Genomic DNA, 46,340 nt, shown 5'->3' with positions numbered 1-46,340 from the left:
CCGACGGACGTCGAGCTCGCCGCATAACCCCAGCAACCCCGAACCACACCAAACCCGTCAGGGGCGCCTTGACGGAAGACATAGAGGCACCCCCCGGATTCACGGACACGATCATCGCCTCTCGCGGCCTGTCGGCAGCCCAGTACGCGAGGTACAGCCCGAATTACGTCGGCGGGGACATCGCCTCTGGTGCTCTGACTCTGTGCCAGACCCTGGCACGCCCGACCTTGCGCCAGGATCCGTACACCATGCCCCTGCCGGGCGTGTACCTGTGCTCGGCCTCAACTCCGCCGGGCCCATCTGTCCACGGCATGTGCGGCCCGCCGCGCTCTCTGCGCTCCGGCGCCACCACGGCGTACGGACATCGCCTGAGCTGTCCCTGAAGTAGAAGAAGGAGTTCTTCTTATGCGCACACACGTCTTGGTAGCCCGCGCAGTCACCGTCGCCGGCCTGGCGTTAGCCGCCGCCGCTGTGAGGTTCGAGCACCCGCCAATCAGCAGTGAATTGTGGCAACATCCAATGAACGAGGTGCACTCTTGCTGACGTCCCTGTGGAAACGCCACGGCCTGTTCATCGCTGTCGGGGCACTCTGCATCGTGGTGAACAGTCAGGGCCTGGGGCCGCTGTGGTACACGGGGGTCGTTCTTCTGGTGCTCGGCGGGTTGATGCGCTGGGGCCTGTGGCGCAATCAACGTCCTCCGCAAGGACAGACACCGATCCCGATCGGTGTACCCGTCACCGGACGCTGGCGGGCCGTCAACGGCCCTGGCACGAACGTCCCCAGTCACACGCACAGCCATGCACAGACCTACGCCATCGACTTGACGTACCACCCGGCTGCAGAGCTCACGCCGGCATTCCGCCGGCTATGGCCGCTCGGCAGCCGCCCGCACCGTTACCCCGCCTTCGGCAGCCCTGTTCTGGCACCCGGCGCCGGCGTGGTCGTAGCGAGCGCCCACCGTCAGCGCGATCACTTGTCCCGTACTTCGCTGCTTGGCTACCTCTACCTCTACCTGGAGGGCTTCGTACGAAGCCTGGGCTGGCCCCGCCATCTATGGGGCAACCACATCATTCTCGATCTCGGCGAAGGCGTGTACGCGGGTTTCGCGCATCTCAAGCGCGGTTCCCTTCGTGTCGTGGTCGGCGATCGGGTCACCGCAGGTCAGCAGCTCGCCGAGTGCGGCAATTCCGGCAACTCCTCCGAGCCCCACCTGCATTTCCAACTCATGAGCGGTCCGGACTCCGAGACGGCCTACGGCCTGCCCTTCGAGTGGCGCTACCGCGATGACGACGGCGCCGAACACAACGGAGTGCCCAAGGACGCTGTCCACTTCACCTCGCTCGAGTCCCAGTCCCATTAGCGTGAGCGGATGGTGCGGCAGCGCCTCACAGGATGGATCTCCTATCAAGCCCAACATCGCTGACCAGGCGAAATCAGACCGCTGAGCACCACCCAGCACCATGCGAGGGTGACGGCGTCGCTGTTGAGAAGTTCAGGGCGATGCCGCGGTGCGCGGCGGTGACGGTCAGTGCCGTGGTGAGTTCGAGGTCGTCGAGGTCGTCGAGGGCGAGCCCATGCCACACGGCCAGCAGATCTGCGTACGTCGTCTCCGGGGCGTCTGCCCGCTGATGCACCCCATGGGACAGTTCGTCTATCTCCCCTTCGGTGGCCAAGTACGCCGGGTCGCGAGGAGAGAGAGTGGGGCCTGGCGGGCCTGCGCCGTCGTGAACGTGGGGGCGAGGGCGAGGAGCTGCTGCTCCAAGCGCGAGTTCTCCGCAGCCGCTCATGTATCGAATGGGTACCTCTCCAGGAGGTCCAGGGGACCGATTTGATGCATCCCTTGGCTGACGACCGGTGCAGACCGGACCAGCGACCGAGAGCGCCATGAACCCCAAGGCCAGACGCTCATCCCGTGGGATTTCCCGGGGATTTTCACGTCTGTCCCAGGGACATTTCGGGGACTTTCCGCCGTGTAAGCAGGGAAGGCCCCGACAGCGCTGAAAGAAGCGAACGCGCTGGTCAGGGCCTATCCCCCTAGCACTCGATGATGTTCACCGCGAGCCCGCCCCGGGCCGTCTCCTTGTACTTGACGCTCATGTCCGCGCCCGTGTCCTTCATGGTCTTGATGACCTTGTCCAGGGACACCTTGTGGGAGCCGTCGCCGCGCATGGCCATGCGGGCTGCCGTGACCGCCTTCACCGCGGCCATGCCGTTGCGCTCGATGCACGGGATCTGGACGAGGCCGCCGACCGGGTCGCAGGTCAGGCCGAGGTTGTGCTCCATGCCGATCTCGGCCGCGTTCTCGACCTGTTCGGGGGAGCCGCCCAGCACCTCGGCCAGGGCGCCCGCCGCCATGGAGCAGGCCGAGCCGACCTCGCCCTGGCAGCCGACCTCGGCGCCGGAGATGGAGGCGTTCTCCTTGAAGAGCATGCCGATCGCGCCGGCGGCGAGCAGAAAGCGGACGACGCCGTCCTCGTCGGCGCCCGGCACGAAGTTGACGTAGTAGTGCAGGACGGCCGGGATGATGCCGGCCGCTCCGTTCGTGGGAGCCGTGACCACCCGTCCGCCGGCCGCGTTCTCCTCGTTCACCGCCATCGCGTACAGCGTGATCCACTCCATGGAGTGGGCCAACGGATCGCCCTCCGCGCGGAGTTGACGGGCCGTCATCGCGGCGCGGCGGCGCACGCGCAGGCCGCCCGGCAGGATGCCCTCGCGGGACATGCCGCGGGAGACACAGCCCTGCATCACACGCCAGATCTCCAGCAGCCCGGCCCGGATCTCGTCCTCGGTACGCCAGGCCCGCTCGTTCTCCAGCATGAGCGACGAGATCGACAGGCCGGTCTCCTTCGTCAGGCGCAGCAGGTCGTCGCCCGTGCGGAAGGGGTACTTCAGGACCGTGTCGTCGAGTTTGATGCGGTCCGCGCCCACCGCTTCCTCGTCCACGACGAACCCGCCGCCGACCGAGTAGTACGTCTTGGCGAGCAGTTCCGCGCCCGAGGCGTCGTACGCCCACAGCGTCATGCCGTTCGCGTGGTACGGCAGGGTCTTGCGGCGGTGCAGGACCAGGTCGTCGTCGAAGGAGAACGGGATCTCGTGCGAGCCCAGCAGCCGCAGCAGGCCGGACTCCTTGATCTGCTCCGCCCTGTCGTCCGCCCCCTCCACGTCCACCGTGCGTGGCGAGGAGCCCTCCAGGCCGAGCAGGACCGCCTTCGGGGTGCCGTGCCCGTGGCCGGTCGCGCCGAGCGAGCCGTACAGCTCGCCGCGGACCGACGCGACGGCGTCCAGCAGGCCCTCGTTGCGCAGCCGCCGCGCGAACATGCGGGCCGCGCGCATCGGGCCGACCGTGTGGGAGCTGGACGGGCCGATGCCGATCGAGAACAGGTCGAAGACCGAGATGGCCACGGGGACTCCTCAATACAAGGGGTGGTGCAGAAGGTTGTCGCCGGGTGCCCCGCCCACCCGTCTACGAGTGTGCGGGGCGCCCTGCACAAAAGGAACTACTTGTTCAGACCGGGGTACAGCGGGTGCTTTTCGGCCAGGGCGACGACCCGGGCCTTGAGCGCCTGCGCGTCGTAGGCCGGCTTGAGCGCCTGCGCGATGACGTCCGCGACCTCCGCGAAGTCCTCGGCGCTGAAGCCGCGGGTGGCGAGGGCCGGGGTGCCGATCCGCAGCCCCGACGTCACCATCGGCGGTCGCGGGTCGTTGGGGACGGCGTTGCGGTTCACGGTGATGCCGACCTCGTGGAGACGGTCCTCGGCCTGCTGCCCGTCCAGCTCGGACTCGCGCAGGTCGACCAGGATCAGGTGCACGTCGGTGCCGCCGGACAGCACGTTCACGCCGGCCTCGCGGGCGTCCGGCGCCGTCAGCCGCTCGGCGAGGATCCGCGCGCCCTCGACCGTACGGCGCTGGCGCTCCTTGAACTCCTCCGAGGCCGCCACCTTGAAGGAGACCGCCTTCGCCGCGATCACATGCTCCAGGGGACCGCCCTGGAAGCCCGGGAACACGGACGAGTTCAGCTTCTTCGCGAACGCCTGCCTGGCCAGGATGATCCCGCCGCGCGGGCCGCCCAGCGTCTTGTGGGTGGTGGACGTGACGACGTCCGCGAACTCCACCGGGTTGGGGTGCAGCCCGGCCGCGACCAGGCCCGCGAAGTGCGCCATGTCGACCCACAGGTACGCCTCGACCTCGTCGGCGATCCGGCGGAACTCCGCGAAGTCCAGCTGCCGCGGGTACGCCGACCACCCGGCGATGATCACCTTCGGCCGGTGCTCCTTGGCGAGGCGCTCGACCTCGGCCATGTCGACCAGACCGGCGTCGTCCACGTGGTACGCGACCACGTCGAACTGCTTGCCGGAGAAGTTCAGCCGCATCCCGTGGGTGAGGTGGCCGCCGTGGGCGAGGTCCAGGCCGAGGATGGTGTCGCCGGGCTGGGCGAGCGCGAACAGGGCGGCCTGGTTGGCGGAGGCGCCCGAGTGCGGCTGGACGTTGGCGTACTCGGCGCCGAACAGGTCCTTGATCCGGTCGATGGCGATCTGCTCGGCGACGTCGACGTGCTCGCAGCCGCCGTAGTAGCGCCGGCCCGGATAGCCCTCGGCGTACTTGTTGGTCAGGACCGAGCCCTGCGCCTCCATGACCGCGAGCGGAGCGAAGTTCTCCGAGGCGATCATCTCGAGGGTGGACTGCTGGCGGCCCAGCTCGGCGTCGACGGCGGCGGCGATCTCCGGGTCGAGCTCGTGCAGGGGCGTGTTCAGGACGGACATGCGTCTACGACTCCTCAGCCGGTGGTGAAGGCGGTGTACTCGTCGGCGGACAGCAGCTCCTGCTGCTCGCCCGCGACGCGTACCTTGAACAGCCACCCGCCCTCGAAGGGGGCGGAGTTCACCAGCGACGGGTCGTCGGCGACATCCTGGTTGACCTCGACGACCTCGCCGTCGACCGGCGAGTACAGCTCGCTGACCGACTTGGTCGACTCCAGCTCGCCGCAGGACTCGCCCGCGGTCACCGTGGCGCCGACCTCCGGGAGCTGCACGAACACCACGTCGCCGAGCGCGTTGGCCGCGTGCTCCGTGATGCCGACCGTCGAGACGCCGTCCTCGGCGCCCGACAGCCACTCGTGCTCCTTGCTGTAGCGCAGCTGCTGGGGGTTGCTCATGGCCTGAATTCTCCTGTACGCGGGGGAGTGCTGATGTATGGGGGACTGCTGGAACCGTGCGTGACCAGCGCGAATGTGTGCAGGGTCACGCGCCCGGACTGCTCTCAGTCTCTACTTCCGGCGCTTGTAGAAGGGCAGCGCCACGACCTCGTACGGCTCGTGGGCGCCCCGGATGTCCACGCCGACGCCCGGGGTCCCCGGCGCCGCGTGGACCGCGTCGACGTACGCCATCGCGATCGGCTTGCCGAGGGTGGGGGAGGGGGCGCCGGAGGTGACCTCGCCGATCACGGCGCCGGCCGCGACGACCGCGTACCCGGCGCGCGGGACGCGACGGCCCTCGGCGACCAGGCCGACGAGGACGCGCGGGGGCTGCTCCTGCGCCCGCAAGGCCGCCGCGGCGAGCGCCTCGCGCCCCACGAAGTCGCCCTCCTTGCCGAACTTGACCACCCGGCCGAGCCCGGCGTCGAACGGGGTGAGCGCGGTGCTCAGCTCGTGCCCGTACAGCGGCATGCCCGCCTCCAGACGCAGCGTGTCCCGGCAGGACAGGCCGCACGGGACCAGTCCGACGCCCTCGCCGGCCTTGGTCAGCGCCTGCCACAGCTCGACGGCGTGCTCCGGCTTCACGAACAGCTCGAAGCCGTCCTCGCCGGTGTAGCCGGTGCGTGCGATGAGCGCGGGGACGCCCGCGACGGTGCCGGGCAGACCGGCGTAGTACTTCAGGCCGTCGAGGTCGGCGATGGGGGCACCTCCCGGATCGAGCGAAGTCGAGACTCTGGGGGACAGCGAGGCCAGGATGCCGGGGGACTCCGGTCCCTGAACGGCGATCAGGGCGTAGGCGTCCCGGTCGTCACGGACCTCGGCGTCGAAGCCGGCGGAACGCTCCACGAGGGCGTCCAGCACGACCTGCGCGTTGGAGGCGTTGGCGACGACCATGAACTCCGTGTCGGCGAGCCGGTACACGATCAGGTCGTCGAGGATGCCGCCGTCCGCGCCGCAGATCATGGTGTAGCGGGCGCGGCCCACGCCCACGGCCGCGAGGTCGCCGACGAGCGCGAAGTTCAGCAGGGCGCCCGCCTGCGGACCGGTGACGGTGATCTCGCCCATGTGGGAGAGGTCGAACAGCCCGGCCTTCGTGCGGACGGCGTTGTGCTCGTCGCGCTCGGAGCCGTAGCGCAGGGGCATGTCCCAGCCGGCGAAGTCGGTCATGGTCGCACCGAGGACGCGATGCAGGGCGTCGAGCGCGGTGTGACGGAGTTCTTCGGTACTGCTCATCGGGCGTTCTTCTCCCAGGGCATGACAGGCGAGGTCGTTCCTCCCCATCTGTCATCGGAACCTGAGAGGTTCGCCATGACGGCCCGCTACGACGGGTCGGACATGGCTTGCACCTTGGGTGGAGCCGACCCCGTCGAGACAAGGGGCGGCCCGCTTTTCAGATGTGCCTCGCCCGCGCGGTAACGGGGACCTGAGAGATTCAAGGGAGGGACTTGCTCCTTCGGCGCCCCAGCGAAACTGCTGCTGAGGACTCTCCCGCGCGGATTCGAACGGCCGGTATGCAGTTGGCGCGGCCATCATTGCACGGCCCGCCCCGATCGCGGCAGGCCGCATCTGTAACCGGCCTGTGTCGGTACGCGCACGAAATCGCGAGGCGCCGCGCATTACCTTCTCTTTACGCTTGGCGGGGATGAGGACTACCTGACCCCAGGGGAGGACGATCACGGTGAACGAGGCGACCACGGCGAGGACCACGGCATTCGCGACCACGTCGGGGATCGCGCTGCCCGCGCAGCCCCGCGCCCGGGCCCTGGCCCGGGCCAGGGAGGTGTGCGGCCCGCAGCCCGCGCCCGTCGTCCGCGACCTGCGCGAGCGGGCCGGCCGCAGCCCGCACGGCCTGCTCTTCGGCCCGCGTGACCTGGTGGTGGTCACCGGGCTGCCCGGCAGCGGCAAGTCCACGCTGATGAAGCGGGCCGTCAACGGCGTCCGCATCGACTCCCAGGACACCCGCGACCGCTGGGACGCCCGCGCGCCCCGCTTCCTGCCCTACGCCCTCTACCGCCCCCTCGTCCGCCTCGCCCACTACGCCGGACTGCGCCGGGCTCTGCGCGGCGGCCAGGGCGTCGTCGTGCACGACTGCGGCACGCAGGCCTGGGTGCGTGACTGGCTGGCCCGCGAGGCCCGCCGCCGCGGCGGCGCCCTCCACCTGCTCCTGCTCGACGTCGGCGCGGACACGGCCCTGGAGGGCCAGCGCGAGCGCGGCCGAGGCGTCTCGCGGTACGCGTTCCTGCGCCACCGGCACGCCGCCGCCCGGCTCCTGCGCTCGGCGGAGAAGGGCCGGCTGCCCGATGGCTGCGGCTCGGCGGTCCTGCTCGACCGCGACGCGGCCGACACGCTGCGCCGGATCGGATTCACCGGCTGAGGGCTCGGGCTGAACGCCCGGTACCCGCTAGCCTTTCAGCCACGACAGAGTGAGCGGTTCTCAGCAGGCGGTAGGCAGATGGACTTCCCCCCGGCGGACTTCCCGACGGACTTCCCGGCGCAGGCGCACCCCCATTCGCACGGCGGATGGCCCGGCAACGAGCTGGAGGAGGTGCTCTCCGTCTCCCTCGGCGTGCCCGGAGCCGGCGGCCGCATCGTGGAGGTGCTCGGCCGCAGCTTCGTATGGGTGCCGCTCCCCAGCGGCGGCGGCCCGCACAGCGGCCCCCTCGACCTGCCCACCCTGGAGCTCGACGGCCAGGTGTACGTGCCGGTCTTCAGCTCCGAGGAGCAGTTCCGCCAGGTCGTCGGCTCGCACATGTCGTTCACGATCGCGCCGGCCGTGGAGTTCGCCCGCGGGCTGCCCCCGCAGGTCGGCATCATGGTGAACCCCGAGGGCGTGGTCGGCGTTCCGCTGCCGCCGCCGGCCGTCGCCGAGCTGTGCCGGGCGGGCCGCACCCCGCTGGACGGCCCCGCGAGCGGCGGCCGCGTCCGCCTCTACGAGCCCGACTGGCAGGACGACCCGGTGGACTTCCTGGCCGCGGCCTCGGCGGAGTTCGAGTCCATAGGCGTGGTCCGCACGGCCCGCCGCTGCCTGGCCGCGATCGAGACGGCGGACCCGGTGATGTTCGTCGGCGTCGAACTCTCCCAGTGGGAGGGCGACCTGCGCGCACTCCCCCTGGAGGCCCTCGGCCGGGCCCTGGGCCGCACCTCGTCCCCCTGGCCGGTCAACCTGGTCCTCCTGGACGTCGCCCAGGACCCGGTGGGGCAGTGGATGAGGGACCGGGTAAGGCCCTTCTACACGAGGGTCCACTGACAACTCCTCAGGTGCAGTCGACTTGGGGGTGCGGGGAACCGCGCGCCCGGCCACGCACGATCTGCATCCCGAGGAGCACAGCACGCCCCGAGCTCTCAACGGCTCGACCAGCAGAGCGCCTAAGCTGGACTCCAACGCGGGGCAACAAAAAAGAAGGGGCGGTACAGGTGAGCGCCAGCGGCATCGCGACCGGTCAGGTCGAGCACATGCTGCGCCAGGTCACGCCCGGGCGCTACGACGCCTACGAGGCGCTCCTGCGCGCGCTCGCGACCCCCTCCTCCGGCCAGCTCTGGATGCTGCTGTGGCACGGCCAGGCCGGCTCCGCGGACGCCCAGTACGGAAACATGGAGGTCGACGGCCACGGCTACGCGCCGTGCGTGACCTCCGCCCAGGAGCTCAGCGCGAGCGGCTGGAACAGGTCGTACGAGGTGGTCGACGGGCTGGACGTGGCCCGCACCCTCTACCCCGACCACTACGGCCTCTGGCTGAATCCGCACGCCCCGGGCGGCGGCGTCGGCATCCCCTGGCTGGACCTGCGCCGCATCGCCACCGGCCTGGAGCGCCAGCCCGCGGGCCCGCTGCGGCTGTCCGAGCCCGGCATCGAGATCCCGCAGTTCTACGCCCTGCTCGCGCAGAACGCCCACCGCACCCCGGTGGTCCGCGCACTCCGCCGGGCCTGGGTGCAGCCGGCGCTGGGCGCGCCCTACCTGGCCATCGGGCTCGACGTGTACGAGACCTCGCCGCCGGCCGTGGACGCCGTACGGGCGATGATGCAGCAGTCCATCGGGGCGGTGCCGGACGGGCTGCCGGTGTCGACGGTCGCCATGACCGACGAGTACGACCCCGTCGTGATGTGGATGCGGGCCAACGCCCGGCCGTTCTACGACCGTGAGGCCCATGCGCCCGCCCCGGCCCAGGCTCCCGCGGGCGGTTACGGCTATCCGCCCACCGGACGCTACTGACCGCCGCAGCCACTCGTCCGCCGTCACTCGTGTCGCCTTCACCCTTCCTTCCACTCCCGTCACGGAGTGGGCACCCGGCGTCTTCGCGCGTAGATAGCGGCGATTAGTACCAGTTATGTCCGATCTGCCCCGACTAGTCCCCGTCCGGGGGGCGTTACCCGCCGTCCGGATAACGGAACCCCTCTACCCGCATCACGTTTACGCATCCATTCACTGCCAAGTCTGGCAACAGATCGCCAAAGCGTTGAAGACTCCCGCTCCAGGGGACTTATCCCCTGCGTATTACGGACTGATCACGCCGCCACCGCGGCAAAGTGCGGGCCGGCTACCGCCGGTTGAGAGGGGTCCCTGCCAGATGACGGCACCATTGCACGAGCCGACCGCGGAAGCGGCCCCGAGCGCGGCCGAGGAAGCGGCGGTCGCCACCAGCGGCGCCAAGGCCGTTCAGGGCCGTTCCCTGGGCCGGATCGCCTGGGAGCGCCTCAAGCGGGACAAGCTGGCCCTCACGGGCGGCATCGTGGTGCTCTTCCTCGTCGTGATCGCGCTGCTCGCGCCGGTCATCACCGGGCTCCTGGACCAGGACCCGAACGAGTACCACGAGAACCTCATCGACCCGCTCTTCGGCACGCCCACGGGCTCCCTGGGCGGTGTCAGCGGCGACCACCTGCTCGGCGTCGAGCCGGTCAACGGCCGCGACATCTTCGCCCGCATCCTCTACGGCGCCCGGATCTCGCTGCTGGTCGGCTTCCTGTCCGCCGTGGTCGCCGTGATCCTCGGAACGGTGCTGGGCATCCTCGCCGGTTTCTTCGGCGGCTGGATCGACTCCCTGATCAGCCGGGTGATGGACGGTCTGCTGGCCTTCCCGCAGCTGCTGTTCATCATCGCGCTGGTCTCCGTCATGCCGAACCACATGCTGGGCCTGACCGGCTCCAGCGTGCGCGTCTTCGTGATGATCCTGGTCATCGGCTTCTTCGGCTGGCCCTACATCGGACGCGTGGTGCGCGGCCAGACGCTCTCGCTGCGTGAGCGGGAGTACGTCGAGGCCGCCCGGTCGCTGGGCGCGGGGCGGGTGTACATCCTGTTCAAGGAGCTGCTGCCCAACCTGGTCGCCCCGATCGTCGTGTACACGACGATGATGATCCCCACCAACATCCTCACCGAGGCGGCGCTCAGCTTCCTGGGCGTCGGCGTCAAGCCGCCCACCGCCTCGTGGGGACAGATGCTCTCGAGCGCGATCGACTACTACGAGTCGGACCCCATGTACATGGTGGTCCCCGGTGTGGCGATCTTCATCACCGTGCTGGCCTTCAACCTCTTCGGCGACGGCGTCCGGGACGCGCTGGACCCGAAGGCATCCCGCTGAACCGCTGACGCGCCGACGCACAGCACCTCAACCGTCCCGTGGCCTTCACACGGGGTCTCTCATCTATCCGGAGGATCCGAGATCGTGACTACCCAACGCACCTCAGGGCGGCGGAAGCAGGCATTTGCCGCTGCCGCCGCGGTCGCCGCGCTGCTGACCACGGCGGCGTGCGGCGGTGGCGGAGACGACGACAAGGGCTCGAGCACCGGCGCCGCCGGCTTCGACGCCGCGAACAACAAGGTCGCTCAGGCTTCGCTGGCCAAGAAGGGCGGCACGCTGAAGTTCGGCAGTGCCCAGGACGCCGACTCGTGGGACACCACGCGCGGTTACTACGGCATGATGTGGAACTTCGCCCGCTACTACAGCCGCCAGCTCGTCACGAACAAGGCGGAGCCGGGCAAGGCCGGCGCGGAGCTCACCCCGGACCTCGCCACGGGTCTCGCCAAGGTCTCCGCCGACGGCAAGACCTACACGTACACGCTGCGCGACGGCATCACGTGGGAGGACGGCAAGCCGATCACGTCCAAGGACGTGAAGTACGGCATCGAGCGTGTGTGGGCGACGGATGTGCTGTCCGGCGGTCCGCCGTACCTCATGGAGGTGCTCGACCCCAAGCACGAGTACAAGGGTCCCTACAAGGACACGTCCGCCGACAAGCTGGGTCTGAAGGCCATCGAGACGCCGGACGACAAGACCATCGTCTTCAAGCTGCCGCAGGCCAACGCGGACTTCCAGGAGATGCTGGGTCTGATCTCGGCCTCGCCCGTCCGTCAGGACATGGACACCAAGGCCAAGTACGCTCTGCACCCGTTCTCCTCGGGCCCGTACAAGTTCCAGTCCTACAGCCCGGGCAAGGACCTCACGCTGGTCCGCAACACCTCCTGGAAGCAGGCTTCGGACCCGGTCCGCAAGGCCTACCCGGACAAGATCACCGTCCAGTTCTTCTCGGACGCCAACCAGCTCGACCAGCGTCTGCTCAGCGGTGACCTGGACCTCGACCTGACCCAGACCGGCATGTCCCCGCAGGGCCGCACCACCGCCCTGAAGGAGCACAAGGCCAACCTGGACAACCCGGTCTCCGGCTACATCCGCTACGCGGTCTTCCCGCAGAGCGTGAAGCCGTTCGACAACATCGAGTGCCGCAAGGCCGTCATCTACGGCGCCGACCACGTGTCGCTGCAGACCGCCCGTGGCGGCCCGGTCGCCGGCGGCGACATCGGCACCAACATGCTGCCGCCGTCCGTCCCGGGCTCCGAGGGCCAGAAGTACGACCCGTACGAGATCGCCGGCGCCAACAAGAGCGGCAACGAGGCCAAGGCCAAGGAGGCCCTGAAGGCCTGCGGTCAGCCGAACGGCTTCAAGACCACCATCGCGGTCCGCAACAACAAGCCGGTCGAGGTGGCCACCGCCCAGTCCCTGCAGGCGTCGCTGAAGAAGATCGGCATCAACGCCGAGATCGACCAGTTCGACGGTTCGCAGACCACCGGCATCATCGGCAGCCCCTCGAACGTGCAGAAGAAGGGCTACGGCATCATCATCATGGGCTGGGGTCCGGACTTCCCGTCCGTCCAGGGCTTCGGTCTGCCGCTGTGGAACAGCAAGTACATCCAGCAGAGCGGTAACAACAACTACGCGCTCATCAAGGACAAGACCATCGACGGTCTGTTCGACACCTACGTCACCACCCTGGACAACGCGGGCAAGGCCAAGGTCGCCACGGAGATCAACCACAAGGTGATGGAGGGCGCGTACTACCTGCCCTTCGTCTTTGAGAGGTTCGTCAACTGGCGCGGGGACAACCTGGCGAACGTCTACACGACCGACGGCTACAGCGGTCAGTACGACTTCGTGAACCTCGGTCTGAAGAACCCCCAGAAGTAAACCCGGCACACCCGCCGAACGGCACGAAAGGCAGGTGAAGGCCGGCGCGGCGGACCCGCGGGCCATCGGACGACCTCCGGTGGCCCGCGGTCCGCGGCGGGCCGAGAGCTGTGCTCGCTTACCTCATCAGGCGGTTGTTCGCCGCCGCAGTGATGCTCGTGGCCATCATCATGGTGGTCTTCGGCATCTTCTTCCTCGTCCCCAAGTGGGCGGGCGTGGACATCGCATTGAGCTTCGTGGGCAAGCAGGCCGACCCTGCCGCCGTCGAGGGCGTGCGCCAGAAGCTGGGCCTGGGCGACCCGATCTACGCCCAGGTCTGGGAGTTCTTCAAGGGCATCTTCGCCGGCCGCACCTACACGGGCGGCGGAGACACCATCCACTGCGCCGCGCCCTGCTTCGGCTACTCCTTCCGCAGCGAGCAGGCCGTCTGGCCGGTGCTCACCGACCGCTTCCCGGTGACCCTGGGGCTCGCGCTCGGCGCCGCCGTGCTGTGGCTGATCTTCGGCGTCGCCGCGGGCGTGCTCTCCGCGCTCAAGCGGGGCACCCTGTGGGACCGCGGCGCGATGGTCGTCGCCCTGGCGGGTGTGTCGCTGCCCATCTACTTCACTGGCATGCTGAGCCTGGCGATCTTCGCCTTCGGGCTCAACTGGATCGACGCGCAGTACGTGCCGTTGGCCGACAGCTTCTCCGGCTGGCTCGGCGGCATGATCCTGCCGTGGATCACCCTCGCCTTCCTGTACGCGGCGATGTACGCCCGGATCACCCGCGCCACCATGCTGGAGATCCTCGGCGAGGACTACATCCGCACCGCCCGGGCGAAGGGCCTCAAGGAGCAGACCGTCATCGGCAAGCACGCCATGCGCTCGACGATGACGCCCATCCTCACCATGCTCGGCATGGACCTCGGCGCCCTCATCGGCGGCGCGATCCTGACCGAGTCCACGTTCAACCTGCCCGGTCTCGGCCGGGCCGTGCTGGACGCCATCCGCAACCAGGACCTGCCCATCATCGTGGGCGTGACCCTGATCACTTCCCTCGCGGTGCTCGTCGCCAACCTCGTGGTGGACATCCTGTACGCCGTGATCGACCCCCGAGTGAGGCTCACGTGACCGAACTCAGCAAGAGCGGAGCGGCCGTGGGCGAGCCCACCCCCGCTACGCCCGCGCCGACGTCCTTCCTCGAAGTGCGCGACCTCAAGGTGCACTTCCCGACCGACGACGGCCTGGTCAAGTCCGTCGACGGGCTCAGCTTCCAGCTGGAGAAGGGCAAGACCCTCGGCATCGTGGGCGAGTCCGGCTCCGGCAAGTCGGTGACGTCGCTCGGCATCATGGGCCTGCACACCGCCGGCCAGTACGGCAAGCGCAAGGCCCAGATCTCCGGCGAGATCTGGCTGGACGGCACCGAGCTGCTGTCCGCCGACCCGGACCACGTGCGCAAGCTGCGCGGCCGTCAGATGGCGATGATCTTCCAGGACCCGCTGTCGGCGCTGCACCCGTACTACACGATCGGTCAGCAGATCGTGGAGGCGTACCGGATCCACCACAACGTCGACAAGAAGACCGCCAAGCGCCGTGCGGTCGAGATGCTCGACCGGGTGGGCATCCCGCAGCCGGACAAGCGGGTGGACAGCTACCCGCACGAGTTCTCCGGCGGTATGCGCCAGCGCGCGATGATCGCGATGTCGCTGGTCAACAACCCCGAACTGCTGATCGCGGACGAGCCGACGACCGCTCTGGACGTGACCGTCCAGGCGCAGATCCTCGACCTCATCCGCGACCTCCAGAAGGAGTTCGGCTCCGCGGTCATCGTCATCACCCACGACCTGGGCGTCGTCGCCGAACTCGCCGACGACATCCTGGTGATGTACGGCGGCCGCTGCGTCGAGCGGGGCCCGGCCGAGAAGGTGTTCTACGAGCCCCGGCACCCCTACACCTGGGGTCTGCTCGGCTCGATGCCGCGCCTGGACCGTGATCAGCAGGAGCGCCTGATCCCGGTCAAGGGCTCCCCGCCCTCGCTGATCAACATCCCGTCCGGCTGCGCCTTCAACCCGCGCTGCCCGTACGCGGACCTCCCGAAGGACAACGTGACCCGCACCGTCCGGCCCGAGCTGGCCGAGGTCGGCAGCCGGCACTGGGCCGCCTGCCACCTGGGCAAGGAGCAGCGGGAGCGTATCTGGACCGAAGAGATTGCGCCGAAGCTGTGAGTGACGACGAGAAAGCGGTGACCATTCCCGCACAGGCCGACGGCTCCGCGGAGCAGGGCGCGACCCTCACCAAGGACGCGGCCCCCGGCGAGGTGCTGCTGAAGGTCAGCGGACTGCAGAAGCACTTCCCGATCAAGAAGGGCCTGCTCCAGCGGCAGGTCGGGGCGGTGCACGCGGTCGACGGCATCGACTTCGAGGTCCGCTCCGGCGAGACGCTCGGCGTCGTGGGCGAGTCCGGCTGCGGCAAGTCGACGATGGGCCGGCTGATCACCCGGCTGCTCGAACCGACCGGCGGCAAGGTCGAGTTCCAGGGCAAGGACATCACCCACCTCGGCGTGAACGGCATGCGTCCGCTGCGCCGCGACGTGCAGATGATCTTCCAGGACCCGTACTCGTCGCTGAACCCGCGCCACACCATCGGCACGATCGTCGGCGCTCCCTTCAAGCTGCAGGGCGTGACGCCCGAGGGCGGCGTCAAGAAGGAAGTCCAGCGGCTGCTGTCGGTCGTGGGTCTCAACCCCGAGCACTACAACCGCTACCCGCACGAGTTCTCCGGCGGTCAGCGCCAGCGCATCGGCATCGCCCGCGCGCTCGCGCTGAACCCGAGGCTGGTCGTGGCGGACGAGCCGGTCTCGGCCCTGGACGTGTCGATCCAGGCCCAGGTCGTGAACCTGCTGGACGACCTCCAGGAGGAGCTCGGCCTCACGTACGTGATCATCGCGCACGACCTGTCGGTGGTCCGGCACGTCTCGGACCGCATCGCGGTGATGTACCTCGGCAAGATCGTGGAGCTGGCCGACCGCGACCTGCTCTACAAGTCGCCGATGCACCCGTACACCAAGGCGCTGATGTCGGCGGTGCCGATCCCGGACCCTCGGCGCAAGAACGCCAAGAGCGAGCGGATCCTGCTCAAGGGCGACGTGCCCTCGCCGATCTCGCCGCCGAGCGGCTGCCGCTTCCACACCCGGTGCTGGAAGGCGACGGAGGTCTGCAAGACCAAGGAGCCGGCGCTCGTCGAGCTGCGGCCCGGCCAGCAGGTGGCCTGCCACCACCCGGAGAACTTCACGGACCAGGCGCCGCAGGACACCGTCCTGCTGACGGTCGCGAAGGAGGCGGCGGAGCTGGTGGCCGACGAGGTCCTCGCGGAGTCCGCGGAGACGTCGGCGGCGGTGGCGGCGGAGGTCGCGGAGATCGCGGAGACGGAGGCGGCTGCCGAGGAGGCGTCCGCTCCCGAGGCGACGTCTGCCACCGAGGAGGTCGCCGAAGAGCCGACTGCTGCCGAGGAGGCTTCCGAGCCGGCCGAGACCGCGAAGGCCGAAGGTCAGGAGTCAACCGACAAGTAATGCATGACGAGTTGGCAAAGTCATGTACATGATTGAACGGGAGAGTCCAGAGTCATCCGTGTCCGACTTATCGGTACACGTTCGAAAGGGATGACCCATGAGACTCTCCCGTTCGTCACGCTTAGTCGCCGTCGCCACCGCGGCGGCTTCTTTCTTCGCCATCGCCGCGTCCTCCGCTCCCACCCCCGGAGCGGCCGGCATCGGCGACTCGTACTTCCCCCAGCTCGGCAACGGCGGCTTCGACGCCCGCCACTACGACCTCGCCCTCGCCTACAACCCCGACACCGACCGCCTCGACGGCCGTACGACGATCACGGCGCGGGCCGGCCAGAACCTCTCGTCCTTCGATCTGGACCTGCAGAAACTGGAGGTCACCCGGGTCGAAGTGGACGGCAGACGGGCGCAGTTCACCCGCGACGGCGACGAGATCAGGATCACCCCGCGCGCAGCGATCCGCAAGGGACGCACCTTCGAGGTGGCCGTCACCTACGGCGGCGTCCCCGAACCCCTCGGCGGCCCCATCGTCTTCGGCTCCGACTACGGCTGGATGAAGACCGCCGACGGCGTCTTCGTCGCCTGCGAGCCCAACGCCGCCTCCACCTGGTTCCCGTCCAGCGACCACCCCGCCGACAAGGCTGCCTACGACATCCGCATCAAGGCGCCGAAGGGCCTGACCGCCGTCTCCAACGGCCGGCTGGTCTCCACGTACGACAAGGGCGGCTCGACGTACACGCACTGGCGCGAGACGAAGCCGATGGCGAGCTATCTCGCGACCGCCACGATCGGGAAGTTCGACGTGAAGACCGGGACGACGCCCGGCGGCACCCCGATCTACGTCGCGATCGACCCGGTGCTCGCGAACAGCAACAACGTCGACGTGTACGGCGTCACCGCGGCCGCCACCGACTACTGGTCGCAGGTCTTCGGCCCGTATCCCTTCGAGGAGACCGGCGCGATCGTCGACGACATGCCGCAGGCCGGGTTCTCGCTGGAGGTGCAGTCCAAGCCGGTGTACTCGGCCGTCCGCAACGAGTCGACGATCGTGCACGAGCTGGCCCACCAGTGGTTCGGCGACTCGGTCTCGGTGGCGCACTGGAAGGACATCTGGCTCAACGAGGGCTTCGCCACCTACGCCCAGTGGCTGTGGGCCGAGCACCAGGGCACCCGCTCGGCGCACGACTCCTTCCTGGCCGGCTACAACGCCCGCCCCGCCGACAACGCCTTCTGGCAGATCACCGTCGGCGACCCGCAGCGCGACACCATGTTCGCCTCCGCCGTCTACCAGCGCGGCGCGATGACCCTTCAGGTGCTGCGCGAGCGCATCGGCGACGCCGCCTTCTTCAAACTGCTCCCCGCCTGGACCAAGCTGCACCGCTACGGCAACGCGGCCACGGCCGACTTCGTCCGCCTCGCCGAGCGGATCTCCGGGCAGCAGCTCGACGACCTCTTCCAGACCTGGCTCTTCACCACAGGGAAACCTTCCCTGTGACGCCGTACTGCCTGGCTTTGTAAGGTCCACCGTCGCCGCTGGGTGACAATATAAGGGTGATCCAGCAGATCTTCAGTCCCTCCGTCCAGCACACGCTCGACCTCGTCGGCATCTTCGTGTTCGCCATCTCCGGCGCGCTGCTGGCCGTCCGCAAGAACTTCGACGTGTTCGGCATCGCCATGCTCGCCGAGGTCACCGCGCTGGGCGGGGGGCTGTTCCGGGACCTGGTCATCGGGGCCGTGCCCCCGGCGGCCTTCACCGACCTGGGGTACTTCCTCACGCCGCTGTTCGCCGCCCTGCTGGTCGTCTTCCTCCACCCGCAGGTGGAGCGCATCCAGACCGGCGTGAACGTTTTCGACGCGGCCGGCCTCGGCCTGTTCTGCGTCACCGGCACGACGAAGGCGCACGCCTACGGGCTCGGCCTCACCGCCTCGGCCGCCCTGGGGCTCGCGACCGCCGTCGGCGGCGGCGTGCTGCGCGACGTGCTGGCCAACGAGGTGCCGTCACTGCTGCGCTGGGACCGCGATCTCTACGCGGTCCCGGCGATCGTCGGCGCCGCCATGGTGGTGCTCTGCATCCGGTACGACGTGCTCACCCCGCTGGCCAGCGGGGTGGCCGCCGTCACCGCTTTCGTCCTGCGGCTTCTCGCGATGCGTTACCACTGGCGAGCGCCTCGCGCTTGGAATCGGCGCTCGACGGTGCGTGAGGAGTAGCCCCGGCGGCGAGCCCGTGCTGGTTGAGCTGCGTCGTCAGCCACTTGAACGCCGGCACCACCTGCGGCCGCCACAGCGCCATGGTGTGGCCGCCCGCGTTCTTCGGGATGTAGATCACCTTCACGGTGGTCGGCGCCTTCGCCACGTGCTGCAGGGCGAGGCCCGCCTGGTAGCCGTCGTTCGGCTCGCCGGAGACGTAGAGTGCCACGGCCGGCGGGGCGGTCGCCTTGCGGAGCATCAGATACGGGTTGGTGGACTTGCGCAGCGCCGGGTCCTGCGCGGTGAGCGAGTTGGGCTCGCCGATGGGGTCGTTGTAGCCCGACAGGCTGACCGCGGCCCGGTAGCGGTTGGGGTGGGCGATGGCCAGCTTGACCGCGCAGTGCGCGCCGGCCGAATAGCCGGCGACCGCCCAGCCCTTGGGCGCCGGCTGGGCCCGGAAGTTGTCCGTGACCATCTTCGGCACGTCGATGCTCAGCCAGCTGTCGGCGTTGACGGTGCCCGCCACGTTGGCGCAGCCGGTGTCGACGCCGGGCAGCAGCGTGGTGCGCGGCGCGATCAGGATGAACGGCGCGACCTTGCCCTTGCGCATCAGCGGCTCCAGCTGCGAGGCCACGTGCATCGACCCGAACCACGACTTCGCCGAGCCCGGGTAGCCCGGCAGCAACTCCACGACGGGGAAGGCCTTCTTCGCGTACGCGGGCTGGTTGTACTGCGGGGGCAGCCAGACGTAGACCTCGGCGTTGATGCCGGAGACGCGGCCCTTGAGCTGGGTGACGCGCACCCCGTGCAGACCCGGACCCTGGGCCTCGCTGAACTTCTGCGCGACCTTGGGCAGCTTGTCCAGCGCGATGCCGCCGGTGCCGTCGGCGCCCAGGTCGGCGGCCTCCGCCACATGGTTGCCCGTGCCCAGGAGGTCGTCCCAGGTGTCGTACAGGTTGTTGCTGTTGTTGACCAGGACGAAGACCAGGGCGACGGCCGTGGTCTGGGCGAACAGCAGCATCAGCACCCGGGCGAAGGCCCGCAGGATCAGCGGCCCGCGCATCCGCGACCACAGCAGCAGCGGCACTGCGACGGCGACGACGGACAGCGCGATCAAGGTGAAGAGGAACGGAGTCCCGGTGAGGCTCATGTCCTAGCAGAGGGAAAAAACCGCGTCGAGGTTACGGACGAGTTCGGACACTTACCAAGAAATTGCGGAACTCACAAGGGAGTCTCGTCCTGCGATGTCCCTCCGATGGCCCTACGGCCACCCTACGACCATGGAAAGCTACCGCTTAGTAATTACCTGTTGTACCGTTCAGCCATGCCAGAAGCAGCTACCGCGGCCGCCCGGCGGGCCGCCATCGGCGACAGTGAGTTCGACCGCGACACCGCGCTCACGCCGCGTGCGCCCGGCGTCTACGACATCGACCTCTCGGCCGGCTGGACGATCATCAGCGCCGTCAACGGCGGCTACCTCCTCGCCGTCCTCGGCCGCGCCCTCGCGGACGCCCTGCCGCACCGCGACCCGTTCACGATCTCGGCGCACTACCTCACCGCCTCCCGTCCCGGCCCCGCGGTCGTCCGCACGGACGTCGTCCGCACCGGCCGCACCCTGTCCACCGGCCAGGCCTCGCTCTTCCAGTACGACGAGGACGGCGCCGAGGTCGAGCGGATCCGCGTCCTCGCCTCCTACGGCGACCTGGACACCCTCCCGGACGACGTCCGCACGACGGCGAAGCCGCCCGCGATCCCGCCGATGGAGCAGTGCTTCGGCCCCGAGGACGGACCGGCCCCCGTCGACGGCAGCTCCGCCATCGCCGACCGGCTGATGCTCAAGCTCGACCCGTCCACCCTCGGCTGGGCGCTCGGAGCGCCCTCCGGCAAGGGCGAGATGCGGGCCTGGTTCGGCCTCAAGGACGGCCGCGACCCCGACCCGCTCTCCCTCCTCCTCGCCGTGGACGCCCTGCCGCCCACCGCGTTCGAGATCGGCCTGCGCGGCTGGGTCCCCACGGTCGAGCTGACGGTCCACGTCCGCTGCCGGCCGGCCCCCGGCCCGCTGCGCGTCTCCATCACCACCCGCAACCTCGCGGGCGGCTTCCTGGAGGAGGACGCCGAGGTCTGGGACAGCACGGACCGACTGGTCGCCCAGTCCCGGCAGTTGGCGCGGGTCAGGCTCGGCTGAGCGCCGCGGGGCCCGCCTCTGTCACGGAGCTGTACCAGCGCACGCGCCGGGCGTAGCGGTGAACTCCCAGGTCAGAGCGGTTACTTGAGAGGTGCTTTACCTGATTGACAGGCGGGGGACAGAGGGGGCTCAAGGAAGCCCTAAGCGCCGTTGGTTGAGTTCCCGCCTCAGGTTCTCCTCATCTTCCCTGGAGCTGTCTCTCATGAAGCGTGCGCTGATGCCCGTCCGTCTCGTCCCCGCGGTGGCGCTGCTGGCGCTCTCGCCCCTCGCGCTGGTGGCCTGCGGCTCGGGCGACTCCTCCTCGAACAGCGGCACGTCCGGCGGGCAGTCCTGCCAGGCGCCGTCCGGCGACCCCGCGGGCATGCCGAGCGGCGCCCCCTCGGGAGCTCCTTCGGGCGCCCCGAGCGGTGCGGCCAGCGGCGCTCCTTCGGGACAGCCTTCGGGCGCCCCGACCGGCACGCCGACCGGTGTCCCGTCCGGCGCTCCGAGCGGCGGCCCCGGCGGGGGCGGTCAGGGCGGCCCCGGCGGCGGCCAGGGCGGCGGGTGCGGCGGGCCGGGCGGCGGCGGTCAGGGGCAGCAGGCTCAGCAGGCCCAGCAGCAGGGCTGATCGCCGGTTCACCCACAAGGGGCGGCGCACTCGGGAGCTACGGCAACGAGTGCGCCGCCCCTGTGGCTGTGGGGGTGACTGCCGCAGTGACTGTCGCCTCAGTCCAGCCAGTGGTGGCGGCCGATGCTGATGAGCCGCATCTGGCGGGTCGCGAGCCGGCTGACCCGCTCCCGGTCCTCCGGCGAGGCCTCCAGCGCCTCCAGGAACAGCGAGGCCGTGATGAGCATCTGGTCGACGTAGAGGTGCGAGAGCATCAGCAGATCGTCGTCGCTCCAGCCCTCGGCCTCGGCGTCCTTGGCCAGCTCGGCCCTCACCTCCTCGGCGAACCGGCCCAGTTGGTCCCGGATCGCCTCCCGCACCGGCTGGACCCCGCCGTGCCGCTCACGGGCGATGAAACGGACGTGCGCGGGGTACGCGCTCACATGACCGGCGATCAACTCGACAGCGCGCGTGATGCGTTCCTCGCTGCTGTCTGCGCTGGTCACGGTGGTCCGGATCATCGGGTGCAGGCTGCCCAGCGCCTCCTCGACGAGGGCGACGCCCAGGTCCTCGGTGGAGCGGAAGTGCCGGTAGAAGGCGGTGGGGGCGACGCCGACGGCGCGGGTGACCTCGCGCAGGCCCAGGCTGCTCAGGCTCTGCTCCTCCAGCAGCGCCAACGCCGCGTCCAGCAGCGCCTGCCGGGTCTTCTGCTTCTGGGCCTGCCTGATGCCGACGGTGTGACTCATGTCATCCAGTTAACAACTGTTCTCTGGAATTGGAAAGTCGTGGGACGCGCTAGACTCCAAGTCAGTGAACAACTGTTACTACAACTGTTCACCCAAATTTTACGGAGGGGGATCCGATCCCATGCTGTTCCTGGTCGCCGCACTGCTGCTGTTCGGCGTCGTCATGGGCGCCATCGCCCACGCGCCGTTCGCCTTCACCCTCGTCGCCGCCACCGTGATCGCCGCCTGGCTCGGCATCTTCGCGCTCCGCGAGCGCCACGGCCGCCGCCGGCAGACCTCGACCCACTGACCCACAGGAGCTCTGAACAACCATGCAACTCACCGCCCCGGACACGAGCCGCACCGGTGTCCGGGACGCCGACGGCATGGCCGTCGCGTCCTTCATCCTGGGCCTCCTGGGCCTGCTCGTCCTCAACGTCTTCCTCGGCCCGGTCGCCATCGTCCTGGCGGCGGTCGCCCTCTGGCGGGGCACTGCCCGTCGCGGCCGCGCCTACCTCGGCCTGACCCTGGGCATCGCCGACCTCGTGGTCCTGGTGGCCTTCATGCAGGCGGACTCGACGATCTCCTGGAGCTTCTGACCGCCGCCGACTGCTTCCGGCTGCCCCTGCTGTGCGCAGTCGTTCCACCGGGGCGACAGGGGAGGGGCGGGCACAGTCGACGGCGCCGGGTGATTCGGTGCACCTCGCAGCGAGGCCGACTGTTCGGGCCCGTAGAATCGGGGCCACCATGGCATACCTCGACCACGCCGCGACCACCCCGATGCTCCCCGAGGCGGTCGAGGCACTCACCGCGCACCTGAGCATCACCGGCAACGCCTCCTCCCTCCACGCGGCCGGCCGACAGGCCCGCCGTACGGTCGAGGAAGCCCGTGAGACCCTCGCGGAAGCGCTCGGCGCCCGCCCCAGCGAGGTCGTCCTCACCTCCGGCGGCACCGAGGCCGACAACCTCGCGGTCAAGGGCCTGTACTGGTCCCGCCGCGATGCAGACCCGGCCCGCACCCGAGTCCTGGCCAGCCCCGTCGAGCACCACGCGGTCCTCGACGCCGTGCACTGGCTCGGTGAACACGAGGGCGCCACGGTCGAGTACCTGCCGGTCGACTCCTACGGCCGGGTCCACCCGGAAGCGCTCCGCGAAGCGATCGCCCGCGACCCTGACGACGTCGCCCTGGCCACCGTCATGTGGGCGAACAACGAGATCGGCACCCTGATGCCGGTCCGCGAACTCGCTGACGTGGCCGCCGAGTTCGACGTCCCGTTGCACGCCGACGCCGTCCAGGCCTTCGGCCAGGTCCCCGTCTCCTTCGCCGACTCCGGCCTCGCCGCGATGACGGTCTCCGGTCACAAGATCGGCGGCCCGTACGGCATCGGCGCCCTCCTCCTGGGCCGCGAGTACACCCCCGTCCCCGTCCTGCACGGCGGCGGCCAGGAGCGCCACGTCCGCTCCGGCACCCTCGACGTCCCCGCGATCGCCTCCTTCGCGGTCGCCGGACGCCTCGCCGCCGAGCAGCGCGAGTGGTTCGCCGGCGAGATCGGCGCCCTGCGCGACGCCCTGATCGACGCGGTCCGTACGGCCGTCCCGGACGCGATCCTCGGCGGCGACCCCGTGGACCGGCTGCCGGCCAACGCCCACTTCACCTTCCCCGGCTGCGAGGGCGACTCCCTGCTGCTCCTGCTCGACGCCCAGGGCATCGAGTGCTCCACCGGCTCCGCCTGCACCGCCGGCGTCGCCCAGCCCAGCCACGTCCTGCTCGCCACCGGGACCGACCCCGACCTGGCCCGCGGCACCCTGCGCTTCTCCCTCGGCCACACCTCCACCGAGGCCGACGTCGAAGCCGTCGCCAAGGCCATCGGCCCGGCGGTGGAACGCGCCCGTGCAGCGGGGCTGACGTAACCCACGCCCCTGACGAGCGGGCCGCCGGGCCAGGGCCGCCGGCAGCGGAGCGGCTAGCTGTCCGTCACCATGAGGGCCGCCATCATGCCCTCGTCCTCGTGCTGGAGCAGATGGCAATGGAGCATGTACATGTAGGTGTCGTCGGTGAAGTCGGTGAACTTCATCGCGATCTTGATGGAGCCGCCGCCGACCACCTCGAAGGTGTCGAACCAGCCGAGGTCGACGCCCGTCGGCTCCTCGCCGTTGATCTCGATCAGCTGGTACGGCACGTCGTGCAGATGGAAGGAGTGCTCCAGCTGCGTGCCGTTCTTGATCGTCCAGACCTCCTCGGCGTCCAAGGTGGTGCTGATCATCGCCATCCCGGCCATGGTGGTGCCCGCCGAGCCGTTGATCGTCATGGTCCCGCCCGTGCCCTGACCGAGGGTGATCGTCCGCGCGGTGAAGTCGCTCGTGTCGTACCGGGTGATCGTGTTGAGCGCGCTCGGCAGGTCGGCGGGTGTGTCGGTGGCGTTCGGAGTCACGGTCAGGAAGTCGTACGTGCCGCTTCCGCCGCGGATCCAGCCGGTCGTGACGACGGCCTGGAGCGTGACCGCGTCCTCGAGGTCGAGGACGAACTCGGCGCGGGCGCCGGCCACCAGCCGGATCGAGGTCACCTCGGTGGGCGCGGCGAGATAACCCTGGTCGGTGGCGATCTGGGTGAGCGTGCCGCCGTCCCCGCGCTGGACGGTCATGATGTCGGCCGGCGAGGCGTTCAGCACCCGGAAGCGCGTGCGCTTCTTGGTGGCCGTGAACCCGAGGGTGGTCGAGTCGACGTTGGCGCCGTTGACCAGCACCGGGTAGCTGAGCCCGGAGCTGAGGTAGCCGGTGGCGTTGTACTTGATGTCGCCGGAGCTGTCGGCGGCCAGACACTGCAGGATGATCGGGATGTCGTCGACGCCGTACTCGCTCGGCAGCGCGGCCGAGGCGGTCGAGTCGTCCTCGACGATGATCATGCCCGCCAGCCCGTGGACGACCTGCTCGGCCGTGGTGCCCAGGGCGTGCGGGTGGTACCAGAGGGTCTTGGCCTCGTCCTTGACCTCGAAGGTGGGCGACCAGGTCACGCCGTCCGCGAAGGCGTTCTGCGGGCCGCCGTCCATCTTGGGCGGGATGTGGGCGCCGTGGAAGTGGACGGACGTGTCGGCGCCCAGGGTGTTGGTGATGTTCAGCAGGACCGTGTCGCCTTTGGTCCACTTCATGGTCGGGCCGAGGTACGCCCCGTTGTAGCCGGCGGTGGTGCTGCTGACGCCGCTGATCACCTCGCTCGTGCCGGTCTTCGCGGTGAGCGTGTAGGTGGTGGCGCCGTCGGTCGTGGTGCCCTCCAGCAGGTCGGGGATGGTGAGCGTGCCGGTGGCGTCGGCGGCGGCCGCCTTGTTGCCGGCGCCGCCGGTCAGCAGGGAGAAGGTCGCCCCGGCGGCTCCGACGGCGGCCAGCCCGGCCGCCCCGGCCATCCCGCCCAGGAACTTCCTGCGGTGCAGGCCCTTGCCGCGCCCGCCCTCGCCGCTCTTGGTGTGCCGCTCGTCCTTGGCGCCCCGGTCGCTTCTCGCGTGGGCGCCCTTGCTCTGCCGTCCCGCCTCGGAGGCCGGATCTGAGGAGGGGTCTGTGATGTGGGTCATGGCCGTGGAGCTTCGACCTAAGGCCTATGTAAGGACTGAGGCGAAATTAGGAGCGAGCCGAGGAGGCTGTGCGGCCGCCGTGCCCGCCAACTCCCTTGAAGAAAAGTCTAGTTGGTGGTGTGCAGGTCACCTTCGGGGCGCGGGACACATCGGACGGCCGACGCTCACAGTTGTTCGCGATATCGGGTGCATGTGACCTGCGTCACGCTGTCGCCGCTGGGTGGGCGGCGGCGGTGTGCGCCGCCCGCACGAGCCGCAGATACCGGTCCCAGTCCCAGTGCTCGCCGGGGTCGGTGTGGTCCGTGCCCGGCACCTCCACGTGCCCGATGATGTGCTCGCGGTCGACGGGTATGTCGTAGCGCCGGCAGACCGCGGCCGTCAGCCGCGCGGAGGCGGCGTACATGGCGTCGGTGAAGTCCTCCGGCCGGTCCACGAAGCCCTCGTGCTCGATGCCGACACTGCGCTCGTTGTACGCGCGGTTGCCCGCGTGGTACGCCACGTCCAGCTCGCGGATCATCTGCGTGACGTGCCCGTCCTGGGCGACGATGTAGTGCGCGGCCGCCTTGTGCCCAGGGTCCTCGAACGCCTTCACCGCGCTCGCGAGATCGCCCTGCGTGACATGGACGACGACCATGTCGATCCCGTAGTCGTCCGGCCGGTCCGCCCAGCGGAAGTTCGCCTCCGACGCCGCCACCCACCGCGCGCCCACGAAGTCGACGGCCCCCTCCACCCGCTTCCTGCGCACACCCGGCAGCCGCCAGTACATCCGCGCCAGCTCCGCGCGGGCCAACACCCCGGTGCCGACGGCCGCCACCACACCGCCGATCAGCAGCGCGCGCCGCCCGATCCGCCGGTCGGAGTCGCTCTTCTTCTCCCCCATGTCCGCGCCCTTCCTCGCCCCTCGTGATCGTCAACGGATATGCGCGGGCTCCGGTTCCCGGCGACCCGTACCCTGGAAGGGTTATGACTGAGACCTCGCAGCGCCCCCGCCCCCTTCGCGTACTCGCCGCCATGTCCGGCGGAGTCGACTCCGCCGTCGCCGCCGCCCGCGCCGCGGAAGCCGGCCATGACGTGACCGGCGTCCACCTCGCGCTCTCCGCGAACCCGCAGTCGTTCCGCACGGGCGCGCGAGGCTGTTGCACCATCGAGGACTCCCGCGACGCCCGCCGCGCCGCCGACGTCATCGGCATCCCGTTCTACGTCTGGGACCTCGCCGACCGCTTCCGCGAGGACGTCGTCGACGACTTCGTCGCCGAGTACGAGGCCGGCCGCACCCCCAACCCCTGCCTGCGCTGCAACGAGAAGATCAAGTTCGCCGCCCTGCTCGACAAGGCGCTCGCGCTGGGCTTCGACGCGGTCTGCACCGGCCACTACGCGCAGGTCGTCGTCCGCGAGGACGGCGCCCGGGAACTCCACCGCGCCTCCGACATGGCCAAGGACCAGTCGTACGTCCTCGGCGTCCTCGACGACCGGCAGCTCGCCCACGCGCTCTTCCCCCTCGGCGACACGGTGACCACGAAGGACGAGATCCGCGCGGAGGCCGAGCGACGGGGCCTGGCCGTCGCCAAGAAGCCCGACTCGCACGACATCTGCTTCATCGCCGACGGCGACACCCAGGGCTTCCTGGCGCGGCGCCTCGGCAAGGCGGAGGGCGACATCGTCGACGAGTCCGGCACGAAGGTCGGCACCCACGAGGGCGCGTACGGCTTCACCATCGGCCAGCGCAAGGGCCTGCGCATCGGCACCCCGGCCGCCGACGGCAAGCCGCGCTACGTCCTCGACATCTCCCCGGTGAACAACACGGTGACGGTCGGCCCGGCCGCCGCCCTGGACGTGACGGCCCTGACGGCGATCAAGCCCCGCTGGTGCGGCGCCGCCCCCAGCGGCCCCGGCGCCTACACCGCCCAGCTGCGCGCCCACGGCGGCGAGACCGAGGTGACCGCCGAACTGATCGACGGCCGCCTGGAGGTCACGTTCACCGAGCCCGTCCGAGGCGTGGCCCCCGGCCAGGCGATCGTGCTGTACGACGACACCCGCGTGGTGGGCTCGGCGACGATCGCGTCGACGGTGCGGGCGACGGCCGGCGTGTCCTGACCTACCGGGCGAAGAACTCCGCCAGCACCGGCGCCAGGACGTTCGGGTCGACCATGTGGGTCTGTCCCTCGAGGGTCCGGTACGTGCCGTCCGGGGCCGCCTCCGCGACGGCCCGCACAGCCTCGCGCAGCCACGGCGGGCTCGCCTCGCCCGCCACCGCCAGCACGGGCACGCCGATCGACGCCAGCCGCTCCCGGGGCGCCAGGCCGCCGCCCATCACGGCGTCGTCGTACGCGAGGGTCGGCGCGATGGCCTCCATCGCCGCCCACATCGGTGACTGACGGGCGCCCAGGATCATCTCCTCGGCCAGCCCCGTCAGCCGCAGGAACAGCTCGACGGCGTCCCCGCGCCGCCCCTGCGCGAGCGCCTCGGTGAGGTTCGCCGTGTACTCGGCGCGCGCCTTCGCCCCCTCCTCGTCGAGGGCGAACGGCGTCTCGTACACCGCGACCCGGCTCACCGGCAGCCCGGCCGCCGCCGCGTGCAGCACCAGCGCGCCGCCCGACGAGATGCCGTACAGCGCCGCCTCGCCGCCCGCCGCGTCGATGAGGGCCGCCAGGTCCTCGACCTCGCGCTGCACGGCGTACGGCGTCGTGTCGCCGCTCTCGCCGCGGCCCCGGCGGTCGTACCAGAGGACCGTGAAGCGGTCTGCGAGCAGCCCGGCCAGGGGCGCCATGGTGCCGCCCGTGGACATCGCCCCGCTCACCAGGATGACCGCGGGGCCCTGCCCCCGGCGGCCGTACGCGAGGGCGGTGCCGTCGCGTGAAAGCGTCTTCTTGTCCATGTCTGTCGAGACTGTCAGACGGGACGGAACTTGTCGGGGTGGCGGGGCCGGGAGGCAAACGACCGTCAGTCCGCGCGGACGAGGAACCGCTGGTCGGCCCCGCCGGTGCAGCGCTCCTCGACAGCCTCGGCGCCCTCGGCGCGGTCGTCGCCGGCCATGCCGATGCACGTGGTGCGGTGGGCCGGACGAAGCCGGAAGCCCCCCGCGGCGCCGGCGGCGGCCTCCAAGCGGAACAGGGTGCCCTGGTCGCAGTCGTCCCGGGGTTCGAGCATGCCCTTCGCCGGGCCGGCGTCCATGACCGTCAGGCATCCCTTCCCCAACTGGGGGTGATGCCACTGGATGCGGTAAAAGCCCTCGCCGAACGGTTCGAGGTAGGTGCGCGGCACGGTCGCCCGGGCACAGGGCAGCTGGACGGCGACGGCGCTCCCGTAGGCGCCGCGCCGGTCGCGGCCGTCCGTCAGACAGAGGTCCGGTGTGCGGGCCGGACGCACGGTGACCCAGCCGTCGACCGGGGCCCGGGAGGCTCTGCCCGGGACGGCCGGTGCGCCGCTCGCGTCGGCCGAGGCCCTGGTCCCGGAACCGTCGGCGTCCCCGGCCCCGTCGGAGGTCTCCGGGAGCAGTCCCCAGGCGGCCAGGGCGAGCAGCGGGACGGCGAGACCGGCCGCGAGCAAGGCGGTGCGGCCGTCGGCCCGGCGGGGCCGCGCGCCGGCGGCCTCCTCGGTCCGCGGCGCGGGCTCGCCGTCCGCGTCCCGGCCGGGAGCGGGCGCCGAAGCGTCACGCTCGGCGATCCGTTCCCTCGCGTCCAGCCAGGCGTCGACCCGCTCCCCGTCCCCGCAGGCGCGCACGAACGCCGCCAGCACGTCGGGGCGCGGAAGGCTCGTCCGGCGCAGGATGTCGGCCAGGGTGCTGCGGGCCAGCACGTCACCGTTGCGGGCGGCCCGCTCCTCCAGGTCGCGGTACGTCAGCCCGGCATGCTCCTTGAGTCGCTGCATCGACGCGACGAAGTCGGCGGCGTCCCGGGCCTCGTACGGCGACAGCTCTCCCAAGTTCCCCATCCATGCATGGTGTTGCAGTGACGAGGCACGGGACAACGGTGGATCCGGTCACGCCTCTCCCGGCGACGGCGGGCGCGCGCCCGCGATCAGGCCGGGGAGACGGTCGCTTCGTAGAAGCAGAGATGGTCCTTGATCTCGGCGACGTCGGGCTTGGGATCGGGATAGGCCCAGACGAGGTCCGCCGCGTCCGGCAGCGACCAGTAGGACGCGGTTCCCTTGAAGGGGCAGTACGTGTGGGTGTCGGAGGGGGTCAGGAGGTCGAGCCGTACGTCCTCGGCGGGGATGTAGTACCGCACCGGACAGCCGGTCTCGCGCAGGACCAGCGCCCGCTCGGTCTCGGCCAGCACATGGTCTCCGTGGACGACCCTGATGTGCTGGTCGCCCTGCTCGATCGTGATCGTGTGTCCTTCGGTCATACCGGGGAAGCACCCGTCGGCCGCCGGTTCTTCCCGCGTACGGTGGCCGCATGCGTATCTGTGTCTTCCTCTCCGCCGCCGACCTCGACGACCGTTACACGCGTCCCGCGCGCGAGTTCGCCGAACTGCTGGGCAAGGGCGGCCACACGCTGGTGTGGGGCGGCTCTGACGTCGGCCTGATGAAGGTGGTCGCCGACGGTGTGCAGGAGGCGGGCGGCCGGCTGTGCGGGGTGTCGGTGGACTTCCTCGCGGCCAAGGCGCGGGAGGGCGCCGACGAGATGGTCATGGCGAAGGACCTCGCGGAGCGCAAGCGGCTGCTGCTGGAGAAGGCCGACGCGGTGGTGATCATGGTCGGTGGCACGGGCACGCTCGACGAGGCCACCGAGATCCTGGAGCAGAAGAAGCACGGCCACACCGACAAACCGGTCGTCCTGCTGAACACCGCGGGCTTCTACGACGGCCTCAAGCAGCAGTTCCGGCGCATGGAGGACGAGGGATTCCTGCCCCGCCCGCTCACCGACCTGGTGTTCTTCGCGGAGGAGCCGGTGGGCGCGCTGGCCTACCTGGAGGAGAGCGAGGGCATCGCGTAGCCCCTCGCCGATGCGAGCATGGCGGTCATGGCTATTCATGTGATCACCGGAGCGGGCTCCGGCATCGGCGCGGCCGTCGCCCGCGCTCTGCACGCGCGCGGGGACGAGCTCGTGCTGCACGCGCGCGACGCGGGCCGCGCCAAGGAACTCGCGGCGGAGTTCCCCGGCGCGCGGACCCTCGTCGGCGACCTGGCCGATCCCGACAAGCTGAGCTGGGCCTTCTCCCACCAGTCGCTCCCGGACCGGGTCGACTCCCTGCTGCACATCGCCGGTGTGGTCGATCTCGGCCCGGTCGGCGAGCTCACCCCGAAGTCCTGGCGCCACCAGCTCAACGTCAACCTGATCGCCCCGGCCGAGCTGACCCGGCACTTCCTGCCCCAACTCCGGGCCGCACACGGACACGTGGTGTTCGTGAACTCGGGCGCGGGCCTCAACGCCCACGCCGACTGGTCCGCGTACGCGGCGTCCAAGCACGGCCTGAAGGCCCTCGCCGACTCGCTCCGCCACGAGGAGCACAGTCACGGCGTCCGGGTCACCTCCGTCTACCCCGGCCGCACCGCCAGCCCGATGCAGGCCAAGGTCCACCAGCAGGAGGGCAAGGAGTACGACGCGTCGAAGTGGATCGACCCGGAGTCGGTGGCGACCACGATCCTGATGGCCCTCGACCTGCCCCGCGACGCGGAGGTCAACGACCTGACGGTACGACCGGGAACGTGACGGCGACGGGCGGGCAGGTCAGCCCGTCCGGCGTTTGAGGACGAGGCCGTTCAGGCCGAAGCGGGGGGTCCGGGGGCGGCAGCCCCCAGGGACGGCGACTTCCAGGGACGGCGCCCCCGGAGGGTTACGTAGGCTTCCGGGGTGAGCAACAGCACTCAGTTCAGCTTCGGCGGAGCCACCGGCATCGGCTCGATGCCCGGCGGCGACGCCCGTGAGACCGCCAAGACCGTCACGGGGTCCTTCGAGGACTTCCCGTTCCTCGCCGAACTGCCCGCCCGAGGACCCGGCGCCGACATGATCGGCCGCACCGCGGGCCTCCTCGTCGAGATGTACGCGCGCGTGGAGCCCAGCGGCTGGCGGCTCGGCGACCGGCCGGGACGGGACACCAGGCGGGCCCTGTCCTGGCTGGGGGAGGACCTCGACGCGCTGGAGGAGTTCACCCAGGGCTACGAGGGACAGGTGAAGGTGCAGGCGGTCGGCCCCTGGACGCTCGCCGCCGCGCTGGAACTGAGGAACGGCGAGGCCGTGCTCTCCGACCCCGGCGCCTGCCGCGACCTGGCCGGCTCCCTCGCCGAAGGCCTGCGCGACCACCTCGCCGAGGTCCGCCGCCGGGTGCCCGGCGGCCGGCTCGTGCTCCAGCTCGACGAGCCGTCCCTCACCGCCGTGCTCCGCGGCCACGTCAGGACCGCCAGCGGCTACCGCACCCACCGCGCCGTCGACCGGCAGATCGTGGAGGCCACGCTCCGGGACGTCGTCGGGGTGCACGGCGACGGCCCCGTCGTGGTCCACTCGTGCGCCCCCGACGTCCCGTTCGCCCTGCTGCGCCGGGCCGGTGCGGCGGCGGTCTCCTTCGACTTCTCGCTGCTCACCGAACGTGACGACGACGCGATCGGCGAGGCGGTGGAAGCCGGTACCCGGCTGTTCGCCGGTGTCGTGCCCGGCACGGACTCCGCATTGTCAGACCCTGCCGGTAGCGTCATGGGTGTCAGGACGCTGTGGCGCAGGCTGGGGCTGCAACCGGGGCTTCTCACGGAGGCGGTCACGCTCACGCCGACCTGCGGCCTCGCGGGGGCTTCCCCCGCGTACGCCCGCCAGGCCCTCGCCCACTGCGTCCGGGCGGCGAGATCCCTCGCGGACAACCCAGAGTAACGGGAGGACAACACGGTGGCCGGCGACAGGCAAGCGGAGACGACGGTGCCCACCGAGGCACGGGAGCAGCACGCGCAGCTCGCTGAGCAGATCGAGGAGCACCGCTTCCGGTACTACGTGAAGGACGCTCCCGTCGTCAGCGACGCGGAGTTCGACAGGCTCCTGCGCGCCCTGGAGGCGCTGGAGGAGGAGTATCCCGAGCTGCGCACGCCCGACTCGCCGACCCAGAAGGTCTCGGGCGCGTACGCCACGGATTTCACGGCCGTCCAGCACCGCGAGCGCATGCTGTCGCTCGACAACGCCTTCGACGACCTGGAGCTCGCCGCCTGGGCCGAGCGCGTCCACAAGGACGTCGGCGCCTCCGCGTACCACTTCCTGTGCGAGCTCAAGGTCGACGGCCTCGCCGTCAACCTCACGTATGAGAACGGCCGCCTCACGCGCGCGGCGACCCGCGGCGACGGCCGCACGGGCGAGGACATCACGCCCAACGTGCGCACCATCGCGGAGATCCCGGACCGCCTCGAAGGCGACGGCGTCCCGTCCCTCGTGGAGATCCGCGGCGAGGTCTACTTCCCGATGGAGAAGTTCGAGGAGCTCAACGCCCGTCTGGTCGAGGCCGGCGACAAGCCCTTCGCCAACCCGCGCAACGCGGCGGCCGGTTCACTGCGCCAGAAGGACCCGCGCGTCACCGCCTCCCGCCCGCTGCACATGGTCGTGCACGGCATCGGCGCCCTGGAGGGCTACGAGGGCATGACCCGCCTGTCCGAGGCCTACGACCTCCTCAAGACCTGGGGCCTGCCCACCTCCCGGCACAACAAGGTGGTCGGCGACCTCGACGGCGTACGGCAGTTCATCGCGTACTACGGCGAGAACCGGCACTCGGTGGAGCACGAGATCGACGGCGTGGTCGTCAAACTCGACGAGATCCGCCTCCAGGGGCGGCTCGGCTCCACCGCTCGTGCGCCGCGCTGGGCGATCGCGTACAAGTACGCGCCGGAGGAGGTCAACACCCGGCTCGTCAACATCCGGGTGGGCGTGGGCCGTACGGGCCGGGTGACGCCGTACGCCCAGGTCGAGCCGGTGACCGTGGCCGGGTCCGAGGTCGAGTTCGCCACCCTGCACAACCAGGACGTCGTCAAGGCCAAGGGCGTCCTCATCGGCGACACGGTCGTGCTGCGCAAGGCCGGTGACGTGATCCCGGAGATCCTCGGCCCGGTCGTCGACCTGCGCGACGGCAGCGAGCGCGAGTTCGTGATGCCGTCCGAGTGCCCCGAGTGCGAGACGCCGCTGCGGCCGATGAAAGAGGGCGACGTCGACCTGCGCTGCCCCAACGCCCGTACCTGCCCCGCCCAGCTGCGCGAGCGCCTGTTCTACCTGGCAGGCCGCAAGGCGCTGGACATCGAGCACTTCGGGTACGTGGCCGCGGCAGCCCTCACCAAGCCGCTGGAGCCGGAGGACCCGCCGCTGGCCGACGAGGGCGATCTCTTCGACCTCACCATCGACCGGCTGCTGTCCATCAAGGCCTACGTCCTCGACCAGGACAGCGGGCTGCCCAAGCGGGACCCGAAGACCGGCGAGGAGAAGATCGCCACGGTCTTCGCCAACCAGCAGGGCGAGCCGAAGAAGAACGCGCTCGCCATGCTGGAGAACATCGCGGCGGCCAAGGAGCGGCCGCTGGCGCGCATCCTCACCGGCCTGTCGATCCGTCATGTCGGACCGGTGGCGGCCGAGGCGCTGGCCCGCGAGTTCCGCTCGATCGAGCGCATCGAGCAGGCCACGGAGGAGGAGCTGGCGGGCACCGACGGGGTGGGCGCCATCATCGCGGCCTCCCTCAAGGAGTGGTTCGCCGAGGAGTGGCACCAGGAGATCCTGCGCAAGTGGAAGGCCGCGGGCGTCCGCATGGAGGAGGAAGGCTCCGGAGAGGACGAAGGCCCGCGCCCCCTCGAAGGGCTGACGGTCGTCGTCACCGGCACCCTCGAACACTTCACCCGTGACGGCGCCAAGGACGCCCTGCAGAGCCGTGGAGCGAAAGTGACCGGTTCTGTTTCGAAGAAGACGTCGTTCGTCGTTGTGGGTGACAATCCTGGATCGAAGTTCGACAAGGCGATGCAGCTCAAGGTGCCGGTTCTGAACGAGGACGGCTTCACCGTCCTGCTGGAACAGGGGCCCGAAGCGGCGGCCGAAGCGGCCCTTCCGATCGAGGAGTAGCGAACAGTGGCGGTTGAAGGCCACCCGATCGGCGCATACCAGATGCATACGGGTGGCCGGGGCGCATTCGGGCAACCGTCGACGACCGCTGCCCGTGGAAGCCTTCTGCGGCCTACTGTTGATATGTGCGCCTGCCGTGCCCAGCTGCGGTCGGTGCATCCCCTTTGTTCTGATGGGCCCCTGAAGAACGAAGGGGAAGGGTCTTCCAACGCGGCGCCGCCCGGGGTTGTCGGGCAACGGGCCGCGTGGCGTGGGCACCGCCGGCTGTGAGAGGGACGGGAATGGAACCGACCGAGAGCGCCGCCCCGGACTCAACGGTGCGCCGACGCCGGGTCGCCGGTGTCTGGTGGGAGAGGTGGACGGCGCGCTCCGGGCGACATCCGGGCGCGCAGGAGTACGTACCGCACACCGCACCGCTGCGCGCGCCCCTCAACGCGACACCGCACCCCACCCTGAACTACGGCGGCTCCGCCGCACCGCACCCCGGGCTGCCCGACGCCGAATCGGACCGGCATCTGTCCTGGCCCGCGCTGCCCGCCGCCGTCGTCGCGGCGGCCGGGTTCGCCCTCGGGGCCGGCTTCTACCGCGCCTTCACCGACAACCATGCGCTCTTCCCGTCCGGCACGGTCGGCTGGGCCCTGGCCGTGCTGGCCGGCGTGATCGTCGGCCACCTGGTTCTGCTCGGCCGCGCCCGCTGGTGGGGCGGCACCGGCTCCGGCGCCGCCCTCACCCTCGCCGTCCTTCTGCTGTACGGCTGGCTGCCCGCCGGCATGGTCAGCCTCACCGTCGTCGTCCTGGTCGGCATAGCCCGGCGCCACCGCTGGCGGCAGGGTGTTCTGCACGGCGCGGTGGACATCCTCGGCATCGGCGTGGGCGCGCTGCTGCTGGCCGCCTGCGGGCGGATACCGTCCGTGGAGCGCCCCTGGACCCCCGACAGCTGGACGGTCTACACCGGCCCCCAGGTGGCCTTGGCGGCCGTCGCCTACCTCGCCGTCACCCGCGTCCTGCTCTGGTACCTGCACGCCCCGCGCTCCGGCGGGCTGCCCACCGTCGCCCGGACGGCCCTGGTCAGACAGGGCCTGGTCGCGGTCGCCCTGCTGGGCATCGCCCCGCTGATCTGCGTGGTGGCCGTGGCCAAGCCGATCCTGCTGCCGCTGTTCGCCATCCCTCTCTTCGCCCTCGACTCCACCCTGTGGATAGCCCGCGCCCGCGCCGAGGAGCAACTGCGCGACCCGCTCACCGGGCTGCCCAACCGCCAGTGGCTCCTGGAGCGCATCTGGACCGCGCTGGACGACGCCGAGCGCATCGGCGCCCGGGCCGCCCTGATGCTGATCGACCTCGATCGTTTCCGTTCCGTCAACGACACCCTCGGGCATCTCGCCGGTGACCGGCTGCTGCTCCAGATAGCCGAGCGGCTGCGGGTCGCCCTGCCGCGCGGAGCGGAGGTCGCGCGGCTCGGCGGGGACGAGTTCGCCGTCTTACTGCCCGTCGCCGACTCCACCACCTCGGCGTCGCGGATCGCCCGCGCCCTGGTCTCCGACCTCAGCTCGCCCCTCGACCTCGACGGGCTCACCCTCGTCCTGGAGGCCAGCGCCGGCGTCGCCGTCTTCCCCGACCACGCACTCGACGCGGAGGGCCTGCTGCGCCGGGCCGACGTGGCGATGTACCAGGCCAAGCGGGACCGCACGGGCGTGGAGGTGTACGAGTCCAAGCGCGACTCCAACACCCCCGACCGGCTCGGTCTGCTGGGCGACCTGCGGCGCGCGCTCGACGCGCACGAGGTGCAGCTGCACTACCAGCCGAAGGTCCGCTTCGACGGGCAGGTGGCGGGGCTGGAGGCCCTGGTCCGGTGGGTGCACCCGGAGCGGGGGAAGGTGCCGCCGGACGAGTTCATAGCGATCGCCGAGTCGTCGGGCCTGATGCCGCATCTGACGGAGTACGTGCTGGAGACGGCGCTCGGGCAGGTCGCGCGGTGGCGGGCCCAGGGGCTGTTCGTGCCGGTCGCGGTCAACGTCTCCCCGCGCGACGTCCACACGCCGGGCTTCGCCGGTTCGGTGGCGGCCCGGCTGGCCCGGCACGGAGTGCCCGCGGGAGCGCTCCAACTGGAGATAACGGAACACGTCCTCCTGGAGGACCCGCAGCGCGCCGCCGCCACCCTCAACGGGCTGACCGGGCACGGCGTGAAGATGTCCCTGGACGACTTCGGCACCGGCTACTCCTCCCTGGTGCACCTGCGCCGACTGCCGGTCAGCGAGCTGAAGATCGACCGCTCCTTCGTGGCCCGGCTGGCCGTCGACACCGAGGACGCGGAGATCGTGCGCTGCACGGTCGACCTCGCGCATTCCCTGGGGCTGCTGGTGGTCGCCGAGGGCGTCGAGGACGACGAGACCTGGGAACGCCTGCGTGACCTGGGCTGCGACGCGGTGCAGGGCTGGCTGGTGGCCGCGGCGATGCCTCCCGAGGAGACGACGGCGTGGCTGCGGGCCCGGGGCTCACGCGGCTGGCAACGCCCCGCGGCAGCCCTCCCGGCAGCGGCCTCCGACGACTGACCGCCCCAGGCGGACAGCGGTCTCACGTCACCTGCGCCGCGAAGTGGCCGATCAGCAGCTGCGGGCCTGGGGCGTGCGCGGCCTCCGGGAGGCGGCCGCCGCGCCCGTACAGGCGCGCCCAGTACGTCTCCGTGAGGAGAGCCACGTCGTCGCCCTCCGCCGCGATCGGCGCCACGGCCGCCGCGATGTCGCCGAAGGCCTCCCGCAGCGCCGCCGGGCCTCCGGCGTCGCGCACGGGAAGTCCACGGCGTGCGTGAACATCACGTCGCACAGGGCGGGCCGGCGTCGCCCGAAGGCGATGTACCCCTCGCCCACCGCCCCCCAGCCCAGCACACGCCGCCCCGGACCCCGCCGCCCCGGACCCTGTTGCCGCGGGCCCTGTTGTCCCGGACTCGGCTGTCCCGGGCCCTGTTGCCGCGGGCCCTGTTGTTCCGGGCTCCGTTGCCGCGGGCCCTGTTGCCGCGGACTCCGTTGTCCCGGGCCCCGCTGCCGCGGACCCTGTTGTTCCGGGCCCTGTTGCCGCGGGCCCTGTTGCCGCGGACTCCGTTGTCCCGGGCCCTGTTGCCGCGGACTCCGTTGTCCCGGGCCCTGTTGCCGCGGACTCCGCTGTCCCGGGCCCCGTCGCCCCGGGCCCCGCCGCCGTGGCCCACGTCCGTGTCGCCCGTAGGTCCGGCGCCGGTTTCGCGCGGCCCGCCGCCGCGGCCGCCGCCGTGGTCGCGTCCTTGCCCAGCCCGTCTCCGCCGCCGGTCACGGCGTCCCGGCCCGGCCGGAGGGCGACGCCGGCGCCACCGCCGAGACCTGGTACACGGTGTGCTTGGCGATCGTGCCGGTCGGCGACATCCTGACAGTCCTGCGCCACGGCGGAGCCAAGGCCGTCGCCTTCAAAATCCACTTCGCCACGGCCGTGTCGTGCTCGTCACCGCCGCACTGCTCTTCGCCGTTTGACGGGACCCGGCCGGTCTCACGATCGTCCGCGGGGCAAACCGTTTCACGGGCATGTCGCACCGCCCCCTAGGATTGGGCCCAAACCACACACTCACTCCACCCCAGAGGAACGCTGCATGCCTGGCATCACGCGCGAGGAGGTCGCCCACCTCGCCCGGCTGGCGCGTCTGGAGCTGAAGCCCGAAGAGCTCGAACACTTCGCGGGACAGCTGGACGACATCATCGGCGCGGTCGCCCGCGTCAGTGAGGTCGCCGACCAAGACGTACCGCCGACCTCGCACCCGCTCCCGCTGACGAACGTCATGCGGGCGGACGAGGTCCGTCCGTCGCTCACCCCCGAGCAGGCGCTCTCCGGCGCCCCGGCCCAGGAGCAGCAGCGTTTCAAGGTGCCGCAGATCCTGGGGGAGGACTAACCGCCATGACGGACAACGTCAACATCATCAAGCTCACGGCCGCCGAGACCGCCGCGAAGATCGCCTCCGGCGAGCTCACGGCCGTCCAGGTCGCCGAGGCCCACCTGGCGCGCATCGAGGCCGTCGACGAGAAGGTCCACGCCTTCCTGCACGTCGACCGCGAGGGCGCGCTCGCGCAGGCCCGCGCCGTCGACGAGAAGCGTGAGCGCGGCGAGAAGCTCGGGCCCCTCGCCGGCGTCCCGCTCGCACTCAAGGACATCTTCACCACCGAGGGCATCCCGACGACCGTCGGCTCGAAGATCCTCGAGGGCTGGATCCCGCCGTACGACGCGACGCTCACCAAGCGGCTGAAGGCCGCCGACGTCGTCATCCTCGGCAAGACCAACATGGACGAGTTCGCCATGGGGTCCTCCACCGAGAACAGCGCCTACGGCCCGACCGGCAACCCGTGGGACCTCACCAAGATCCCCGGCGGCTCCGGCGGCGGCTCCTCCGCCGCCCTCGCCTCCTACCAGGCGCCCCTCGCCATCGGCACCGACACCGGCGGCTCCATCCGCCAGCCGGCCGCCGTCACCGGCACGGTCGGCGTGAAGCCGACGTACGGTGCGGTCTCGCGCTACGGCATGGTCGCCTTCTCCTCCTCCCTCGACCAGGGCGGGCCCTGCGCGCGTACGGTCCTGGACGCGGCGCTGCTGCACGAGGTCATCGCCGGGCACGACCCGCTGGACTCCACCTCCATCGACGCGCCCGTCCCGCCGGTCGTCGAGGCCGCCCGCAACGGCAGCGTCGAGGGCATGCGCGTCGGCGTCGTCAAGCAGTTCCGCGGTGAGGGCTACCAGGCCGGCGTCATCCAGCGGTTCGACGAGTCCGTCGCGCTGCTGAAGGAACTGGGCGCCGAGATCGTCGAGCTGGACTGTCCGTCCTTCGACCTGGCCCTGTCGGCGTACTACCTGATCGCGCCGTCCGAGTGCTCGTCCAACCTGGCCCGCTTCGACGGCCTGCGCTACGGCCTGCGCAGCGGCGACGACGGCAGCCACTCGGCCGAGGCCGTCACCTCCCTCACCCGTGAGGCGGGCTTCGGCCCCGAGGTGAAGCGCCGCATCATGCTCGGCACGTACGCGCTCAGCTCGGGCTACTACGACGCCTACTACGGCTCCGCCCAGAAGGTCCGCACGCTCATCACGCGGGACTTCGAGAAGGCCTTCGAGCAGGTGGACGTCATCGTCTCGCCGACGACCCCCACCACCGCCTTCGCGATCGGCGAGCGTGCCGACGACCCGATGGCGATGTACCTGGCCGACCTGTGCACCATCCCGACCAACCTGGCGGGCAACGCCGCCATGTCGCTGCCCTGCGGTCTCGCCCCGGAGGACAACCTCCCGGTGGGCCTTCAGATCATCGCCCCGGCGCTGAAGGACGACCGGCTTTACAAGGTCGGCGCCGCCGTCGAGGCAGCGTTCGTGGAAAGGTGGGGTCACCCGCTCCTCGAGGAGGCTCCGTCGCTGTGAGTGCACTGAACAAGGCCAAGGGCTTCAAGAAGTCCAAGTCCGGTACGTACCTGTCCATGGCCGGCACGGCCTTCGGCGCGTTCGGCGTGGCCAAGCAGATCAAGAAGGCCCGCGCCGAGAACGACACGCTGCGGCTGATCGACGCCACCGTGACCGGGGTCGCGATCATCACCGGCCTGGCCATCCTGTACCGCGAGCTGAAGCGGCTGGGCGACGACGACGTCCTGCTGGGCTGAGAGGGAAGTTTCACCGTGACCACCACGATCGACCTGGTGTCGTACGAGGACGCGCTGGCGTCGTACGACCCCGTCATGGGCCTTGAGGTCCATGTCGAACTCGGCACCAAGACGAAGATGTTCTGCGGCTGTTCGACCGAACTCGGTCAGGACGCCAACACGCAGACCTGCCCCACCTGCCTCGGCCTGCCCGGCGCGCTCCCGGTCGTCAACGCGATCGGCGTCGAGTCCGCGATCAAGATCGGTCTCGCACTGAACTGCGAGATCGCCGAGTGGTGCCGTTTCGCCCGGAAGAACTACTTCTATCCGGACATGCCGAAAAACTTCCAGACCTCCCAGTACGACGAGCCGATCGCCTTCAACGGCTACCTCGACGTCCAGCTGGAGGACGGCGAGACCTTCCGCGTGGAGATCGAGCGCGCCCACATGGAGGAGGACACCGGCAAGTCGACGCACGTCGGCGGCGCCACCGGCCGCATCCACGGCGCGTCCCACTCCCTGCTGGACTACAACCGCGCCGGCATCCCGCTCATCGAGATCGTCACCAAGCCGATCGAGGGCGCGGGCGAGCGTGCTCCCGAGGTCGCCAAGGCCTACGTCCGTGAGCTGCGCGAGCTCATCAAGGCGCTCGGCGTCTCCGAGGCCCGCATGGAGATGGGCCAGATGCGCTGCGACGTGAACCTGTCGCTGCGCCCGAACGGCACCGAGAAGTTCGGTACGCGCTCGGAGACGAAGAACGTCAACTCGCTGCGGTCCGTGGAGCGTGCGGCCCGCTTCGAGATCCAGCGGCACGCGGCCGTGCTGTCGTCCGGCGGCACGATCATCCAGGAGACCCGCCACTTCCACGAGGACACCGGGTCGACGACCTCGGGCCGCGTGAAGGAGGAGGCCGAGGACTACCGGTACTTCCCGGAGCCCGACCTCGTCCCGGTCGCCCCGTCCCGTGAGTGGGTCGAGGAGATCCGCGCCGGGCTGCCGGAGCTGCCGCTGGTCCGCCGGGGCCGGCTGCTCGCCGAGTGGGGCATCTCCGCCACCGACATGCAGTCGATCCTCAACGCCGGTGCGCTGGACCTGATCGTCGCCACGATCGACGCCGGCGCCGACTCGGCCTCCGCCCGCAAGTGGTGGATGGGCGAACTGGCGCGCAGCGCCAACGAGTCCGCGAAGTCCCTGGACGAGCTGGCCATCACGCCCGACCAGGTCGCGCGGGTCGCCCAGCTCGTGTCGTCCGGCGACCTGAACGACAAGCTGGCCCGTCAGGTCATCGAGGGCGTCCTCGCGGGCGAGGGCGCCCCGGACGAGGTCGTCGAGAAGCGCGGTCTGAAGGTCGTCTCCGACGAGGGCGCGCTCACCGCCGCCGTCGAGGAGGCCATCGCCGGCAACCCGGGCATCGCCGACAAGATCCGCGGCGGCAAGGTGGCCGCGGTCGGCGCCCTGGTCGGCGCGGTGATGAAGGCCACGCGCGGTCAGGCCGACGCGGCCCGCGTCAAGGAGCTGATCCTTCAGCAGCTGGGCGTCAGCGAGGGCTGAGTCCCGCCGACTCCCGCCCGAGTCGCGCGAGATTCCCCCAGGGGTGCACCGCAAAACGGTGCACCCCTGCTCGCGTTCTCGGTCCGACGCGCTACGCTCCCCCGCCATGAGTGCACGAACCGACTCCGAACCCCACAGCGACATAGAGGACCCGGACGAGGAGTACGGCACCGAGGACGCCCGCCGGGCCCGCTGGACGGCGACCGGCGCCGGAGCACTGCTCACCCTCGCCGGCCTCGCCGCGTCCCTCCTGCGTCTCACCGGCTCCGCCCCGGCCCTCGTCCCGGCGGCCTACGCCCTCGGCGCCGCCGTCTGCGCCCTCGCGGCCCTCCTGGGCTCCCGCGGCCGTACCCGGCGCGCGCTGTGGCTGCTGATCGCCGGGGTGATGGTGATGGCGTTCGGCGACCAGTCGGACTGACTCGCCCGGCGCGGACCCGCCCGACGGTGACACGTGCCCGACGTGCCCTGACACCGCGGCCGTTATTGTCCTGTGATCTGCCTCCCACTCCGGTGAAATGACGCACGAACGCCTCAAACGATCTTCATCGCCTGCGAGAGTGTCCACGCATTGCTCATACGTTCTTTGCGGGCTGTTCAGGTCAAGCACGACTGTTCACGACTGTTCCCGGTCAAAGATCCACAATTCACCCCCGGGAGCGCGTCGGTGGCAGCCCTTGCACGTTGGTGTGTACGCAACCGCCTCGTCACGACCCTGCTCTGGCTCCTCGTCCTCGGCGGCACGGCCACCGCCGCCGTCCTCACCGGCTCCGCCTACTCCAACGACTACGAGGTCCCCGGCACCGAGTCGGGCCGCGCCACACAGCTGCTCGCGGAGGGCTTCCCGGATCTCGGCGGGGACAGCGACACCGTCGTCTGGCGCACCGACTCGGGCACCGTCCGCGCCGCCGACGTCGAGCAGACCATGACCCGCACGCTGGAGCAGATCGCCGACCTGCCCGGCGTGGCCTCCGTCGCCGGCCCCTACGACGACCAGGGCAGGGCACAGATCAGCAAGGACGGGCACACGGCGTACGCCACCGTCGTCTTCGAGGACCGCGCCGAGGACATCGACCGCGGCGAGGCGCAGGCCGTCGTCGACACCGCCGAGGCCGCCGGGAACGACGGGCTCCAGGTCGAGCTGGGCGGCAGCGCGATCGCGCTGACCGAGTCCTCCGGCGGGCATCTCGCCGAGGTCGTCGGCGTGGTCGTCGCCGCGGCCGTGCTGTTCCTGGCCTTCGGCTCGCTCGCCGCCTCGCTGCTGCCCATCGCCACCGCCCTGGTCGGCGTCGGCACCGCGTACGCCGGGATCGTGCTCCTCGGACACGCCATGACCGTCGCCGACTTCGCGCCCATGCTCGGCATGCTCATCGGGCTCGGCGTCGGCATCGACTACGCGCTGTTCATCGTGACCCGGCACCGGCGCGGGCTGAAGCGGGGGCTCACGGTCACCGAGGCCGCCGCCAACGCCGTGGCGACGACCGGGCGCGCCGTCGTCTTCGCGGGCGCCACCGTGTGCATCGCCCTGCTCGGCATGCTGATCCTGCGACTGAGCTTCCTCAACGGCGTGGCGATCGCCGCCTCCCTCACCGTCGTGCTCACCGTCGCCGCCTCCGTGACCCTGCTGCCCTCCCTGCTGGCCTGGATCGGCATGCGCGCCCTCAGCCGACGCGAACGCCGCCGCCTCGCCGAGCACGGGCCGCAACCCGAGCTGCCGACCGGGCTCGCCGCCCGCTGGTCGGCGTTCGTGGAGAGGTGCCCCAAGCTGCTCGGCACGCTCGCCCTCGTCGTCATCGCCGTCCTCGCCCTGCCCGCCTTCGCCCTCCGCCTGGGCACCTCCGACCAGGGCAACGCCCCGAAGTCGGCCACCACCCGCCAGGCCTACGACCTCCTCGCCGACGGCTTCGGGGCGGGCGTCAACGGCCCGCTGACCCTGGTGACCCGTGTCGACGGCGCCGAGGACAAGCTCGCCCTGGACAACCTCGACGCCGCCCTGCGCACCACCGAGGGCGTCGCGTCGGTGACGCCGGTGACCTACGACTCGGGCGGACACACCGCCTACCTCACGGTCGTGCCGGAGTCCTCCCCGCAGTCGCAGCACACCAGCGAGCTCGTCGACCGGCTGCGCACCGAGGTGCTGCCCCGGGCCGAGGCCGGCACCTCCCTCGACGTGCAGGTGGGGGGCGTGACGGCGGGCTACGACGACTTCGCGGACGTCATCGTCGGCAAACTGCCGCTGTTCGTGGGCGTCGTCATAGGCCTGGGCTGTCTGCTGCTTCTGCTGGCCTTCCGGTCCGTCGGCATCCCGCTGAAGGCCGCCGCGATGAACGTGGCCGCCGTCGCCGCCGCGTTCGGGATCGTCGTGGCCGTGTTCCAGTGGGGCTGGGGGAGCGAGCTGCTGGGCCTCGGCCGCGCGGGCCCCATCGAGCCCTTCCTGCCGGTCATCATGGTGTCGGTCCTCTTCGGCCTCTCCATGGACTACCAGGTCTTCCTGGTCAGCCGGATGTACGAGGAGTGGCTGGAGACCGGCGACAACCGGCGCGCCGTCCGCGTGGGCCTGGCCGAGACCAGTCGGGTGATCAACTCCGCCGCGGTCATCATGATCTCGGTCTTCCTCGCCTTCGTCCTCAGCGGCGACCGGGTGATCGCCATGTTCGGCATCGCGCTCGCCGCCGCCGTCGCCCTCGACGCCTTCGTCCTGCGGACCCTGCTCGTGCCCGCCCTCATGCACCTGCTCGGCGGCGCCAACTGGTGGCTGCCCCGCTGGCTCGACGACCGGCTGCCGCGGATCAGCATCGAACCGCCCGAGTGCCGCGCGGCCCATGAGAGGCTCGCGGAGGCAATGGAGGAACTGGAGAAGGAGCCGCGGCCGGATGTACGCGATATCGCTGGGTGACGACGGAGCCGAACTGCGCCCCCTGGAGCTCTGGCACGCCGAGGAGTTCCTGGCGCACCTGGAGCGCGGCCGGGAGTTCATCAACCAGTACGTCCCCTTCGGCTCGAAGGCCGAGGACGTGGCCGGCGCGCGCGAGGTGCTCCAGCGGTACGCCGACATGCGCGCCGCCGACACCGGCTCCCTGCACGGCATCTGGCTGGACGGCACGCTCGTCGGCGGGGTGCTCTTCCTCAACTTCGACGCCGAGGCCGCGAACTGCGAGGTCGGCTGCTGGCTGGAGCCCGCCGCCACCGGGCGCGGACTGATCACCCGGGGCATCCGGGTGCTGATCGACTTCGCCGTGGACCAGCGCGGCGTCGAGCGGATCGAGTGGGTCGCGTCCGCGGGGAACACCCCCAGCCTGAACGTCGCCCGGCGGCTGGGGATGACCCGCGACGGCGTGCGCCGGCAGGCCTACCCCTATCGTGGGGTGCGGCACGACCTCGAAGTGTGGTCCGTGCTGGCCCAGGAGTGGCGCGACGCACGCGCGCGCGGCGCTCACAACGATCATTAAGGGACCTCTCAGAGAGCGTCCGTACGGTGCGAGGTATGGGAACCAAGACTGCTGACGAGGCCGGCGCCGAGACCGGTGCCGAGACCGGCGCCGAGACGAAGACCGACGAGGAGAAGGTGGACGTCACCAAGACCGACGCCACGGACGAGGTGACCGCAGAGGCGCCGGGCGCCGAGGAGGACGCCGACGACGCCGAGGAGTTCCTCGCCGAGGACGGTGCGGCAGCCGCGGACGCCTCCGTCGGCGTCGGCCAGGGCGCGGGCGCCGTCGTCTCCGCCGCGCTCGGCTTCGTCTCCCTCACCGGCAGCTGGATCGGCACGGTCGCCGCCCAACGCGAATCCATTTTGGGCCAGATGGAGAGCTCGTCGAGCGGGACCCCCAGCGTCGCCGTTCAGCTCAAGGACACCTACGGCGACCCTTGGCAGACCACCGCCCTGTGGGCCGGCCTGTTCGCGCTGACCGCGCTGGTCGTCGGCGTCGTCGTGCTGGCCCGCCCGGCCTTCGGCAGCCCCGCCCGTCCGCAGGCGGCCTGGATCAAGTCGGTCTCCTGGGCCGGCGTCGCGCTCGGCGTCATCGGCCTGCTCCTGGCCGTCCTGAAGTACACCGACGCACTGCTCGGCCTGCCCTCCGCAGGCTGAGTCCCCGCACGTCACGAGGGGTCTTAGGCCGACCGTAAGCACCTTACGGCCGACCTGAGGCCCCTCAGGCGCGTCTAAGGCGCCCCCCGCCGCCGAAGATGCGGAACTCTCCCGATGTGGCGCACCCCTCTGGGAGACGAAGGTGGAGGCATCGCAACAAGCGAAGCCGAAAACCACCTTCCAAGGGGACTTCCACCATGTACGAGCACGAACTCCACCAGGCCCGTTCCGCCGAACTGCTCCGCCGGGCCGCACACGAGCGGCTGGCCCGCGAGGCCGTCCGCGGCCGTCGCGCCGCCCGCCGGGAAGCGGCGGAACGCGCCGCCGTAGAACGGTCGGAAGGCGGCGCCGAGAGCGAGTCGCATACCCACCTCCTGCGTCGGCTCCGGTTCGCCCGACCGGCGTGACCGCCGACGCACCCGAGGGCGGCCGCACGGGGGTCGGCCGCCCTCCCCCCAAATCCCCACCGCCCCCCACCAACCCTCCGACCCCACCCACCGACCCTCCGGTGCCGTCCGCCGGGTCTCCGGCCCCGCGCACCGGTTCTCCGGCGTCGTCCGCCGTGCCTCCGACGCCGCCCACCGGTCCTCCGGCCTCGCCCACCGGGTCTCCGGTGCTGTCGGGCGGGCCCCCG

Annotated in this window: 44 protein-coding genes, 1 pseudogene and 1 riboswitch; of the genes and pseudogenes, 32 read left to right on the top strand and 13 right to left on the bottom strand. The window is 70.7% G+C overall.

Annotated features, from left to right (window positions below; translation table 11 throughout):
• Window positions 1-536 precede the first annotated feature (536 nt).
• Window positions 537-1,361, top strand: coding sequence for a M23 family metallopeptidase (locus ACIBAF_RS28340; RefSeq protein ID WP_399466718.1), 825 nt, complete (start codon window positions 537-539; stop codon window positions 1,359-1,361).
• Window positions 1,362-1,434: 73 nt separating this feature from the next.
• Here ACIBAF_RS28340 and ACIBAF_RS28335 read toward each other — a convergent pair whose 3' ends face one another.
• The 5 genes from ACIBAF_RS28335 to gcvT all read right to left on the bottom strand — a co-directional run bounded on the left by ACIBAF_RS28335 (window position 1,435) and on the right by gcvT (window position 6,425).
• On the bottom strand, window positions 1,435-1,635 hold the full coding sequence (locus tag ACIBAF_RS28335; RefSeq protein WP_399466716.1) for a hypothetical protein: 201 nt from the start codon (window positions 1,633-1,635) through the stop codon (window positions 1,435-1,437).
• A 400-nt stretch (window positions 1,636-2,035) separates the two neighbouring features.
• Window positions 2,036-3,403 (bottom strand): L-serine ammonia-lyase, encoded by a 1,368-nt coding sequence (locus ACIBAF_RS28330; RefSeq protein WP_399466715.1) that lies wholly within the window; start codon window positions 3,401-3,403, stop codon window positions 2,036-2,038.
• A gap of 95 nt (window positions 3,404-3,498) precedes the next feature.
• Entirely contained in the window at window positions 3,499-4,761 is a 1,263-nt protein-coding gene (gene glyA, locus ACIBAF_RS28325; protein ID WP_399466714.1) for a serine hydroxymethyltransferase, read from the bottom strand.
• A 14-nt stretch (window positions 4,762-4,775) separates the two neighbouring features.
• Window positions 4,776-5,153 carry a glycine cleavage system protein GcvH gene (gene gcvH / locus ACIBAF_RS28320; protein ID WP_079659355.1) on the bottom strand — a complete coding sequence of 126 codons (378 nt, stop codon included), beginning with the start codon at window positions 5,151-5,153 and terminating at the stop codon, window positions 4,776-4,778.
• A 111-nt stretch (window positions 5,154-5,264) separates the two neighbouring features.
• A complete protein-coding gene (gcvT, locus tag ACIBAF_RS28315; protein WP_399466713.1) occupies window positions 5,265-6,425 on the bottom strand; it encodes a glycine cleavage system aminomethyltransferase GcvT in 1,161 nt (386 codons plus the stop codon).
• A gap of 167 nt (window positions 6,426-6,592) precedes the next feature.
• Window positions 6,593-6,693, bottom strand: a riboswitch (glycine riboswitch).
• Window positions 6,694-6,870: 177 nt separating this feature from the next.
• Between gcvT and ACIBAF_RS28310 the strand changes: the two genes are divergently transcribed.
• From ACIBAF_RS28310 to ACIBAF_RS28265, 10 genes are all read left to right on the top strand, one after another.
• On the top strand, window positions 6,871-7,566 hold the full coding sequence (locus tag ACIBAF_RS28310) for an AAA family ATPase (protein ID WP_399466712.1): 696 nt from the start codon (window positions 6,871-6,873) through the stop codon (window positions 7,564-7,566).
• 78 nt (window positions 7,567-7,644) lie between these two features.
• Complete coding sequence (locus tag ACIBAF_RS28305) at window positions 7,645-8,439, top strand: enhanced serine sensitivity protein SseB (protein ID WP_399466711.1); 795 nt, start codon at window positions 7,645-7,647, stop codon at window positions 8,437-8,439.
• A 167-nt stretch (window positions 8,440-8,606) separates the two neighbouring features.
• Window positions 8,607-9,401 (top strand): enhanced serine sensitivity protein SseB C-terminal domain-containing protein, encoded by a 795-nt coding sequence (locus ACIBAF_RS28300; protein WP_399466709.1) that lies wholly within the window; start codon window positions 8,607-8,609, stop codon window positions 9,399-9,401.
• Window positions 9,402-9,756: 355 nt separating this feature from the next.
• A complete protein-coding gene (locus ACIBAF_RS28295) occupies window positions 9,757-10,764 on the top strand; it encodes an ABC transporter permease (RefSeq protein WP_079659348.1) in 1,008 nt (335 codons plus the stop codon).
• Between the two features lie 84 nt (window positions 10,765-10,848).
• Window positions 10,849-12,645, top strand: coding sequence for an ABC transporter substrate-binding protein (locus tag ACIBAF_RS28290; protein WP_399466708.1), 1,797 nt, complete (start codon window positions 10,849-10,851; stop codon window positions 12,643-12,645).
• Between the two features lie 110 nt (window positions 12,646-12,755).
• Complete coding sequence (locus ACIBAF_RS28285) at window positions 12,756-13,754, top strand: ABC transporter permease (protein WP_399466706.1); 999 nt, start codon at window positions 12,756-12,758, stop codon at window positions 13,752-13,754.
• The gene (locus ACIBAF_RS28280; RefSeq protein ID WP_399466704.1) at window positions 13,751-14,848 is read left to right on the top strand and encodes an ABC transporter ATP-binding protein; all 1,098 of its coding nucleotides are present in this window, start codon (window positions 13,751-13,753) and stop codon (window positions 14,846-14,848) included. Before ACIBAF_RS28285 ends, ACIBAF_RS28280 begins: the two co-directional genes overlap by 4 nt.
• A gap of 17 nt (window positions 14,849-14,865) precedes the next feature.
• Window positions 14,866-16,191 (top strand): ABC transporter ATP-binding protein, encoded by a 1,326-nt coding sequence (locus ACIBAF_RS28275; protein ID WP_399466702.1) that lies wholly within the window; start codon window positions 14,866-14,868, stop codon window positions 16,189-16,191.
• Between the two features lie 97 nt (window positions 16,192-16,288).
• The gene (locus ACIBAF_RS28270) at window positions 16,289-17,680 is read left to right on the top strand and encodes a M1 family metallopeptidase (protein WP_399466700.1); all 1,392 of its coding nucleotides are present in this window, start codon (window positions 16,289-16,291) and stop codon (window positions 17,678-17,680) included.
• 56 nt (window positions 17,681-17,736) lie between these two features.
• Entirely contained in the window at window positions 17,737-18,393 is a 657-nt protein-coding gene (locus ACIBAF_RS28265) for a trimeric intracellular cation channel family protein (protein WP_399466699.1), read from the top strand.
• Here ACIBAF_RS28265 and ACIBAF_RS28260 read toward each other — a convergent pair.
• A complete protein-coding gene (locus tag ACIBAF_RS28260; protein ID WP_399466698.1) occupies window positions 18,302-19,522 on the bottom strand; it encodes an alpha/beta hydrolase in 1,221 nt (406 codons plus the stop codon). The genes ACIBAF_RS28265 and ACIBAF_RS28260 overlap by 92 nt on opposite strands.
• 174 nt (window positions 19,523-19,696) lie before the next feature.
• Between ACIBAF_RS28260 and ACIBAF_RS28255 the strand changes: the two genes are divergently transcribed.
• Both ACIBAF_RS28255 and ACIBAF_RS28250 read left to right on the top strand, forming a co-directional pair.
• Entirely contained in the window at window positions 19,697-20,557 is an 861-nt protein-coding gene (locus ACIBAF_RS28255) for a thioesterase family protein (protein ID WP_399466696.1), read from the top strand.
• Window positions 20,558-20,759: 202 nt separating this feature from the next.
• Window positions 20,760-21,164, top strand: coding sequence for a hypothetical protein (locus ACIBAF_RS28250; protein ID WP_399466695.1), 405 nt, complete (start codon window positions 20,760-20,762; stop codon window positions 21,162-21,164).
• Between the two features lie 98 nt (window positions 21,165-21,262).
• Here ACIBAF_RS28250 and ACIBAF_RS28245 read toward each other — a convergent pair whose 3' ends face one another.
• A complete protein-coding gene (locus ACIBAF_RS28245) occupies window positions 21,263-21,889 on the bottom strand; it encodes a TetR family transcriptional regulator (RefSeq protein WP_399466694.1) in 627 nt (208 codons plus the stop codon).
• Window positions 21,890-22,010: 121 nt separating this feature from the next.
• On the opposite strand from ACIBAF_RS28245, the gene ACIBAF_RS28240 reads away from it, so the two are divergent.
• The 3 genes from ACIBAF_RS28240 to ACIBAF_RS28230 all read left to right on the top strand — a co-directional run bounded on the left by ACIBAF_RS28240 (window position 22,011) and on the right by ACIBAF_RS28230 (window position 23,779).
• Window positions 22,011-22,178, top strand: a complete 168-nt coding sequence (locus ACIBAF_RS28240; RefSeq protein ID WP_334577053.1) for a hypothetical protein — start codon at window positions 22,011-22,013, stop codon at window positions 22,176-22,178.
• A gap of 22 nt (window positions 22,179-22,200) precedes the next feature.
• Window positions 22,201-22,467, top strand: coding sequence for a DUF4190 domain-containing protein (locus ACIBAF_RS28235; protein ID WP_399466692.1), 267 nt, complete (start codon window positions 22,201-22,203; stop codon window positions 22,465-22,467).
• 148 nt (window positions 22,468-22,615) lie between these two features.
• Window positions 22,616-23,779 carry a cysteine desulfurase family protein gene (locus ACIBAF_RS28230; RefSeq protein WP_399466691.1) on the top strand — a complete coding sequence of 388 codons (1,164 nt, stop codon included), beginning with the start codon at window positions 22,616-22,618 and terminating at the stop codon, window positions 23,777-23,779.
• Between the two features lie 53 nt (window positions 23,780-23,832).
• Here ACIBAF_RS28230 and ACIBAF_RS28225 read toward each other — a convergent pair whose 3' ends face one another.
• Both ACIBAF_RS28225 and ACIBAF_RS28220 read right to left on the bottom strand, forming a co-directional pair.
• Complete coding sequence (locus tag ACIBAF_RS28225; RefSeq protein ID WP_399466690.1) at window positions 23,833-25,431, bottom strand: multicopper oxidase family protein; 1,599 nt, start codon at window positions 25,429-25,431, stop codon at window positions 23,833-23,835.
• A gap of 202 nt (window positions 25,432-25,633) precedes the next feature.
• A complete protein-coding gene (locus tag ACIBAF_RS28220) occupies window positions 25,634-26,311 on the bottom strand; it encodes an N-acetylmuramoyl-L-alanine amidase (protein ID WP_399466689.1) in 678 nt (225 codons plus the stop codon).
• 83 nt (window positions 26,312-26,394) lie between these two features.
• On the opposite strand from ACIBAF_RS28220, the gene mnmA reads away from it, so the two are divergent.
• A complete protein-coding gene (gene mnmA, locus ACIBAF_RS28215; protein ID WP_399466688.1) occupies window positions 26,395-27,525 on the top strand; it encodes a tRNA 2-thiouridine(34) synthase MnmA in 1,131 nt (376 codons plus the stop codon).
• A 1-nt stretch (window position 27,526) separates the two neighbouring features.
• Here mnmA and ACIBAF_RS28210 read toward each other — a convergent pair whose 3' ends face one another.
• The 3 genes from ACIBAF_RS28210 to ACIBAF_RS28200 all read right to left on the bottom strand — a co-directional run bounded on the left by ACIBAF_RS28210 (window position 27,527) and on the right by ACIBAF_RS28200 (window position 29,777).
• The gene (locus ACIBAF_RS28210; protein WP_399466687.1) at window positions 27,527-28,306 is read right to left on the bottom strand and encodes an alpha/beta fold hydrolase; all 780 of its coding nucleotides are present in this window, start codon (window positions 28,304-28,306) and stop codon (window positions 27,527-27,529) included.
• Window positions 28,307-28,371: 65 nt separating this feature from the next.
• A complete protein-coding gene (locus tag ACIBAF_RS28205; protein ID WP_399466686.1) occupies window positions 28,372-29,361 on the bottom strand; it encodes an RICIN domain-containing protein in 990 nt (329 codons plus the stop codon).
• A gap of 86 nt (window positions 29,362-29,447) precedes the next feature.
• Window positions 29,448-29,777 (bottom strand): DUF427 domain-containing protein, encoded by a 330-nt coding sequence (locus ACIBAF_RS28200; protein WP_399466685.1) that lies wholly within the window; start codon window positions 29,775-29,777, stop codon window positions 29,448-29,450.
• Window positions 29,778-29,827: 50 nt separating this feature from the next.
• Between ACIBAF_RS28200 and ACIBAF_RS28195 the strand changes: the two genes are divergently transcribed.
• The 5 genes from ACIBAF_RS28195 to ACIBAF_RS28175 all read left to right on the top strand — a co-directional run bounded on the left by ACIBAF_RS28195 (window position 29,828) and on the right by ACIBAF_RS28175 (window position 36,990).
• Window positions 29,828-30,367 (top strand): TIGR00730 family Rossman fold protein, encoded by a 540-nt coding sequence (locus ACIBAF_RS28195; protein WP_399466684.1) that lies wholly within the window; start codon window positions 29,828-29,830, stop codon window positions 30,365-30,367.
• Between the two features lie 18 nt (window positions 30,368-30,385).
• Complete coding sequence (locus ACIBAF_RS28190) at window positions 30,386-31,084, top strand: SDR family oxidoreductase (RefSeq protein WP_399466683.1); 699 nt, start codon at window positions 30,386-30,388, stop codon at window positions 31,082-31,084.
• A gap of 141 nt (window positions 31,085-31,225) precedes the next feature.
• A complete protein-coding gene (locus ACIBAF_RS28185) occupies window positions 31,226-32,233 on the top strand; it encodes a methionine synthase (protein WP_399466682.1) in 1,008 nt (335 codons plus the stop codon).
• 15 nt (window positions 32,234-32,248) lie between these two features.
• The gene (gene ligA, locus ACIBAF_RS28180) at window positions 32,249-34,441 is read left to right on the top strand and encodes an NAD-dependent DNA ligase LigA (RefSeq protein WP_399466680.1); all 2,193 of its coding nucleotides are present in this window, start codon (window positions 32,249-32,251) and stop codon (window positions 34,439-34,441) included.
• A gap of 281 nt (window positions 34,442-34,722) precedes the next feature.
• A complete protein-coding gene (locus tag ACIBAF_RS28175; protein ID WP_399466678.1) occupies window positions 34,723-36,990 on the top strand; it encodes a putative bifunctional diguanylate cyclase/phosphodiesterase in 2,268 nt (755 codons plus the stop codon).
• Window positions 36,991-37,012: 22 nt separating this feature from the next.
• On the opposite strand, the gene ACIBAF_RS28170 is transcribed toward ACIBAF_RS28175, so the two are convergent.
• Window positions 37,013-37,225, bottom strand: coding sequence for a hypothetical protein (locus ACIBAF_RS28170; RefSeq protein ID WP_399466676.1), 213 nt, complete (start codon window positions 37,223-37,225; stop codon window positions 37,013-37,015).
• A gap of 480 nt (window positions 37,226-37,705) precedes the next feature.
• Here ACIBAF_RS28170 and ACIBAF_RS28165 point away from each other — a divergent pair.
• From ACIBAF_RS28165 to ACIBAF_RS28120, 10 genes and pseudogenes are all read left to right on the top strand, one after another.
• A pseudogene (locus ACIBAF_RS28165) lies at window positions 37,706-37,935 on the top strand (DUF4267 domain-containing protein); the annotation flags it as partial.
• A 116-nt stretch (window positions 37,936-38,051) separates the two neighbouring features.
• Window positions 38,052-38,348: an Asp-tRNA(Asn)/Glu-tRNA(Gln) amidotransferase subunit GatC gene (gatC, locus tag ACIBAF_RS28160; RefSeq protein WP_007384860.1), complete on the top strand. Its 297-nt coding sequence runs from the start codon at window positions 38,052-38,054 to the stop codon at window positions 38,346-38,348.
• A gap of 5 nt (window positions 38,349-38,353) precedes the next feature.
• A complete protein-coding gene (gatA, locus tag ACIBAF_RS28155; RefSeq protein WP_399466674.1) occupies window positions 38,354-39,856 on the top strand; it encodes an Asp-tRNA(Asn)/Glu-tRNA(Gln) amidotransferase subunit GatA in 1,503 nt (500 codons plus the stop codon).
• Window positions 39,853-40,092 carry a hypothetical protein gene (locus ACIBAF_RS28150; protein WP_334577036.1) on the top strand — a complete coding sequence of 80 codons (240 nt, stop codon included), beginning with the start codon at window positions 39,853-39,855 and terminating at the stop codon, window positions 40,090-40,092. Before gatA ends, ACIBAF_RS28150 begins: the two co-directional genes overlap by 4 nt.
• A gap of 15 nt (window positions 40,093-40,107) precedes the next feature.
• Window positions 40,108-41,622 (top strand): Asp-tRNA(Asn)/Glu-tRNA(Gln) amidotransferase subunit GatB, encoded by a 1,515-nt coding sequence (gene gatB, locus ACIBAF_RS28145; RefSeq protein WP_399466672.1) that lies wholly within the window; start codon window positions 40,108-40,110, stop codon window positions 41,620-41,622.
• Window positions 41,623-41,728: 106 nt separating this feature from the next.
• Window positions 41,729-42,040: a hypothetical protein gene (locus ACIBAF_RS28140; protein WP_399466671.1), complete on the top strand. Its 312-nt coding sequence runs from the start codon at window positions 41,729-41,731 to the stop codon at window positions 42,038-42,040.
• A 246-nt stretch (window positions 42,041-42,286) separates the two neighbouring features.
• Entirely contained in the window at window positions 42,287-44,515 is a 2,229-nt protein-coding gene (locus ACIBAF_RS28135; RefSeq protein WP_399466669.1) for an MMPL family transporter, read from the top strand.
• Complete coding sequence (locus ACIBAF_RS28130) at window positions 44,493-45,068, top strand: GNAT family N-acetyltransferase (protein ID WP_399466667.1); 576 nt, start codon at window positions 44,493-44,495, stop codon at window positions 45,066-45,068. The genes ACIBAF_RS28135 and ACIBAF_RS28130 overlap by 23 nt, the downstream gene beginning before the upstream one ends.
• Window positions 45,069-45,103: 35 nt before the next feature.
• Window positions 45,104-45,706, top strand: a complete 603-nt coding sequence (locus ACIBAF_RS28125) for a hypothetical protein (RefSeq protein ID WP_399466666.1) — start codon at window positions 45,104-45,106, stop codon at window positions 45,704-45,706.
• Window positions 45,707-45,903: 197 nt separating this feature from the next.
• Entirely contained in the window at window positions 45,904-46,113 is a 210-nt protein-coding gene (locus tag ACIBAF_RS28120; protein ID WP_399466665.1) for a hypothetical protein, read from the top strand.
• The last annotated feature ends 227 nt before the right edge of the window (window positions 46,114-46,340 follow it).

Source organism: Streptomyces sp. NPDC051677, from assembly GCF_044453465.1.
Lineage (GTDB): Bacteria > Actinomycetota > Actinomycetes > Streptomycetales > Streptomycetaceae > Streptomyces.
The sequence above is the reverse complement of the archived record's forward strand: the minus strand, read 5'-3'. Positions and strand labels throughout refer to the sequence as shown.

Coding starts and splice junctions, on each gene's coding strand:
- glyA (WP_399466714.1), bottom strand. CDS start 4,761: ATGTCCGTCCTGAACACGCCCCTGCACGAGCTCGACCCGGAGATCGCC.
- gcvH (WP_079659355.1), bottom strand. CDS start 5,153: ATGAGCAACCCCCAGCAGCTGCGCTACAGCAAGGAGCACGAGTGGCTG.
- gcvT (WP_399466713.1), bottom strand. CDS start 6,425: ATGAGCAGTACCGAAGAACTCCGTCACACCGCGCTCGACGCCCTGCAT.
- ACIBAF_RS28305 (WP_399466711.1), top strand. CDS start 7,645: ATGGACTTCCCCCCGGCGGACTTCCCGACGGACTTCCCGGCGCAGGCG.
- ACIBAF_RS28295 (WP_079659348.1), top strand. CDS start 9,757: ATGACGGCACCATTGCACGAGCCGACCGCGGAAGCGGCCCCGAGCGCG.
- ACIBAF_RS28270 (WP_399466700.1), top strand. CDS start 16,289: ATGAGACTCTCCCGTTCGTCACGCTTAGTCGCCGTCGCCACCGCGGCG.
- ACIBAF_RS28260 (WP_399466698.1), bottom strand. CDS start 19,522: ATGAGCCTCACCGGGACTCCGTTCCTCTTCACCTTGATCGCGCTGTCC.
- ACIBAF_RS28255 (WP_399466696.1), top strand. CDS start 19,697: ATGCCAGAAGCAGCTACCGCGGCCGCCCGGCGGGCCGCCATCGGCGAC.
- ACIBAF_RS28250 (WP_399466695.1), top strand. CDS start 20,760: ATGAAGCGTGCGCTGATGCCCGTCCGTCTCGTCCCCGCGGTGGCGCTG.
- ACIBAF_RS28245 (WP_399466694.1), bottom strand. CDS start 21,889: ATGAGTCACACCGTCGGCATCAGGCAGGCCCAGAAGCAGAAGACCCGG.
- ACIBAF_RS28240 (WP_334577053.1), top strand. CDS start 22,011: ATGCTGTTCCTGGTCGCCGCACTGCTGCTGTTCGGCGTCGTCATGGGC.
- ACIBAF_RS28235 (WP_399466692.1), top strand. CDS start 22,201: ATGCAACTCACCGCCCCGGACACGAGCCGCACCGGTGTCCGGGACGCC.
- ACIBAF_RS28230 (WP_399466691.1), top strand. CDS start 22,616: ATGGCATACCTCGACCACGCCGCGACCACCCCGATGCTCCCCGAGGCG.
- ACIBAF_RS28225 (WP_399466690.1), bottom strand. CDS start 25,431: ATGACCCACATCACAGACCCCTCCTCAGATCCGGCCTCCGAGGCGGGA.
- ACIBAF_RS28220 (WP_399466689.1), bottom strand. CDS start 26,311: ATGGGGGAGAAGAAGAGCGACTCCGACCGGCGGATCGGGCGGCGCGCG.
- mnmA (WP_399466688.1), top strand. CDS start 26,395: ATGACTGAGACCTCGCAGCGCCCCCGCCCCCTTCGCGTACTCGCCGCC.
- ACIBAF_RS28210 (WP_399466687.1), bottom strand. CDS start 28,306: ATGGACAAGAAGACGCTTTCACGCGACGGCACCGCCCTCGCGTACGGC.
- ACIBAF_RS28205 (WP_399466686.1), bottom strand. CDS start 29,361: ATGGGGAACTTGGGAGAGCTGTCGCCGTACGAGGCCCGGGACGCCGCC.
- ACIBAF_RS28200 (WP_399466685.1), bottom strand. CDS start 29,777: ATGACCGAAGGACACACGATCACGATCGAGCAGGGCGACCAGCACATC.
- ACIBAF_RS28195 (WP_399466684.1), top strand. CDS start 29,828: ATGCGTATCTGTGTCTTCCTCTCCGCCGCCGACCTCGACGACCGTTAC.
- ACIBAF_RS28190 (WP_399466683.1), top strand. CDS start 30,386: ATGGCGGTCATGGCTATTCATGTGATCACCGGAGCGGGCTCCGGCATC.
- ACIBAF_RS28175 (WP_399466678.1), top strand. CDS start 34,723: ATGGAACCGACCGAGAGCGCCGCCCCGGACTCAACGGTGCGCCGACGC.
- gatC (WP_007384860.1), top strand. CDS start 38,052: ATGCCTGGCATCACGCGCGAGGAGGTCGCCCACCTCGCCCGGCTGGCG.
- gatA (WP_399466674.1), top strand. CDS start 38,354: ATGACGGACAACGTCAACATCATCAAGCTCACGGCCGCCGAGACCGCC.
- ACIBAF_RS28140 (WP_399466671.1), top strand. CDS start 41,729: ATGAGTGCACGAACCGACTCCGAACCCCACAGCGACATAGAGGACCCG.
- ACIBAF_RS28130 (WP_399466667.1), top strand. CDS start 44,493: ATGTACGCGATATCGCTGGGTGACGACGGAGCCGAACTGCGCCCCCTG.
- ACIBAF_RS28125 (WP_399466666.1), top strand. CDS start 45,104: ATGGGAACCAAGACTGCTGACGAGGCCGGCGCCGAGACCGGTGCCGAG.
- ACIBAF_RS28120 (WP_399466665.1), top strand. CDS start 45,904: ATGTACGAGCACGAACTCCACCAGGCCCGTTCCGCCGAACTGCTCCGC.